The sequence below is a fragment of the uncultured Sulfitobacter sp. genome, assembly GCF_947499945.1.
Taxonomy (GTDB): Bacteria; Pseudomonadota; Alphaproteobacteria; order Rhodobacterales; family Rhodobacteraceae; genus Sulfitobacter.
The window spans coordinates 515145-571096 of the sequence record NZ_CANMQD010000002.1 but is presented as its reverse complement, the minus strand read 5'-3'; the positions used below and the strand labels follow the sequence as shown (position 1 = coordinate 571096).

At 57.5% G+C, this 55952-nt stretch carries 58 protein-coding genes and 1 riboswitch (2 of these 59 cut by a window edge); of the genes, 27 read left to right on the top strand and 31 right to left on the bottom strand.

Annotated features, from left to right (window positions below):
- Together Q0775_RS12985 and Q0775_RS12980 are read right to left on the bottom strand one after the other, a co-directional pair.
- Positions 1–488: the 5' portion of a DUF6446 family protein gene (locus Q0775_RS12985; protein ID WP_298861447.1), read on the bottom strand. The gene continues 49 nt to the left of window position 1, outside the view; only the first 488 of its 537 coding nucleotides appear in the window; the start codon lies at positions 486–488; the stop codon falls past the left edge of the window.
- On the bottom strand, positions 485–1414 hold the full coding sequence (locus Q0775_RS12980) for a glycine--tRNA ligase subunit alpha (RefSeq protein WP_298861444.1): 930 nt from the start codon (positions 1412–1414) through the stop codon (positions 485–487). Before Q0775_RS12980 ends, Q0775_RS12985 begins: the two co-directional genes overlap by 4 nt.
- Positions 1415–1603: 189 nt before the next feature.
- Between Q0775_RS12980 and Q0775_RS12975 the strand changes: the two genes are divergently transcribed.
- Entirely contained in the window at positions 1604–3442 is a 1839-nt protein-coding gene (locus Q0775_RS12975; RefSeq protein ID WP_298861441.1) for a serine protease, read from the top strand.
- 88 nt (positions 3443–3530) lie between these two features.
- Here Q0775_RS12975 and Q0775_RS12970 read toward each other — a convergent pair whose 3' ends face one another.
- From Q0775_RS12970 to metZ, 5 genes are all read right to left on the bottom strand, one after another.
- Positions 3531–5141, bottom strand: coding sequence for a thiamine pyrophosphate-binding protein (locus Q0775_RS12970; RefSeq protein WP_298861438.1), 1611 nt, complete (start codon positions 5139–5141; stop codon positions 3531–3533).
- The gene (locus Q0775_RS12965) at positions 5141–6607 is read right to left on the bottom strand and encodes a TrkH family potassium uptake protein (protein ID WP_298861814.1); all 1467 of its coding nucleotides are present in this window, start codon (positions 6605–6607) and stop codon (positions 5141–5143) included. The genes Q0775_RS12970 and Q0775_RS12965 overlap by 1 nt, the downstream gene beginning before the upstream one ends.
- Before the next feature lie 112 nt (positions 6608–6719).
- On the bottom strand, positions 6720–6998 hold the full coding sequence (locus tag Q0775_RS12960) for a DUF1127 domain-containing protein (RefSeq protein ID WP_298861436.1): 279 nt from the start codon (positions 6996–6998) through the stop codon (positions 6720–6722).
- Between the two features lie 217 nt (positions 6999–7215).
- Positions 7216–8310 (bottom strand): GTP cyclohydrolase FolE2, encoded by a 1095-nt coding sequence (folE2, locus tag Q0775_RS12955; RefSeq protein ID WP_298861435.1) that lies wholly within the window; start codon positions 8308–8310, stop codon positions 7216–7218.
- Between the two features lie 104 nt (positions 8311–8414).
- Positions 8415–9593 (bottom strand): O-succinylhomoserine sulfhydrylase, encoded by a 1179-nt coding sequence (gene metZ, locus Q0775_RS12950; RefSeq protein ID WP_298861433.1) that lies wholly within the window; start codon positions 9591–9593, stop codon positions 8415–8417.
- Positions 9594–9662: 69 nt separating this feature from the next.
- Positions 9663–9739, bottom strand: a riboswitch (SAM riboswitch).
- A 96-nt stretch (positions 9740–9835) separates the two neighbouring features.
- On the opposite strand from metZ, the gene Q0775_RS12945 reads away from it, so the two are divergent.
- The gene (locus Q0775_RS12945; protein WP_298861811.1) at positions 9836–10477 is read left to right on the top strand and encodes a glutathione S-transferase N-terminal domain-containing protein; all 642 of its coding nucleotides are present in this window, start codon (positions 9836–9838) and stop codon (positions 10475–10477) included.
- Between the two features lie 65 nt (positions 10478–10542).
- Here the strand turns inward: Q0775_RS12945 and Q0775_RS12940 are convergent, their stop codons facing one another.
- From Q0775_RS12940 to ftsY, 3 genes are read right to left on the bottom strand one after another with little or no spacing between them, the layout of a single operon-like run.
- The gene (locus tag Q0775_RS12940) at positions 10543–11154 is read right to left on the bottom strand and encodes an inner membrane-spanning protein YciB (RefSeq protein WP_298861431.1); all 612 of its coding nucleotides are present in this window, start codon (positions 11152–11154) and stop codon (positions 10543–10545) included.
- Between the two features lie 2 nt (positions 11155–11156).
- A complete protein-coding gene (locus tag Q0775_RS12935) occupies positions 11157–12059 on the bottom strand; it encodes an EamA family transporter (RefSeq protein ID WP_298861429.1) in 903 nt (300 codons plus the stop codon).
- Between the two features lie 4 nt (positions 12060–12063).
- Positions 12064–13536, bottom strand: a complete 1473-nt coding sequence (gene ftsY / locus Q0775_RS12930) for a signal recognition particle-docking protein FtsY (RefSeq protein WP_298861427.1) — start codon at positions 13534–13536, stop codon at positions 12064–12066.
- A 106-nt stretch (positions 13537–13642) separates the two neighbouring features.
- Between ftsY and Q0775_RS12925 the strand changes: the two genes are divergently transcribed.
- A complete protein-coding gene (locus Q0775_RS12925; protein WP_298861425.1) occupies positions 13643–14533 on the top strand; it encodes a lytic transglycosylase domain-containing protein in 891 nt (296 codons plus the stop codon).
- A 36-nt stretch (positions 14534–14569) separates the two neighbouring features.
- Here the strand turns inward: Q0775_RS12925 and Q0775_RS12920 are convergent, their stop codons facing one another.
- Positions 14570–16285, bottom strand: coding sequence for an NAD(P)H-dependent oxidoreductase subunit E (locus Q0775_RS12920; protein ID WP_298861422.1), 1716 nt, complete (start codon positions 16283–16285; stop codon positions 14570–14572).
- A 171-nt stretch (positions 16286–16456) separates the two neighbouring features.
- On the opposite strand from Q0775_RS12920, the gene Q0775_RS12915 reads away from it, so the two are divergent.
- Positions 16457–16852: a hypothetical protein gene (locus Q0775_RS12915; protein WP_298861421.1), complete on the top strand. Its 396-nt coding sequence runs from the start codon at positions 16457–16459 to the stop codon at positions 16850–16852.
- 87 nt (positions 16853–16939) lie between these two features.
- Here Q0775_RS12915 and xseA read toward each other — a convergent pair whose 3' ends face one another.
- A complete protein-coding gene (gene xseA, locus Q0775_RS12910; protein WP_298861418.1) occupies positions 16940–18433 on the bottom strand; it encodes an exodeoxyribonuclease VII large subunit in 1494 nt (497 codons plus the stop codon).
- Positions 18434–18504: 71 nt separating this feature from the next.
- On the opposite strand from xseA, the gene purD reads away from it, so the two are divergent.
- A complete protein-coding gene (gene purD / locus Q0775_RS12905) occupies positions 18505–19770 on the top strand; it encodes a phosphoribosylamine--glycine ligase (protein ID WP_298861415.1) in 1266 nt (421 codons plus the stop codon).
- Positions 19771–19821: 51 nt separating this feature from the next.
- On the opposite strand, the gene Q0775_RS12900 is transcribed toward purD, so the two are convergent.
- The 3 genes from Q0775_RS12900 to Q0775_RS12890 are packed head-to-tail and all read right to left on the bottom strand — an operon-like array spanning position 19822 to position 21298.
- Positions 19822–20217: a hypothetical protein gene (locus tag Q0775_RS12900; protein WP_298861412.1), complete on the bottom strand. Its 396-nt coding sequence runs from the start codon at positions 20215–20217 to the stop codon at positions 19822–19824.
- Entirely contained in the window at positions 20214–20975 is a 762-nt protein-coding gene (locus Q0775_RS12895; protein ID WP_298861409.1) for a VCBS repeat-containing protein, read from the bottom strand. Before Q0775_RS12895 ends, Q0775_RS12900 begins: the two co-directional genes overlap by 4 nt.
- Positions 20975–21298 (bottom strand): 2Fe-2S iron-sulfur cluster-binding protein, encoded by a 324-nt coding sequence (locus Q0775_RS12890; RefSeq protein ID WP_298861406.1) that lies wholly within the window; start codon positions 21296–21298, stop codon positions 20975–20977. The genes Q0775_RS12895 and Q0775_RS12890 overlap by 1 nt, the downstream gene beginning before the upstream one ends.
- A 164-nt stretch (positions 21299–21462) precedes the next feature.
- Here Q0775_RS12890 and Q0775_RS12885 point away from each other — a divergent pair, with 164 nt between their 5' ends.
- Positions 21463–22002, top strand: coding sequence for a peptidoglycan-binding domain-containing protein (locus tag Q0775_RS12885; protein ID WP_298861403.1), 540 nt, complete (start codon positions 21463–21465; stop codon positions 22000–22002).
- A 58-nt stretch (positions 22003–22060) separates the two neighbouring features.
- On the opposite strand, the gene Q0775_RS12880 is transcribed toward Q0775_RS12885, so the two are convergent.
- From Q0775_RS12880 to rpiA, 5 genes are all read right to left on the bottom strand, one after another.
- A complete protein-coding gene (locus Q0775_RS12880; RefSeq protein ID WP_298861400.1) occupies positions 22061–23566 on the bottom strand; it encodes a DegQ family serine endoprotease in 1506 nt (501 codons plus the stop codon).
- A gap of 286 nt (positions 23567–23852) precedes the next feature.
- Positions 23853–24752 (bottom strand): protease modulator HflC, encoded by a 900-nt coding sequence (gene hflC / locus Q0775_RS12875; protein ID WP_298861397.1) that lies wholly within the window; start codon positions 24750–24752, stop codon positions 23853–23855.
- Positions 24752–25990, bottom strand: a complete 1239-nt coding sequence (gene hflK, locus Q0775_RS12870; RefSeq protein ID WP_298861395.1) for an FtsH protease activity modulator HflK — start codon at positions 25988–25990, stop codon at positions 24752–24754. Before hflK ends, hflC begins: the two co-directional genes overlap by 1 nt.
- Before the next feature lie 131 nt (positions 25991–26121).
- Positions 26122–27483 carry a glutathione-disulfide reductase gene (gene gor, locus Q0775_RS12865; protein ID WP_298861392.1) on the bottom strand — a complete coding sequence of 454 codons (1362 nt, stop codon included), beginning with the start codon at positions 27481–27483 and terminating at the stop codon, positions 26122–26124.
- 11 nt (positions 27484–27494) lie between these two features.
- A complete protein-coding gene (gene rpiA / locus Q0775_RS12860; protein ID WP_298861389.1) occupies positions 27495–28283 on the bottom strand; it encodes a ribose-5-phosphate isomerase RpiA in 789 nt (262 codons plus the stop codon).
- A gap of 235 nt (positions 28284–28518) precedes the next feature.
- Here rpiA and Q0775_RS12855 point away from each other — a divergent pair, with 235 nt between their 5' ends.
- From Q0775_RS12855 to Q0775_RS12840, 4 genes are all read left to right on the top strand, one after another.
- Positions 28519–29238, top strand: coding sequence for a glutathione S-transferase family protein (locus Q0775_RS12855; RefSeq protein ID WP_298861386.1), 720 nt, complete (start codon positions 28519–28521; stop codon positions 29236–29238).
- Positions 29238–30611 (top strand): L-serine ammonia-lyase, encoded by a 1374-nt coding sequence (locus tag Q0775_RS12850; protein ID WP_298861383.1) that lies wholly within the window; start codon positions 29238–29240, stop codon positions 30609–30611. The genes Q0775_RS12855 and Q0775_RS12850 overlap by 1 nt, the downstream gene beginning before the upstream one ends.
- Positions 30612–30723: 112 nt before the next feature.
- A complete protein-coding gene (locus Q0775_RS12845) occupies positions 30724–31395 on the top strand; it encodes a type 1 glutamine amidotransferase domain-containing protein (protein ID WP_298861380.1) in 672 nt (223 codons plus the stop codon).
- 142 nt (positions 31396–31537) lie between these two features.
- A complete protein-coding gene (locus tag Q0775_RS12840) occupies positions 31538–32458 on the top strand; it encodes a DMT family transporter (protein WP_298861378.1) in 921 nt (306 codons plus the stop codon).
- Here Q0775_RS12840 and Q0775_RS12835 read toward each other — a convergent pair.
- Complete coding sequence (locus Q0775_RS12835; RefSeq protein ID WP_298861376.1) at positions 32379–33098, bottom strand: thiamine diphosphokinase; 720 nt, start codon at positions 33096–33098, stop codon at positions 32379–32381. The genes Q0775_RS12840 and Q0775_RS12835 overlap by 80 nt on opposite strands.
- Before the next feature lie 138 nt (positions 33099–33236).
- On the opposite strand from Q0775_RS12835, the gene Q0775_RS12830 reads away from it, so the two are divergent.
- Complete coding sequence (locus tag Q0775_RS12830; protein WP_298861374.1) at positions 33237–35522, top strand: hypothetical protein; 2286 nt, start codon at positions 33237–33239, stop codon at positions 35520–35522.
- A gap of 33 nt (positions 35523–35555) precedes the next feature.
- Here the strand turns inward: Q0775_RS12830 and Q0775_RS12825 are convergent, their stop codons facing one another.
- The 3 genes from Q0775_RS12825 to Q0775_RS12815 all read right to left on the bottom strand — a co-directional run bounded on the left by Q0775_RS12825 (position 35556) and on the right by Q0775_RS12815 (position 37533).
- Positions 35556–35939: a glyoxalase superfamily protein gene (locus Q0775_RS12825; protein WP_298861371.1), complete on the bottom strand. Its 384-nt coding sequence runs from the start codon at positions 35937–35939 to the stop codon at positions 35556–35558.
- Positions 35936–36169 carry a DUF2842 domain-containing protein gene (locus Q0775_RS12820; protein WP_298861368.1) on the bottom strand — a complete coding sequence of 78 codons (234 nt, stop codon included), beginning with the start codon at positions 36167–36169 and terminating at the stop codon, positions 35936–35938. The genes Q0775_RS12825 and Q0775_RS12820 overlap by 4 nt, the downstream gene beginning before the upstream one ends.
- Positions 36170–36240: 71 nt before the next feature.
- Complete coding sequence (locus Q0775_RS12815; protein WP_298861366.1) at positions 36241–37533, bottom strand: adenylosuccinate synthase; 1293 nt, start codon at positions 37531–37533, stop codon at positions 36241–36243.
- Positions 37534–37699: 166 nt separating this feature from the next.
- Here Q0775_RS12815 and Q0775_RS12810 point away from each other — a divergent pair, with 166 nt between their 5' ends.
- Positions 37700–38095 (top strand): DUF6524 family protein, encoded by a 396-nt coding sequence (locus tag Q0775_RS12810; protein ID WP_298861363.1) that lies wholly within the window; start codon positions 37700–37702, stop codon positions 38093–38095.
- Between the two features lie 35 nt (positions 38096–38130).
- On the opposite strand, the gene Q0775_RS12805 is transcribed toward Q0775_RS12810, so the two are convergent.
- The 3 genes from Q0775_RS12805 to nthA are packed head-to-tail and all read right to left on the bottom strand — an operon-like array spanning position 38131 to position 39754.
- A complete protein-coding gene (locus tag Q0775_RS12805; protein ID WP_298861360.1) occupies positions 38131–38466 on the bottom strand; it encodes a nitrile hydratase accessory protein in 336 nt (111 codons plus the stop codon).
- Positions 38463–39137: a nitrile hydratase subunit beta gene (gene nthB / locus Q0775_RS12800; protein ID WP_298861357.1), complete on the bottom strand. Its 675-nt coding sequence runs from the start codon at positions 39135–39137 to the stop codon at positions 38463–38465. The genes Q0775_RS12805 and nthB overlap by 4 nt, the downstream gene beginning before the upstream one ends.
- Positions 39134–39754, bottom strand: a complete 621-nt coding sequence (nthA, locus tag Q0775_RS12795; RefSeq protein ID WP_298861354.1) for a nitrile hydratase subunit alpha — start codon at positions 39752–39754, stop codon at positions 39134–39136. Before nthA ends, nthB begins: the two co-directional genes overlap by 4 nt.
- A 137-nt stretch (positions 39755–39891) precedes the next feature.
- On the opposite strand from nthA, the gene secG reads away from it, so the two are divergent.
- The gene (gene secG / locus Q0775_RS12790; RefSeq protein WP_298861351.1) at positions 39892–40251 is read left to right on the top strand and encodes a preprotein translocase subunit SecG; all 360 of its coding nucleotides are present in this window, start codon (positions 39892–39894) and stop codon (positions 40249–40251) included.
- 193 nt (positions 40252–40444) lie between these two features.
- Positions 40445–42094 (top strand): CTP synthase, encoded by a 1650-nt coding sequence (locus Q0775_RS12785; protein ID WP_298861348.1) that lies wholly within the window; start codon positions 40445–40447, stop codon positions 42092–42094.
- On the opposite strand, the gene Q0775_RS12780 is transcribed toward Q0775_RS12785, so the two are convergent.
- The gene (locus Q0775_RS12780) at positions 42091–42504 is read right to left on the bottom strand and encodes a VOC family protein (RefSeq protein ID WP_298861808.1); all 414 of its coding nucleotides are present in this window, start codon (positions 42502–42504) and stop codon (positions 42091–42093) included. The genes Q0775_RS12785 and Q0775_RS12780 overlap by 4 nt on opposite strands.
- A gap of 336 nt (positions 42505–42840) precedes the next feature.
- Here Q0775_RS12780 and rlmJ point away from each other — a divergent pair, with 336 nt between their 5' ends.
- The 7 genes from rlmJ to Q0775_RS12745 all read left to right on the top strand — a co-directional run bounded on the left by rlmJ (position 42841) and on the right by Q0775_RS12745 (position 47185).
- A complete protein-coding gene (gene rlmJ, locus Q0775_RS12775; protein ID WP_298861345.1) occupies positions 42841–43620 on the top strand; it encodes a 23S rRNA (adenine(2030)-N(6))-methyltransferase RlmJ in 780 nt (259 codons plus the stop codon).
- A 30-nt stretch (positions 43621–43650) separates the two neighbouring features.
- A complete protein-coding gene (locus Q0775_RS12770; protein ID WP_298861343.1) occupies positions 43651–43947 on the top strand; it encodes a DUF1330 domain-containing protein in 297 nt (98 codons plus the stop codon).
- 19 nt (positions 43948–43966) lie between these two features.
- Entirely contained in the window at positions 43967–44617 is a 651-nt protein-coding gene (locus tag Q0775_RS12765; protein WP_298861340.1) for a hypothetical protein, read from the top strand.
- A 9-nt stretch (positions 44618–44626) separates the two neighbouring features.
- Positions 44627–45064, top strand: a complete 438-nt coding sequence (locus Q0775_RS12760; RefSeq protein ID WP_298861337.1) for a TerB family tellurite resistance protein — start codon at positions 44627–44629, stop codon at positions 45062–45064.
- A 29-nt stretch (positions 45065–45093) separates the two neighbouring features.
- Positions 45094–45528 carry a TerB family tellurite resistance protein gene (locus Q0775_RS12755; RefSeq protein ID WP_298861334.1) on the top strand — a complete coding sequence of 145 codons (435 nt, stop codon included), beginning with the start codon at positions 45094–45096 and terminating at the stop codon, positions 45526–45528.
- A gap of 102 nt (positions 45529–45630) precedes the next feature.
- Positions 45631–46407: an amino acid ABC transporter ATP-binding protein gene (locus tag Q0775_RS12750; protein WP_298861331.1), complete on the top strand. Its 777-nt coding sequence runs from the start codon at positions 45631–45633 to the stop codon at positions 46405–46407.
- Positions 46408–46438: 31 nt separating this feature from the next.
- Positions 46439–47185, top strand: a complete 747-nt coding sequence (locus tag Q0775_RS12745) for a transporter substrate-binding domain-containing protein (RefSeq protein ID WP_298861328.1) — start codon at positions 46439–46441, stop codon at positions 47183–47185.
- A gap of 40 nt (positions 47186–47225) precedes the next feature.
- Here the strand turns inward: Q0775_RS12745 and Q0775_RS12740 are convergent, their stop codons facing one another.
- Positions 47226–48311 carry an FAD-dependent oxidoreductase gene (locus tag Q0775_RS12740; RefSeq protein WP_298861325.1) on the bottom strand — a complete coding sequence of 362 codons (1086 nt, stop codon included), beginning with the start codon at positions 48309–48311 and terminating at the stop codon, positions 47226–47228.
- A gap of 114 nt (positions 48312–48425) precedes the next feature.
- On the opposite strand from Q0775_RS12740, the gene Q0775_RS12735 reads away from it, so the two are divergent.
- From Q0775_RS12735 to Q0775_RS12710, 6 genes are all read left to right on the top strand, one after another.
- Positions 48426–49307, top strand: a complete 882-nt coding sequence (locus Q0775_RS12735; protein ID WP_298861323.1) for an ABC transporter permease subunit — start codon at positions 48426–48428, stop codon at positions 49305–49307.
- A 94-nt stretch (positions 49308–49401) separates the two neighbouring features.
- Positions 49402–50208 carry an amino acid ABC transporter permease gene (locus tag Q0775_RS12730; RefSeq protein WP_298861321.1) on the top strand — a complete coding sequence of 269 codons (807 nt, stop codon included), beginning with the start codon at positions 49402–49404 and terminating at the stop codon, positions 50206–50208.
- Between the two features lie 98 nt (positions 50209–50306).
- The gene (locus Q0775_RS12725; protein ID WP_298861319.1) at positions 50307–51641 is read left to right on the top strand and encodes a glutamine synthetase family protein; all 1335 of its coding nucleotides are present in this window, start codon (positions 50307–50309) and stop codon (positions 51639–51641) included.
- A 3-nt stretch (positions 51642–51644) separates the two neighbouring features.
- Entirely contained in the window at positions 51645–52328 is a 684-nt protein-coding gene (locus Q0775_RS12720; RefSeq protein WP_298861316.1) for a type 1 glutamine amidotransferase, read from the top strand.
- A complete protein-coding gene (locus Q0775_RS12715) occupies positions 52328–53686 on the top strand; it encodes a glutamine synthetase family protein (protein ID WP_298861313.1) in 1359 nt (452 codons plus the stop codon). The genes Q0775_RS12720 and Q0775_RS12715 overlap by 1 nt, the downstream gene beginning before the upstream one ends.
- Positions 53686–54990: an FAD-binding oxidoreductase gene (locus Q0775_RS12710; protein WP_298861309.1), complete on the top strand. Its 1305-nt coding sequence runs from the start codon at positions 53686–53688 to the stop codon at positions 54988–54990. Before Q0775_RS12715 ends, Q0775_RS12710 begins: the two co-directional genes overlap by 1 nt.
- A gap of 60 nt (positions 54991–55050) precedes the next feature.
- On the opposite strand, the gene phaR is transcribed toward Q0775_RS12710, so the two are convergent.
- A complete protein-coding gene (phaR, locus tag Q0775_RS12705; RefSeq protein ID WP_298861307.1) occupies positions 55051–55602 on the bottom strand; it encodes a polyhydroxyalkanoate synthesis repressor PhaR in 552 nt (183 codons plus the stop codon).
- Positions 55603–55737: 135 nt separating this feature from the next.
- On the bottom strand, positions 55738–55952 hold the end of the coding sequence (locus tag Q0775_RS12700) for a phasin family protein (protein ID WP_298861304.1). 235 nt of this gene lie beyond the right edge of the window; only the last 215 of its 450 coding nucleotides appear in the window; the start codon falls outside the window, past its right edge; its stop codon occupies positions 55738–55740.

Genomic DNA, 55952 nt, shown 5'->3' with positions numbered 1-55952 from the left:
ACAATCGTGCCGTCATAGGCCTTGTCGCCGCAATCATTCAGCTCGTGCCAGATATAGCCGCGCCCGTCGCTGGTCACGGCCACAATTCGGTCGACACCAAAATGGATGTTCTTCTGGCTCAGGAACGTGAGTGCTGTGCCCGCCTCCAATTCCGCACCAAGAGCCGCCGCGTCAAAGCAGTCGAACCAACCCGGCGCATTGCGCGGCTCAATGTCCTCCACCATCTGGAATGTCTCGGTCAGAAGCGCGAGGCTGTAGGGCGTATTAAAACAGGCGCGGTAGCGGATGGGAGAACTGTCCGCATCAATCGCGCGAAAATTTTCCATCGGGATCACTTCTCCCTCGGCACTGCCCAGCGGCAACAACATAATCCCCTCGGCAGGCGCATCTACTTCCTCGTAAAAGCCGTAGACCTGAAGATAATAAAGCGCCGCACCGGCGAGCAGAGCAGATACCATAATTACCGTTCCTAAAATTTTACCCATCATGTCGCGTCACCGGTCCAGCCGCCTGCGCGGGTCTGCACAAATGCATCCGCACACATCTTGGTCAGTGCCCGCACCCGCCCGATATAGGCCTGACGCTCGGTCACCGAAATCACGCCACGCGCGTCGAGCAGGTTAAACATATGGCTCGCCTTAATTGCTTGGTCATAGGCAGGATGCGCCATGACGATACGTTTGCCCGTCTTGGGGTCCATGTGCTCTTGCTCGATGATGGTCTTGCACTCGGCTTCGGCCTCTTCAAAATGGCGCAGCAATACATCCGTGTTTGCCACATCAAAGTTCCAGCGCGCGTATTCTTCCTCGGTCTGCTTAAAGATATCGCCATAGCTCAGCGGGATGGGCGCGTCAGGGTCGTTGAACGGCATGTCCATCACGTGATCCACGCCGAGGATATACATCGCCAAACGCTCCAGTCCGTAGGTCAACTCACCCGAGACAGGATGGCAGTCATGCCCGCCGACCTGCTGGAAATAGGTAAACTGGCTGACTTCCATTCCGTCACACCAGACTTCCCAGCCAAGGCCCCACGCGCCCAGCGTCGGGCTCTCCCAGTCATCCTCGACAAAACGGATGTCGTGCAGATCCATATCCACACCAATCGCTTGCAGCGAGCCAAGGTACAGCTCTTGCAAATTGGGCGGGCTTGGTTTGATCAACACCTGATACTGATAGTAATACTGCAAACGGTTGGGGTTCTCGCCATAGCGCCCGTCGGTCGGGCGGCGCGAGGGCTGCACATAGGCGGCGGCCCAAGGGTTCGTGCCAAGGCTGCGCAAAGTCGTGGCAGGGTGAAACGTACCCGCCCCCACTTCCATGTCATAGGGCTGTAGAATTGCACAGCCATGGCGCGCCCAATAGGATTGCAACCGCAGGATAATCTCTTGAAACGAACGGGGCGTGTCTGACATGTTAAAGTCCTTTGCCATTTGGCGCTCTTACTAGGCCGCGCCGCCCCAAGGGTCAATCAGCGGCAGCACAGATGCGCCCAGAGGCCGCGAAGGGTTAAAATCTCGGTCAAACAGTCGCTTCTTATATGGGAATCACCATGAAATACTGTTTATGTGCCGCAAAGTAATCTTTTGAGAGTTTATAAGCCGATGCTGCGCATTTTATCGATCTTTCTAACTGCCCTGACCCTTTGCGTCTCAACCGCTGCATATGCGCAGTCGGATGATCCTGATGAGGTCGTCTGGGTCCAGATCGAAGCACAGCAGTCACTGGCTCGCGCCACGGATCGCGCGCGCGCCTATGCAACGCTCCTCGAAGACGTCAACGGGTTTGCCGTGGGCGGCGGATGGTATGCGGTGGTTGTCGGTCCCTATCGCCGTGCAGATGCCGACATCGTGCTGCGCCAATACCGCCGCGACGGTCTTGTCCCCCGTGACAGCTTCATCCAGCGCTCGAACCGCCTGCGCCAGCAATTCTGGCCCGTTGGCGCAAATGTTCTGGGCGAGGGGGCCGTTGACGCGCCCAACGGAACGATCCCCCCGCAGCAGCCCGATCAGGAAACACCCATAACAGAGGCACCCGCATCACAGGCCACAGAAGAAGCCCCTGTTGTAGCCGAAGTGACGCCCGCGCCAGCACCAGAGCCAGAGCCAGAACCCGCAGACGAGACGCCGGCCGAGGCCCAGCGCAGCGAGCGCGAGTTGAACCGCGACGAAAAAAAACAGCTTCAGGTCATGTTGCAGTGGGCAGGTTTCTATAACGCCGGAATCGACGGCTCCTTTGGCCGTGGCACCCGCAACTCCATGGCCGCATGGCAAGAGGCCAACAATTTCGAGAAAACAGGCATCCTGACCACGCTCCAGCGTGCCGCCCTTAAAACCCAATATAATGCCGTGCTTGAAGGCCTCGGCCTGCAAACCGTGCGTGATGCGCAGGCTGGAATAGAAATGACTCTGCCGATGGGGGTGGTAAAATTTGACCGCTACGAGCCTCCATTTGCCCAATACACACCAACAGGCGATGTCGAAGCACGCGTGCTGCTTATCAGCCAGCCTGGCGATCAGGACACCCTTTTTGGCCTTTATGAAATCATGCAGACGCTTGAAATCGTACCTCTCAGCGGGCCGCGCGAACGGGGCAAGTCCAGCTTTACGCTGGTGGGCGAGAATGGCCGTATGATCAGCTATACAGAAGCTTCTCTCGACAATGGAGAGATCAAAGGCTTCACTCTGCTCTGGCCAGCGGGAGACGAAGAACGTCGTCGCCGTCTGCTTGCCGAGATGCGCAGCAGCTTCACCCGTATGCCCGGCGTGCTGAGCGCTTCGGCGGGGGACGCCTCCCAACAGTCGATCGACCTCATCTCGGGCCTGCAAATCCGCAAGCCAAAGATGTCTCGGTCAGGCTTTTTCATCAATGACGCAGGCAATGTTGCGACCACGTCGGCCGCAGTTCAAAGCTGCTCGCGGATCACGCTAGACGGCGATACCGATGCCGAAGTGGTCTTGGACGACACTGCACGCGGTGTAGCGTTGCTCAAGCCGAAAGCGGCTCTTGCGCCCTTGGCGGTGGCAAGTTTCGCAAGCCAGCCAGGTCGCCTACAAAGCGAAGTTGCCGTGGCAGGATACTCCTTTGAAGGTGTGCTGAGCGCGCCCTCGATGAACTTTGGCACATTGGCGGATATTCGTGGCCTGCAAGGTGAAGAGAACATCAGCCGCCTCGCCTTACGCGCCCGTGCAGGTGATGCAGGTGGCCCCGTACTCGACCGCACTGGTGCAGTGATCGGCATGATTACGGTGGCGCCCGATGGCGGCCCGGAACTGCCTGATGATGTGAGCTTTGCGTTAGCGTCGTCAACAGTTGTCGCCGTGAGCGCCAAAGCGGGGATCAAACTGCCTTCCGCCGCTGCAGAGGGCACAGCGAGCCTCACGGCCTTCCAGCTGTCCGAAAAAGCAAGCGGCATGACAGTTTTGGTCAGCTGCTGGGAGTAACCCCACCCTCAAGCTGTCAGAGGCGGATCGGAGTTTTCCGAATAGTCCGGTCCGTCTTTTTTCGAAGTGACGGCTCGTCGCCCGCGGTTCAGGCCGTCAAAGCAGGCGTCGCATAGATTAACGTAGGCCCATCCGCCTCAAACGCTGCCCGTACGGCTTCGCGTAATGCCTCTATCGTTTGCGGCGCTTCGGCCCGCGCACCAAACGCTTCCGCCAGCTTGCAAAAATCAGGATTCCGCGCGATCACCGCATTGGGCGCAATCTGTGCCCGCACCATGCTATCCTCAATCTCGCCCAGTTTGCCATTGTCCCACAGGATGATTGGAAGGCTCAGTCCCAGTTCCACCGCAACGCCAAGCTCTTGCATCGTATAGTGGAACCCATAATCCCCGATGATCGCCATCGTCGGCTTACCCTGCCGCGCAATCGCTCCGCCAATCGCCGCAGGTGTAGCATAGCCCAGCGTGCCAAAGCCGTAAGGATGATGCCAATGGCCGGGACGGTCCATGTCCCATACCTCTTTTGCAAGATAGGCAATCTGAGTCATATCAGAATAGATCATGACATCATCAGGCACGCCTGCACGGATTGCTTCGATCACAGGCAAAATTCCTACCCGCTCCGCATCCGCCTCTGCCCGCCACTTTGCACGGGTCGCTTTTATCTGTGAGGCATCCCACTTTGGCGCAACAGCCGGTACAGGTGCAAGTGCGTCCAGATCTCGCAGGAAATCTCCGCAATCGCCGAGGACGCCCTCCTGCCCCGCTTGAGCGTCAGTCAGAACTTCGGGGTCGATATCAACACGCACCAACCGTGCTGTATGACCCAGCTGTGCACGCCATAAGTCAACTTCAGCTAGCGAGGTACCCACAGCTATGACCAAATCCGCCTGTGCAATTTGTGCAGCACTGTTTGGCCGGGCAAGGTAGGCCCCAAAATTATACGGATGATCCGCCCCCAGAACGCCGCGCCCTGCATAGGTCGTAAAGGCCGCTGCACCATAAGCTGTCACAACTCTGCGTGCCACCTGCGCAGTGTTGGCGTGGCATGAGTGAAGCAGTCCACCACCAAAGATGAACATCGGCTTTTGCGCCTGCGCCAACGCTGCAGCAAGATCGGTAGGAAGTGGGGCGCTGGCACGATAGGCGACAGCATTGGCGCGCATCTCTGGCGCGGGCGCTGCATCCGCTTGCAACAGTGCAATGGGAACGTGCAGTGCTTTGGGTCGCGGGCGAGCGGTCTTGAATTCCTGCAGTGCGCGGTCGATTAGTTGATAGGCCGCCTGTGCACTATGAGCCGTGTGCGACCAATCTGTAACTGTCGCAGCCGCAGCCGCCTGATCGCGCATCTGGTGCAACTGGCCCTGCTGCGCTGCTGTCTCGTCCAGACAGGACGCGATCACCAGCATCGGCACGGAGTCGCTATAGGCCTGCCCCATCGGCGTCATTATATTGCACAGCCCCGGCCCCGTAATCACATAAGCCACACCCACTTTGCCCGAGGCCCGAGCATAGCCATCAGCCATAAACCCTGCCCCCTGCTCGTGACGGGCCAGCACATGGGTGATGCCTGCCTCCTCGATGCCGCGGTACATTTCCTGATTATGCACACCCGGAATCCCAAAAATCACATCCACCCCGCGCGCTTTGAGCATATGGGAGATTTGCGCGCCCAGCGGGCGGGTAACAGCGTCTGACATCAGGCTCTCCAGAATTTCACAGTAAAGATTACGTAAACTACCATCAGCTCTAACCGCCCCAACAACATCGCAAGCGTCAAAATCCACTTGGCCGTGTCGTTTAGAGACGAAAAATTACCTGCCGGACCGATAATGTCGCCCAAACCGGGGCCGATATTCCCCAAAGCTGCCGCAGCGCCCGACACGGATGTCACAAAATCCAACCCCGTCATCGACAACGCCACCGCGACCAAGCCAAGGGTCAAAGTAAAGAACATAAAGAAGGTCATAACCGAGGCGAGAACTTCTTCGGTCACCGGCCGCCCGTCATAGCGCGGCGTAAAGATTCCATGAGGCGAGCGGATGCGCCGAAGCTGTGCGCGGATTGACGCAAACAAGAGCTGATAGCGGAACACTTTGATCGAGCAAGCCGTCGATCCAGCACAGCCCCCGATTAACCCCATGAAGAAGAACAGCGCGACCGCAAATCCACCCCACTGCATATAGTCCACGGAGGCATAGCCCGTGCCCGAAATAATGGAGACCGTATTAAACAGCGCCTCGCGCACCGCCTGCTCGTTGTCCAGATGCACCCCCTCATCCAGCAACACCACCAGCAGAACGACCAGTACAGAAATTGTCTTTACGAAACCGCGCACCTGCGGATCACGATGAAGCGCTGTTGGATTGCCATTAATCAACTGGACATAGCGTACAAAAGGCAGCGCCGAGAGCAACATGAACAATGCCGCCACATACTCAAGCGGCCCCTGAAACACACCAAAGGAAGCATCGTAATTTGAGAAGCCCCCTGTCGATATTGTCGTCATCGCGTGGGCCGTCGCGTCAAATACGTCCATACCCAATGAGATATACACAATCGTACAAATCATAGTGAAGGCCACATATAACCCTGAAATCTGGGTCGCGATCTGCCCGGCCCGTGGCAGGATTTTACCAAAAGTATCAAAACCTTCAGATTTAAAGATTTGCATCCCGCCCACACGCAGCTCTGGCAGGAACACCATCGCCACAACAATGATACCGATCCCGCCCAGCCATTGCAGAATCGCCCGCCAGATCAACAGCCCTTTGGGCAGGTCATCAAGACCGTTAAGAACAGTGGCCCCCGTGGTTGTCAGCCCAGACATAGCCTCAAAAACCGCATCTACAGCCCGGGCATCCGTCTCGCCCAAAACAAACGGGATCGCCCCGAATAGCGGCAGGGCAACCCAGACCGAGGAGGTGAGCAGGAAGGTCTGCTGGATTGTCAGCCCCTCTTTCACGCCACTGGCACAGGCAAGCGCAATCGCAAGGCCGCCCACCAAGGTAATCACAGCGCTTTGCAAGAACACAGGCCATTGCCCGCGCCCTTCGGCCAAATCAACCAGCAACGGGATGAGCATGGCCACCCCGAGCACAGCCACCAATAGGCCAATTACATATCCAACAGGGCGCAGATCCATCTGCGCAGGGTTGGCGTTCATCGCGGCAAGTGTCAAGCAACTGCACTCCTTGAGACGCCATTCAGAAATGCAAAAAGCCCGCCTGAGGACCGGATCAGGTCACTCCACGCGGGCTTTGCTAAGTCGTGTTTGATTAGACGTAATAGAGGTCTTTGAAGACGTGGTGTACGATATCGTCGCGCTCGATGCCCATATCGGCCAACTCGACGTCGGATTTCGCACGAAGTGCCTCAACGCGCTTGATGCGGGAGGACGCTTCGCTGGCACGTACGATTGCGTTGCCGATTGATTTGAACAGGCTGGTCAGCTGGGCCAGGCCTGTGTGGGCGTTCATAAAGGGAGCAGAAGTAATGCTCATGCCGCGTGCTGGAATTTGTGCGGCGAAATGCTCGGATGTGGTTTGGTAGGTCATCATATATGCCTTAGCTTTTTTTCTTGTCAGCGCGGGATTATCCCCGTGTTCAGGAGATAGGTCTCGCTGCACCGCAGCACCACCACCAAAACTGCATAGCCGTCAACCGCTGCACGCAAGCATCCCGCTTGCCCTAAGGTCAGGTTTAACCATAGAAAAAGGGCCATCCCGATATACGGAACGGCCCTTTTAGACGCCTGATATACGCTCTTGGCGGTTAGCCTACGTGGAACAGCGTGTTAAACAACTTGGGGTCAAAGCTGGACTGCGCAAATGTTGCCCCCTCGGTCAGCACGCTCACCGCGTCATGGCTGTGCAGGCTTTCCTGATGGCTGGCAATCACGCGGAAATCAGAAATCCGTGCATCCGCTAGCAGTTGCTCACAGAAAAGGCGCGCAGCATCCTCGACAAATATCGGGTTGGCCGCGTTCAACTCGGCAAAGGCCTGTTCATCCTCGCGCTTCACCATCACTTGTGTCTCGGTGGGTACCGCACGGCGACAAGCCTCGATCAGATCCTCGAACCACAGCACATCCGCGTCATTGTCCAACAACACCGACACCCGCGCAACAGAGCGTTGCGAATGCGGCGTGGCAAGCTGGTTGCGCGTGGCCCGCGCATGCTCGGACAGCTCTAATGAGCAGGGGCACGTGCTGGAATAGACATAGTCGAGGTGGATGATCTGCTGGCGGACACCATTGCTCTCAACAAGCTCAAGCGCCACATCGTAATACTGATACCCTGTCAGGCCCGAACGCAGGCTGTTGATTTTCATCGGAAAAGAGAAACGCATCTGGATACGCGCGTCAAAGCTCTCTAGATCGGAGATGTAATCATCCAACGCCGCCTCGATCACTTTAAAGCTAAAGGTGCTCTCGGCATGCTTGTAAAAGCTGCGCATGATGCGGGACATATTGATGCCCTTCTTATCCGCCTCAAGGCTCACCGTGCCTGTGACAGATGTCTCCAGTGTCAGCGGGCCGTTGTCCCGCGTCTCAAAGCGGACAGGCAGGCGGAAGTTGGAAATCCCCACGTGCTGGATCTGCTGGTTTGCACCTTTTATAAGGCTGGAGGGGCCGTTTTGCAGGTCAGGCAGGCTCGCCTTATACTCTGGTTCAATCTCGAAATCAGCAGGATACGCACGCTCGAACAGAGGATAGGCAGCCCCCCCCTGCAATAACTGAGCCACCGCAGGATCAAGCGTCGCAAGCTCTGTCGCATCGGCGTTCGAGGCCCATGCGCGCAAAGTTTCAAGCGCCTCTTCCGCAGCAGTACGGTCCGGAGTTGGTTTGATTGGTGTTGCGATATTCATGGGAAGCCCCCTTAATCGGTCAGAACCCATATGTAGGACCCTCCAAACACATTACCAAAAAATTATACGACTTAACGGGGAAATAGCGACCCGCGCCCCTTTATTTACGCCTCCAATGCCTGCAAAAAATCTGCGGCTAGATCATCGGCATCTTCAAGCCCGATGCTGATACGCACCAACCCCGGTGTGATTCCAAGGCTGGCTTTCTGCTCCGCTGGCAAACGTTGGTGCGTTGTTGTCGCAGGGTGAGTCATGATCGTTTTGGCATCGCCGAGATTATTTGAGATCAGTCCGATCTGCACCGCGTTGAGAAAACGGAACGCGCCCTCTTTGCCGCCCGCCACATCCACGGCCAGCACAGTACCACCTGCGCCCATCTGCATTTGGGTTAATGCGTATTGCGCATGATCCTGAAGCCCCGGATAGATCACCGCATTCAGCCCCCCATGCCCCTGCAACGCGCTGGCCACAGCCTGCGCCGTTGCCGTTTGTGCGCGAACCCGCAGGCCCATCGTCTCCAACCCCTTGAGCATGACCCAAGCAGTGAAGGGCGACATGGAGCCACCTGTATGCTTCATGTACGGCTCGACTGTGCCACGGATAAATTCACGCGTGCCGAGGATCACACCGCCAAGGGTCCGCCCCTGACCGTCGATATGTTTGGTTGCGGAATAGATCACGACATCAGCACCCTGCTCGATCGCACGACTATAGACAGGCGTGGCAAAAACATTGTCGATCAGCACCAATGCACCCTTGGCATGGGCAAGCGTACAAACTGCCTCGATATCAATGACTTCCAGCGTCGGATTGGAGATGGACTCAAAGAACACAGCCTTGGTATCGCTGCGGATCGCTGCCTCCCATTGGTTCAGATCAGTACCATCGACAAAGGTCACTTCAACGCCGAACCGCGTCAGGATTTCTTCCAGTACATAAAGGCACGACCCGAAGAGTGCGCGGGCCGAAACCACATGATCGCCAGCCTTGAGCATCGAGGTCAGCGCACCCGACACCGCCGCCATGCCAGAGGCCGTGGCAAAAGCATCCTCCGCCCCCTCCAACGCAGCAATCCGTTCTTCGAACATCTTGACAGTGGGGTTGCCATAACGGGCATAGATGAATTCGTCATCGCTGGACTTGATAAATCGCTGTTCGGCATGCTCGGCGCTGTCATAGACAAACCCTTGGGTCAGGAAAATCGCCTCTGACACCTCGCCGTACTGACTGCGCCGCGTACCTGAATGCACTGCCTTGGTGGATGGTTTCCAGCTATCACTCATTTTCTTGTCCTCATGGTGCCCGATCAAAAGGGTGGGCACAAAAAAACCCCAAACGCGGTCAAGCGAAAGAGGGCTTTCATCCTGACCTTTTAGCGGAATATTTTAAGTGGCCCGCAATCCGGTAACAAATCGCCACAAAGATGGATTAGGATATCTCTGCGGAAGGGTCAAGCATGCCCACCCTTGCTCTGCCTGCCAAAACCCGCATCATGGCATGTGAAGCGCATGAAAAGGACGACGCCATGACCAGCCCCATTGATCTCTACTATTGGCCCACGCCAAACGGCTGGAAAATATCCGTCTGCCTTGAGGAAATGGGCCTGCCTTACAGCACCCACCTGATCAACATCGGCAAGGGTGATCAATTCGCGCCCGAGTTTCTCAAGATCGCGCCCAACAACCGCATGCCTGCCATCACCGATCCCGATGGGCCGGACGGCGCGCCTGTGTCCCTCTTCGAGAGCGGCGCAATCCTGCAATACCTCGCACGCAAGACTGGCCAGTTTTATGGCAAGACCGAGCGTGACCGCATCGCAGTGGACCAATGGCTCATGTGGCAGATGGGCGGTTTGGGTCCCATGGCAGGCCAAGCGCATCACTTCCTCAAATTCGCAAAAGAAGACATCCCCTACGCCAAGGACCGCTACCGCTCTGAGACGGCGCGCCTTTACGGCGTCCTCGACCGCCAACTGGCGCAAAACGAATTCGTCGCAGGAGACTTCATTTCAATCGCAGACTTCTCGATCTGGGGCTGGGCGAGCTTGTGGGAAGGCCAGCAACAAACTCTAGACGACAAAACTCACATGGCTCGCTGGCTTGAAGTGATGGGTGCGCGCAAAGGCGTGCAAGCAGGCCGCGCCCTAAACGCCGACCTGCGCAAGTAGCGCCAAACTCTCCCCGAGAGTTTGTGCACAAATCCTCGCGAGAGGATTTGGCTCAACACGCCAAATTAGCCTGCGTCGTCACCCTCTTCAATGACGTAGGGCTGAAGCTGAGCAAACTGCCAGAACAGGAACACCATCAATGCCACAGGAAAGGCAAACGTCTCGATCTTGACCCACGCATCCGTGGACATGGTGCGCCAAATAATTTCATTTGCCACGGCCATAGCGGCAAAGGCCATCGCCAGCCGCTTGGTCAGGATCAGCCATCCTTCGTGCTGCATCGGCATCATATCAGCCATCACATATTCCAGCCACGAACGCCCACGCAGCAGGCCCACTGTCAGGATCAGCGCCAGAAGCCCATAAACGATAGTCGTTTTCATCTTGAAGAACCGCTCGTCGTTGAACCACGCCGTCAAACCGCCAAAGAAGATCACCATAAAGGCCGTGAACACCTGCATCCGACTCAACTTACCCGTTAGCGCCCAAAGGATCCCCATCGCAATCAGCAGGATCGGCACAAAGACGACAGCGGCCACAATAAACCCCGTGTATTCCGTCCCCCCAAAAGTAAACACATCGTCCTTGATCCGGATATAGAGGACAAAGAACGCAAGCGTCGGGCCCAGCTCCAGCACCTGTTTCAAGATGGGATTGATCTCACGCGCGTCTGCCATCACTAGCCTCCAAATTCCACAATCACGGCCCCAAGGGCGATGAGCGCCATCAGCGCAACCCGCCGTGGGCCAACAGTCTCCTTGAGTACCAGCCACCCGATCAGGGCGGCGAACACCGTCGATGTCTCTCTCAATATTGCCGCTTCGCCTACGTTATCAAGGCGCGTTGCCATCATAATTGACCCGAAGCTTGCGAATGCGATCACGCCGCCAATCACACCGCGCTGCATGAGCGGTGCGACATCGGGCGGGTTCTCCATCCGGTGCCAACGGCGGTAGGCAATGATCGGCATCAAAAACCCGTCGATCATGAAAAACCACGCCAAAAAGGTAAACGGATTAGCCGTGGCCCGAATGCCGTAAGCGTCAAACGTTGTATACATCGCTACAAACAGCCCCGTCACAAACGCCAGCGCCAGTGCGACGTTCAGGGTTTCCCGCTCCGCCTTCAGATACATCATGTTGTACGCAGCCAGGCCAAAAATACCGGCCATCAAGACAGCAACGCCCAGCCATTGCACCCCGTTGAACACTTCCCCAAACAGCCAATAAGCCCCGATCACCGTGAACAGCGGGCCCGTCCCGCGCACCACAGGATAGACGACCGTGTAGGCCCCGCGCGTGTAGGCGGCAGCCTGCAACAGCTTGTAAAGACAATGAATAACCCACGCACCCGCAAAGATTGGCCACATATGCGGCTCGGGCCACGGCACCACAAACAGCGCAAAAGGGGCCGCCATCAAACAATAAGATCCGTCAATAGCACCCCGCGTCAGCCACGGATCATGCCGCCCCTTTTGCAACGCACCAAACACCGCATGCAAAAACGCCGCCAATAGCGCGAGCGCAAGTGCGAGGCGATGCCCCGCCTCCGTCCCCTCAATCGAGATGAGCCAGTCTGTCACGCGGTTAGCGGTCCAGTCCTGTCAGAGCATCGGCAAATTCTTGCGGATCAAAGGCTTGCAGATCATCAATCTGCTCGCCCACGCCAATGGCATGGATGGGCAGGCCAAACTTATCCGCCAGTGCTACCAGCACACCGCCCTTGGCCGTGCCGTCCAGCTTGGTCATCACCAGCCCGGACACATCGGAGATTTCCTGAAAGACCTTCACCTGATTGACCGCATTCTGCCCTGTCGTGGCATCCAGCACGAGCAAAGTATTGTGCGGCGCATCGGGATCTTTTTTGCGGATTACCCGTACGATCTTGGCCAACTCCTCCATCAGGTCGCCACGGTTCTGCAACCGCCCCGCCGTGTCGATCATCAACAAATCCGCGCCATCGGCCTCGGCCTTCACCATCGCATCAAAAGCAAGACTGGCAGGATCACTTCCCTGGGGGGCCGTCAGCACAGGCACGCCCGCACGCTCGCCCCAGACTTGCAACTGCTCTACCGCCGCCGCGCGGAATGTATCACCTGCTGCAATCACAACGCTCTTGCCCGCCGCGCGAAACTGGCTGGCGAGCTTGCCAATCGTCGTCGTCTTGCCCGAGCCGTTCACCCCCACGACCAGCACCACCTGAGGCTTCTTGGCATAGATCGGCAGCGGTTTTGCCACAGGCTCCATAATTCGCGCAATCTCGTCGCTCATCAGCGTCTTGATCTCGTTCACCGACAGCTTCTTACCCAAGCGTCCCTCGGCCATATTCGCCGTCACCCGCAGGGCCGTATCCACACCCATATCCGCCGCGATCAGCAACTCTTCGAGCTGCTCCAGCATGGCATCGTCCAGCACGCGGCGCACAACAGGTGCATCACCGCCGCGCCCCATGAGGCGGTCCAGAATACCACGTTTCGGCGCAGGCTCTGACGGTGCATCTTCAAGCGTGGAGGCAACGGGTGTAATCGTCGTGCGAAGCGGCTCAATGGACCGCTCTTTCGCTTCACGCGCTTCGGCTTCGCGCAGCAGACGCGCCTCATCCTCGGCCTGCAGCGCTTGCTCTGCGGCCTCTGCTTCGGCCTGCGCCTTTTGCGCCGCTTCGGCGGCTTGTGCTGCTTCGCTTTCTTGAGCCGCCTGTGCGATTTGGGCTTCTTCTTCAACGCGGCGCGCTTTTTCTGCTGCCAATTGGGCCGCGTCAGCTTCAGCCGTCGCCTCAAACGCAAGCTGTGCCTTTGCCCGCGCCTCTTCCGCGGCAAGCTGTGCCTCAGCTGCAGCTTGCTCTTCAATACGCGCCTGCTCTTGCGCCAGCGCTTCCGCTTCTTCGCGCTCAGCTGCGCGTTCAGCTTCTGCTGCCCGCTCAATGGCTGCCTCATCAACCTGCGGCGCTTCAATGGCTGCGGATTCCGCCTGACCACCATCGCTGACAATCGCTTCAAGCCCCTCATCAATCTTGGACGAGGATTTGAACAGTTTGTCTTTGAGCTTTTTGAAAAATGCCACGCTTCACGGTCTCCGGCTTATATTACCCTTCTGATCTAACCTCTTGGCGCTGCGGATGGAAGGGCGCGCGATTGACAAGCGCAGCTCAAGACGCCACCAACATATTATGCGGTATCTTGCGATCATTTTGCTAATTATTCTGGCCACTTCCACCCGCGCGGATCCGCGTGTGGGTCAATGCAGCTCTGAGAAATGGGGCCATGCCCACTGCATCCGCGCTGAACATTTTGTCTATGACACCTGCAACGCGATTGAAGTATTCAGCAAACGGCACAGCCTCGACACCGGATTTTTCGCCCGTCTGATTTGGCAGGAAAGCCGCTTTGACCCTAACGCACTCAGCCACGCCAACGCGCGCGGTATTGCCCAGTTCATTCCCTCCACTGCCCGTATTCGTGGGTTGAAAGACCCTTATAACCCCGCCGATGCTCTGGAACACTCCGCACAATATCTTGCGGAGATGGCCAAAAAATATGGCAACGAGGGCATGGCCGCCATCGGCTACAACGGCGGGGAACGACGCGCCGAAGGTTTCTTGGAGGGCAAAGGACTTGCGTCAGAGACTGTTAACTATGTTCCAATCATTACGGGCCTCACCGCCGAGCAGTGGCGCGATACCCCACCCAAAAAACACGACTTCGCACTCGCCCCCAACAAAAGCTTCTTTGCCGCCTGCACAGAGATGGCCCGCAAACGTCGCCTCACCCCGATCAAGCGCGTGGCCCCGCCACCGCCGCCCATCAAACCTTGGGGCGTGCAACTTGGCTTTGGCACATCAAAGAACGCCGCCACCACAAAAGTTGCCACCCAAACCCGAAGCTGTCGCGGACAGGTCCAGCGTGAAAAGCTCGACCTCATCTATGTGAAAAACCGCGTATCAGGCAAAAAAGGCTACTTCTTCGCCCGCATCGGTCGAAACACCCGCCAGAACGCGACAAAACTGTGCAGCAGCCTGAAAAGCCAAGGCTGCGCATGTCTCGTGGTGCAAAACAAATAGTGCCTGCCCCATCGTGCGAGGGGCAGGGTTCTGCATTTAAATCTCGTCCGCGAAGTGCTTCATCGTCAGTCGGATCGGGTTCGGTGCCGCCTGACCCAAGCCACAGATCGACGCATCCACCATGGCCGAGGACAGCTCTTCGAGCAGTTCCTGATCCCATGTATCCGCCTGCATCAACTGCACGGCCTTGCCACAGCCGACACGGCAGGGCGTACACTGCCCACAGCTTTCATCCTCAAAGAACCGGAGCATGTTGAGGGCCGCGTCGCGCGCGCGGTCCTTGTCCGACAGGATCACCACTGCCGCCGACCCGATGAAGGTCCCATGCGGTTGCAGCGTGTCAAAATCCAGCGGAATATCGTTCATGGAGGCCGGCAACAGACCAGAAGACGGCCCTCCGGGCTGGTACGCCTTGAAGGTGTGGCCCTCTGCCATACCGCCAGCAGCTTCAATCACATCCATCACGGTAGAGCCTGCGGGAAGCAGATAGACACCTGCCTTTGCCACACGCCCCGAGACGGAATAGCTGCGCAAACCCTTGCGTCCGTTCTTCTCGACATCTGACAGAATTTCAGGCCCTTCACGACAGACCCGCGCAACCCAGTGCAGTGTTTCCACGTTATGCACCAACGTTGGACGGCCAAAAATACCCACCTGCGCCACAAACGGTGGACGGTGACGCGGCATACCGCGCTTGCCCTCGATGCTCTCGATCATAGCGGATTCTTCACCGCAGATATAGGCCCCCGCGCCGCGCCGCAGCTCAATATATCCTGCTGGCACAATGCCTGCATCCTCAAGGGCCGCAATTTCCACCGCCAGAATGTGCAGCACCGCAGGATATTCATCGCGCATATAGATATAGCATCGCTCCGCCTCGACGGCCCAAGCAGCAATCAGCATGCCTTCCAAAAACAGATGCGGCACCCGCTCCAGATAATAACGGTCCTTAAACGTCCCCGGCTCGCCCTCGTCGCCGTTCACAGCGAGATAGCGCACGCCTTCATTACCACGAACAAAGCCCCATTTTTTGCCAGACGGGAACCCCGCGCCCCCCAGACCGCGCAGACCAGACGCCAGTACGGTTTCCTGTACCGCTTCCCAATCGCCATTCTGGCGCAGGCCTGCCAGCGTGGCATAACCGCCCTCTGCTGCATAATCCTCATAGCCTACATAGGCAGGGATCTGCGGATGCGTATCACCCGCTGCAATCGACGCATGCACCTTTTCTACAGTCGCATTGTCGATATGCGCATGGCCAAGCTCAAGGACAGGCGCCGTATCGCAGCGGCCCATACAAGGCGCACGCAGAACGCGGACTTCTGATGCGTCCAGCCCGTCTTCCAACGCAGCCTTCAAAGCCTGCGCCCCCGCCAACTCACAGCTGAGCGAGTCGCACACACGGATCGTCAGCGCTGGCGGCGGTGTCTCGCCTTCTTTGACCACATCAAAATGCGCATAGAAGGTCGCAACTTCATAAACCTCCGCCATGCTCAGCCGCATTTCTTCGGCCAAGGCTCGCAGATGCGCGGCAGACAGATGGCCGAATTTGTCTTGGATGAGATGCAAATGCTCGATCAACAAATCACGATCACGCGGCTCTGCCCCCAGCAGGTCGCGCACTTCGCCCCATTTTTTGTCCTCAAGCTGGCGCCCCTTGGTATGGCGGCGGCCCTTGCCCTTGCCCGACTTCCAAACACCCTTGTCCGGTGCGCCCTTGCCCGAGCCGTTCTTGTCTGTATCCAGCGCCATGTGCGTCGTCCCCTGATCTCTTTGCCAAACCCTATCAAAACCACGCCACTGCGTTGAGGTGAAAAGCGACAATTCACAGGCCCTTTGCGCGGTGCACGGTGCCGTGCTGATGCTCATCGGAAACAACCGCGCCCTCTGGCGGCGCTCCGGCACATCTGGCATGGTGATTTTATGAAAATACTAACCCTTATCCTCTGCACCCTCGCAGTCCTGCCCGCTTTTGCGCAATCCAATATGAGTGCTGCGGAATTTGACGCCTATACCCGTGGCAAAACTCTCTATTACGGAAACGGGGCCGAACCTTATGGTGCAGAAATCTACCTGCCCGACCGCCGCGTCCGCTGGTCGTTTCTGGACGGTGAATGCAAGGAAGGGAAATGGTACGAGGAAGGCGAATTGATCTGCTTTACCTATGACGACCGCCCCGAGCCGCAGTGCTGGAGTTTCCAGATTGGCCCGAAAGGTCTGATCGCGCGGTTCGAGAATGACCCAGCGATCACGCCGCTCTATGAGGCGAATGAAAGCACTGAAGAGTTGCTCTGTCTCGGTCCGAAGATCGGCGTTTAGGGCGCTGATTATGCAATGGCTCTGCCCTAACTGCGCAATGCGCAGCCTCCTCGGAGTTTCAAGACAAAATTGAAAAGCGCTTTTTGCCTAGGGCGTGACAGAAACCTTGCCGTCTGCGAACTGGATTTCCAATGTAGCTTTCTCTTTCGCCACTGTGCTGCTGGTCACAACCGAACCTGCGCTGCGCACCACGGCAAAACCGCGTTCCAGCGTCGCCTCATAACCCAAGGTGCGGCGCAAGCGTTCGGCAGCAGTGATCTGGCTTTGCCACGCGACAATCTGGCGGGTGCCCACGTCGGACAATCCTTTGGCCGCTCGCACCAGCCGCGCGGCTTGCAACATCCGCTCACGCTCCAATGCAGGGGCCAGACGTTTGGATAAGCGCACGAGGTTCTGGCGGTCTTGGCCCAGCTTGTTGCGCAGGGTCTGAGGGCGCAATCCTCCGCCAAGGTCCGCCAACCGTACCTTGCGGCGCTGCACCCCCGCCATAAGTGCAGGGTCAAGCCGCGCCACCGCACGCTCCAACCGCAGTTTGGGTGCATCAACAAGTGCTGCCGCGCGAGACAATCTATCACCCGCACGGTCCAAGCGCTGGCGCGGATTATCGAGCAGGCTGTCAGGACGCGGCAAAGCGCGGGACATGTCGCGCAGGCGCTGGCCGCGCTGCACCAATCCTTGGCTCAATGCGCGGCTCATCCTTGCGTGTTGCTGGTCAAGATAGGCCATAAGCTCCACCCGCACAGGCACGGCAAGTTCCGCCGCCGCGGTGGGAGTGGGCGCACGCACATCAGATGCAAAATCGATCAGAGTCGTATCTGTCTCGTGCCCTACCGCCGAAATCAACGGGATGTCGGAGGCCGCCGCCGCCCGCACAACTGATTCCTCATTGAACCCCCACAGATCCTCTACCGATCCACCGCCCCGTGCCACGATGATCAGATCGGGGCGCGGCAGAGCACCACCCGGTGTCAGACGGTTGAACCCTTCGATTGCTCGGGTCACCTCGGGGGCGCATTTCGCGCCCTGCACAGCGACAGGCCAGATCAGCACCTTGCGGGGGAAACGGTCACGCAGACGGTGCAGAATATCACGGATCACGGCACCGGAAGGCGATGTGACCACGCCGATAATTTCGGGCAAATACGGCAACGGACGTTTACGGTCAGCATCAAACAGCCCCTCTGCCGCCAGCGCCGCTTTGCGCTTTTCAAGCACTGCCATGAGGGCACCCATGCCAGCGGGCTGGATGTCCTCGATGATGATCTGGTATTTTGACTGACCGGGGAAGGTCGTTATGCGCCCCGTGGCGATCACTTCCATCCCCTCTTCGGGCATGGTCGTGAGTTTTGACGCCACTCCTTTCCAGATGATCCCTGCCATGACGGCTTTGTCATCCTTAAGGTCGAGATAGACATGGCCCGACCGCGGCAGGCTCACCCGCCCAACCTCTGCACGCACCCGCACATGACCGAATTCGTTCTCGATCACCCGTTTGATCGCACCCGACAGCTCTCCGATGGTATATTCGGGGCTGTTGCCTGCCGCCGGGGCATCTTCGGGGCCGTCATCAAACAGATCCATGCTTGCGTCCTTGTGCAAATCTTTCACCCAGCATAAAACGCCGAGCATCGAGTTCCAAGGGAGTGCGCACCATGAATATTTTAATCCTCGGCAGTGGTGGACGCGAGCACAGCCTTGCATGGGCGGTTTTGCAGAACCCCAAATGTGACAAGCTTATCGTGGCGCCCGGAAATGCGGGCATCGCCCAGATCGCTGATTGTGCGACGATTGACATCAACGATGGCGGCACCGTAGTCGAATTTGCAGCGCGCAATAACATCGACTTTGTGATCATCGGACCCGAAGCGCCTCTAGCCGCCGGTGTGGCCGACCGCCTGCGCGAGGCAGGTGTGATGGTCTTTGGCCCGTCCAAAGCAGCGGCAGCGCTGGAAGCGTCCAAAGCCTTTACCAAAGAGATTTGCGATGCTTGCGATGCACCGACCGCCGCCTACGGCCACTTCACCGATGCCAACGCCGCCAAAGCGTATGTCCAAGCCCAAGGCACACCAATTGTTGTAAAAGCAGACGGATTGGCCGCTGGGAAAGGCGTGATCATCGCCGAGACTGTTGCGCAAGCTGAAGCGGCCATTGATGACATGTTCGGTGGCGAGTTCGGCGCAGCAGGAGCGGAAGTTGTTATCGAAGAATTCATGGAGGGCGAAGAGGCTTCCTTCTTCGTTCTATGCGATGGCGAAAATGTCCTGCCCATCGGCACGGCTCAGGATCACAAGCGCGTCGGCGATGGTGACACTGGTCCCAACACGGGCGGCATGGGCGCATATTCCCCCGCCCCCGTCCTCACTGACGAGATTGCTGAACGTGCCATGGCCGAGATCATCCGGCCCTGCATAGCCGAGATGGCAAAACGCGGCATGCCGTATCAGGGCGTTCTCTATGCAGGACTGATGATTGAGAACGGCGCACCCCGCTTGGTGGAATATAACGTCCGCTTTGGCGATCCCGAATGTCAGGTGTTGATGATGCGTCTTGGTGCGCAAGTGTTGGACCTGATGCATGCCGCCGCTCAGGGGCGACTTGATGCCATGCGTGTGAATTGGGGTAATGATCATGCGCTCACGGTGGTTTTGGCCGCCGAAGGCTATCCCGCCGCGTATGAAAAGGGGTCAGTCATTGGTGGGCTGGACAACATGCCGGAAGACAGCAGCAACATGGTCTTTCACGCCGGCACAGCCGCGCGTGACGGCCAGATCGTTGCAATCGGCGGGCGCGTTCTCAATGTAACAGCACGGGGCGATACGCTAGCCCAAGCGCAGGAGCGGGCTTATGCGATGGTAGATGCCGTTGATTGGCCCGAAGGGTTTTGCCGCCGTGACATAGGCTGGCGCGCACTCACCTGAGCCTTACACTCGGATGAGGCTCAAATATTTGATTTTATTTACAGAATTAGGTCAGGAGGACGGTGCGCCTTCGCAGATTACAGGCTTGTCGCTGATATCGCTGATGCGTTGCACTTCGCGGGTCCGCTCTGACAGGACCAGAAGCGTGCCGTCGTCCATAAAGGGGATCCAGCAATTGCCCGGATCGGGCGCATCCTCATAAAGAAAGCACAAGTGCGGTACGCGCTGTTCGATCCGGCCATACGTACAGCGGCCCGTCTCGTCCGCCCAGACGGACAAATCGCGGCGCAGGAATTGCTCCACCCCGACCAGATTTCCACTTTGCATATTCGTAAAGCTAAGCGTGCGGCCCTGTGCGAAGTCGAGAAATCCGTCAGGAGTGAGCTGTTCCTGAGCGGCAGCGGGTAAAGCAAGCACCGCAGCCATAATGTAGGCAAAAAACTTCATTTACAGGCTAGTGCTTTGGCAAAGCTGGCACGGTTCTTGTGTGCGCCGATCTCGCGGGCCGACAATGACGCGCCATCAAACGTGACCGCCATAAGCTGCCGCCAGTCGCCGCTTGCTACGATCATCTCTGGACCAAATCCGCAATCGCGCAGCCCTCCAGCAATGTCGCGCTCGCCGATACGGTGGTTTGTCAGCCCCTCAAGAGCCGTCACTTCGCTCAGCGTACCACTCTCAAACCGCCAGATGCGCAGCGTCTTGGCCAGATGCGGGCGATCGATATAGGCCAGCTCGACCAAGCCATCCCCATCCATATCCGCAATGGCAATCGGGGCAAGCCAGCGGTTGCGCGTTCCAATGTATGGCGTTGTGGCAAACAATCCCTCTGCGTTGTAAATGGCTAAACGCGCTCCTTCATCCTGATGCGATTCGACCACCACAACTTCGGAACGGCCATCGCCATCCACATCAACCACACGCGGCTCAGTATCTTCAAACACACGCTCTTGTGGCAGTCGAATGACCGTGCGCTTTGTTGTCCCATCAAGGTGCAATTCAAGCGCACCATGCTCAATCGCATCGCCCAACACGCCATGGGAATAGCGCGTTGTAGGCTCAACATAACGGGCCGCGACAATCGCGCCATCAGCGGCAAAGGCAGGGGTGGCAACGGGAGCCAGCAACGCGCTCAATGCCATCAGTGCGTGGCGGACACAACCGCCCCACACTTGCCACGCCAGACGCCGCGCCCCCGCTCCCATCAGATTTGCTTTTCTGGCATTTTTACACGTAAACCATCCAGTTCGTCTGTCACTTTGATCTGGCACGTCAGACGCGATTTCTCAGGATCAGGCTGGTAAGCAAAATCAAGCATATCTTCTTCCATGTCGTCCTTTGCGGGCAGTTTGCCAACCCATGCTTCATCCACATAGACGTGGCAGGTCGAGCAGGCACACGCCCCGCCGCAATCGGCCTCGATGCCCGGGATGTTGTTGTCCCGAGCGCCTTCCATGACCGTCAGGCCATTTGCAACTTCGACAACATGTTCTTTGCCATTGTGTTCTACGTACGTAATCTTGGCCATCAAAGCGCCCTCTCAAGGTGAATTCCGTTATTTCTAACCATGCGCTCCACGACGTACCAGCCCCTTTTGCGCTGCATCCTGCCGCAGGTGATCTGCGTTCTAGGCAAGGATGGAAAAACACGGTATCACCCCTGAGAGCAAAACAGACCCAAAGGCATTGGGCTATGACACAGGCATCTTCCTTTCGCGGCATCTCCCGCAGTGCAACGGCCCTTCTGGGGGCTGCGTTTCTGGCTGCCTGTCTACAAGGGCAGACTGTCTCGGAGAGCGGCACGATTGTCGGCAATGGGCTGGCACCAGCTGGCGCACCTCCAGGCACGTGCTGGGGTAAGATCCCCACACCTGCTGTGGTCGAGACTGTGACCGAACAAATCCTCGTCACCCCTGCCAAGATCAATGCAGACGGCACCATCGCCACGCTGCCCGTCTACCGCGAAGAAAGCCGCCAGCAGATCGTCACACCGCGCACCGACCGCTGGTTCGAAATCCCCTGCCCGCCTGCCTTCACGGTGGAATTCGTTTCGACCCTGCAACGCGCCCTTCAGGCACGCGGACAATACAGCGGCGCCGTGAGCGGTAATATGGACGATGCAACCCGCCGCGCGGTGCTTGCCGTGCAAACTGCCGCTGGACTGCCCAGCGATGTGCTGTCAATCGACACAGCGCGCGACCTGGGTATCGTGGCCGCCCCTCGCACACCTTAATGCAATAGAAAAGGCGCCCCCTGGGGGACGCCCTTGCGCATTTAATCTATATTCACGCTTACTCGTCTTCGAGTGTCAGCGCCACAAACCGTGGGTCGCCCGCGCGGCGCACCAGCAGTAGCAACGATTTGCGCCCCGCCTCGCGTGCAGCATCCACACGGCCATTCAGATCGGCGATGGTTTTGATTTTTTGCTGGCCCGCTTCCGTGATGATGTCTCCTGCGCGCAAACCTTTTTCAAACGCCTCCGAGCCTTCTTCAACATCTGTCACGGCAAGGCCAGTCATATCAGCCGCAGCACCCAATTCTTCGCGCATCTCGTCGGTAAGCGGCGTAAGCGTCAACCCCATGAGCGAAGACACTTCTGGCGCGTCAGGCGTTTCAGGTTCTTCCTCAACCTGTGCACCTGCTTCGCCGTTTGCATCTTCACGGCGGCCCAGCACAACAGGGATCGTCTGGGTTTTACCTTCACGCAGGACTGTCACACGCACGGTCGCACCAACGGGGCTGTTGCCCACTTGCCGTACAAGGCCGCGTGTATCTGCAACTTCGACACCGTCAAAAGACATGATTACATCGCCTGTCTCAAGGCCTGCATCCTTAGCAGGACCATCGGGCACATCAGTGATCAATGCACCGGTGGACGCCTCAAGCCCCATCGCGTCAGCCACATCCTGTGTCACGTCTTGAATGCGCACACCAAGCCAGCCGCGGCGCGTCTCGCCGAACTCCTTGAGCTGGTCCACCACCCGGGTCACCACATTGGACGCCATGGAAAAACCAATCCCGATGGAGCCACCGTTGGGCGACAGGATGGCCGTGTTCACACCAATGACAGAGCCGTCCATATTGAACAACGGTCCGCCAGAGTTGCCGCGGTTGATCGCCGCATCTGTCTGGATATAGTCATCATAAGTCCCTGACAGCGCACGGTTGCGCGCACTCACGATACCCGCAGAAACAGAAAAACCCTGCCCCAACGGGTTGCCCATCGCGATAACCCAATCGCCCACACGCGCGGCGTCACTGTTGCCGAAACTCACAAACGGCAGTGGTTTGTCGGCCTCGACCTTCAGCAGGGCGATATCAGTGTTCGGGTCCGTGCCGATCACTTTCGCAATCAACTCCTCGCCCGAAAAAAACTCGATTGTGATCTCGTCAGCGCCCTCGATCACGTGGTTATTTGTCACCACATAACCGTCTTCGGAAATGACAAAGCCCGAACCCAGTGCCGAGGAGCGGCGCGGTGCAGGTGTTGCACCATCTTCATCTCCACGGTTGCGGTCCTGAAACTCGCGAAAGAAATCCTCAAACGGGGATCCTTCGGGCACGATACCACGTGGCCCTGTACGCCCCTCAACCAAGGTCGAAGTGGTGATGTTCACTACCGAAGGACTGATCTTTTCAGCTAAAGGGGCAAGGCTCTCGGGCTTGGCATAAGCCATGACCGTTTGCAGAACCACCAGCGACAGCGCCATCACCCCAATCAGGGCTGCGCGCATGAGCGGGCTGAGTGGGCTTGTCCGTGATTTAACGCGTGTTTGGGCGACCGCTTTGGGCTGCATATATCGTCTCCTGATCGAAATCATGCCCCTATGTGGGGCGATATTACTGGCTATCAGACTGCATGGTGCGCCGCCTGTCCGCAATATGAAACATGTATCTTGTTCTGTTCATTTCAACCTGCATTGACCAAGCTGTGTGCGCATTACACAGATTTATAGAAACTTTCCCTCACCGGTGCCCTGCACAGCGCAAGTGCGCGCTTAGTTCAAACAATCCACTTAGCGCACGAATAAGGGGACCAGCAGATTTCTGCGGCCCCCTTTCCAAGTTCTTGATCTGCGCAGATTAGTTTCGCTCACCCTCGTCCGAGCGCGAGCCCTGATCCGAGCGCAGATAGTTAAAGAACTCGCTGTCAGGTGACAAAACCATCGTGGAATTGCTGCCTTTCAGGGATTCTTCATACGCTGCCAAGGAACGGTAGAACTCAAAGAATTCAGGATCTTTTGTGTAGGCATTCGCAAAGATACGGTTCCGTTCTGCATCCGCTTCACCTTCGATGATCCGCGCATCACGGGTCGCTTCAGAGATGATCTCTTCGAAGGTACGATCTGCAAGGGCCGTCACACGCTGGGCCGCTTCACGACCCCGCGCACGTTCGTCCGTTGCTTCACGCTCGCGCTCGGCAATCATCCGCTGAAGGGTCGCGTCAAAGTTTTGCTCTGGCAGGTTGGTCTGACGCAGGCGTACATCAACAACTGCGAGGCCCAGCGCGTTTGCACGGGCATCGGCACGGACACGAATCTGGTCCATCAACTCGGAACGCTCTGGTGACAGGATCGTGTTGGAGGTCACACCCTGAGAACCCAGAACAGCACGAATCTGGGACTCCAGAATACCGCTTAGGTCATTGGCCGCACGGGCCTCACCACCGGAACCGATCGCTTGGCGGTACTGTACGATGTCGTCGATGCGGTAGAGCACGAACGCGTCAATTTCCAAACGGCGGTCATCGGAGGGTGTTACCTCGATCAGCGGCGTCTCAAGCGACAGGATACGATCCTCAAACCGCACGACTTCGTCTATCAAAGGTACCTTGAATCCCAGACCAGGTTCTGTGCGGACCTGTTTGATCTGACCAAAGCGCAGAACAAGCGCCTTTTCGCGCTCATCCACCACAAAGATGGAAGACATAATCGCTGCACCGATGATGGCAACAACCGGGAGCAGAAAGTTAATCTTGTTCATCAGTTATTTCCTCCGCTACGGCGCAACTCGTTCAACGGCAGATATGGGACAACACCTTGTCCGCCTCCGTCGCCTTGGTTGTTTTCAAGAATAATCTTGTCCACTTGTCCGAACACTTTTTCCATCGTCTCCAGATAGAGGCGCTTGCGCGTCACCTCTGGCGCCGCTGAATATTCCGTCAGAACCGCTTCAAAGCGTGATGCCTCACCGATGGCGCCGTTGACCTCGCGCGCACGGTAGCCTTCTGCCGCTTCAAGCAACTTGGCGCTTTCACCGCGTGCTTCCGCAGTTTTCTGGTTCGCATAAGCGTCGGCCTGGCGCTCCAGGCGGTCACGCTCCTGCTCGGCGGCCTGTACATCGCGGAACGCATCCACAACCGATACCTGCTCGGTTGCACCATTGGCAGCTGTCACAGTGACGGTACGGCTGGGAGGGTCAACTTTGTTCACGTTGACACGCAGCACATTGATGCCTGTTTCGCGATTATCCAGTGTCGATTGAATGAGCGCTTTAACCTGTTCTTCCACCAGACCACGGTCACGGCTTAGGATCGGTGCAAGCTCGGACTGGGCAATAATTTCACGCATCGCAGATTCGGAAATTGCACGTACAGACGCATCAGGATCGCGCAGCGAGAATTTGAACTGCTCGGCGTCCTTGATGTTCCAGACGACCTGAAAATCAATGTCGACGATGTTCTCGTCCGTGGTCAGCATCAAACCGTCGTTGCCAGCACCACCGCGGCTAATGCCAAGGGTCTCTGTGCGGTTGGTTGTTACATCGAAAACTTCTGCTGTCACAACGGGCCAAGGGGCAAAGTTCAGACCCTCTGTACCAATGCCAGAGAATTTACCCAAGAAAAGCTCGATAGATTGCTGTTCGGGACGGACCGTATAGCTGGAGGCGAAACCCCATGCGACCAGTGCAACAACAGCACCGATACCGACCATGCCGCGCGTGATCTCCGGTGCACCACCGCCGCCGCCGCCATTTGCGCCGCCACCGTTAGAACGGCCACCGCCGCCCATCAGGACGCGCAACTGCTCTTGGCCTTTTTTCACCAGCTCGTCGATCTCGGGGATCGGGGGCTTGTCGCCGCCGCCATTGCCGCCGCCGTTGTTTCCACGGTTGCCGCCATTATCGCCGCCCCCGTTCGAGCCACCGTTATTGCCGCCGCCGTTGTTGCCGCCGCCTGTGTTGCCACCGCCGCCCCAAGGACCGCCTGTGTTGCCAGCCATATGTATTTCCCTCTTTAAGTCGCCCCGTACCGGAGCAGGCTTGTCGTATGAGTGTAAACTGTGCGTCTACACGGTTATTTCAAGATGTGAGCGGTCAAGATATGCCCACATCCAGTCTTAAGTAAGTACGCTTAGGTATCGCGCACAGGATTTCGCATCGTGACCAATTCCTCGGACATTGTGGGATGTACCGCGCAGGTCTGGTCAAACTGCTCTTTTGTGGCGCCCATCTTGATAGCGATGCCTGCCATCTGGATCATCTCGCCCGCTTGTGGTGCGACGATGTGACAGCCCAAAACCACACGGGTCTCCTTGCTCACAACCAGCTTCATCATCACGCGGTCATCACGTCCCGCGAACGCAGTCTGCATCGGCTTGAACGATGTCGCATACACCTCAATCGCCTCCTGCGCGGCAGCATCTTCCTCGCTCAGACCCACAGTCCCCATTTCAGGCTGCGTGAAGACGGCAGAGGCGACCAGATCGTGATCCACGGGGGTTGGCTCCCCGCCAAAGACGGTTTTGACAAATGCCATACCTTCACGGATCGCAACAGGGGTGAGGTTCAAACGGTCCGTCACATCACCAATCGCATAAATTGAGGGCACGCCTGTCTGGCTATACTCATTGACTTCAATCGCGCCGTTGCGGCCCAGCGCGACACCAATGTCCTCAAGCCCCATATCATTTGAGTTGGGCGCACGCCCCGTAGCAAAGAAGACTTTGTCGAATATCTTCTCCTTGCCCATGGTGGATTTGACCCATGTGCCGCCTTCGCGGGTTTCCATTTCCAGAATGCTCGCCCCCGAATGCATGTCGATGCCGCGCGTGCGCATCTGCTCCGCCACTAGGCCCCGTGCCTCGTCATCAAACCCGTTGAGGATTTGACCACCGCGAAAATACATCGACACATCGACCCCGAGACCGTGCAGAATACATGCAAACTCGCAGGCGATGTATCCACCCCCCACAATCAGCATCGAACGCGGCAGCGCTTCCAGATCAAAGATGTCGTCGGAGACCAACCCCAACTCGGCGTTTTCCATCTCGGGTCGCACAGGTCGTCCGCCCGTAGCGATCAGAATATGCTTGGCCGTCTTTTCCTCACCCGTAGACAGCTTAACCGTATGCGCATCCTTCAGGGTTGCGCGCGCGTCAAACTTCTCAACGCCGGAGTTGTCCAGCAGGTTGCGGTAAATTCCCTCCAGACGGTCGAGCTCGGCACGCATCTTGCCTGCAAAGTTGTGCCAGTCGAACGGCCCATCGTTAACCTCCCAGCCATAGTCACGCGCATCCTGAAAACTGTCGCGATAGGTAGAGGCAAAAACCATCAGTTTTTTCGGCACACAGCCGCGGATCACACAGGTACCGCCATAACGGCTCTCCTCGGCCAGGCCCACTTTCGCGCCGTATTCGCCTGCCGCCACACGCGCCGCGCGCACCCCGCCAGAGCCGCCACCAATTACAAACAGGTCATAGTCAAAATCGCTCATCACAGGGTCCTTCAGTCACTCAGGTCGGAAAACAGGTTATCACTCTCGACAAAATCAAGGCGCTCGGTCGCGACAGTTCCCTCATTAATGTCGCGCACGTCAACACGTCCGTCGCCATACCCGATCACAACTGTGTCACAGATATCAATGAACAGGCCATTCTCGACCACACCGGGCATCTGGTTAATCACCAGCGCAAGCTGGCGCGGATTGCCGATGCGGTTGAGGTGCAGGTCGAGGATATGATTGCCCTCGTCCGTCATAAACGGGCGGTCGCCGTTCATCCGCAGGGTGCTGGAGCGTCCCAGCACATCCATTGAAATCAGCGTTTCCTCGACCAAGGCCTGCGTCGTTTGCCAGCCAAAGGGGATCACTTCGATGGGCAGCGGGAAAGCACCCAGATGCTCGACCTCCTTGCCGATATCGGCAATCACGATCATGCGGTCACTGGCTGTCGCCACGATCTTTTCTTGCAGCAATGCGCCCCCGCCGCCCTTGATCAGGTTAAGATCGCCATCAAACTCGTCCGCCCCGTCAATCGTCAGGTCCAGCCATTTGGCCTCATCCAGACTGATCACATCAATGCCTACTTCACGCGCCAATTGCGCCGTGCGGCTTGAGGTCGGAATGCCTTTGATCTTGAGGCCATCGTCGCGGACCATCTCACCGATGCAGCGCACCAGCCACGCAGCGGTAGAGCCGGTCCCAAGGCCGACACGCATCCCGTTCTCGACGAATTCCGCAGCGCGTTTGGCCGCCACAAATTTTGCTTTGTCGATGGGGGACAGATCTGAGGACATGGATGCGACTCCTATAGCAGTTGCGCCCTTATAGGGGCCTTGGCCCCCCTGTGCGACCCCTTGGCCGCTGCAATTTGCGAAACAACGCCACTGGTCCCCCACAAAAATGCGAAACGGAACCCTGATCAAATAACTCCCCGTGCATTCTTTCATGGTACCTGCATGCACAGGCGCTGGAATCGCGGTGCCAAACGTCGCTTTTGGCGCGTGAAAGCCTGCGCACCCGCGTTAGAAGATGCCCATGACCTATGTGCTTCACTATGCCCCCGATAATGCCTCACTGATTATCCGCCTCGTGCTGGAGGAAATGGCACTGCCGTACCGCACAGTGTTGGTGGATCGCAGCCGCTGCGCACAAAACAGCGCGGCCTACCGCACCCTCAATCCTGCAGGCCTGATCCCTGTGCTCGAGACGGATCATGGCCCCTTATTCGAGACGGGCGCGATCCTGCTCTGGCTCGCCGACACGCACGGCAAAATGGCGCCTGCGCCCGATGCGCCTGACCGCGGTGATTTTCTGAAATGGCTGTTTTTTATCTCCAACACCCTGCACGCCCAGCTGCGCATGCTGTTTTATCCCGCAAAATACGTTGGCGATGATCTGTCTGCGCAGGCCCAGCTACGACAAACCCTCACCCGGCGCTGCCCTACACAAATGACCCTGCCCGACGCCCTCGACCTGCTAGATGCACGCAAAGCTTTACACAGCGATAGCGGTCCTCATGCCCCCGATGTCCTCGACTATTACGTTATGGCGGTCCTGCGCTGGTGCCGCCTCTATCCTGTGGACCATACCGATTGGTTCGACTTGCAAGAATACCCCGCACTGCTCACACTGGCCCAAGACCTTGAGGTCCGCCCCGCGATCCACGCCGCCCAGACCGCCGAAGGTTTGGGGGCAACACCATTCTCTGCACCCAGCTACGCCAATCCTCCTGAAGGGAGTGCCACCTGATGTTCCTATCTGTTTTCGAGATGTTCAAAGTGGGCATTGGCCCGTCCTCCTCGCATACCATGGGACCAATGGTGGCAGCCGCGCGCTTCCTCGACCAGATGCGCGCCTCGCCCTTCCACTTCGCAGGCCTGCGCGCCTCGCTACACGGCAGCCTTGCCTTTACCGGCATCGGCCACGCCACCGACCGCGCCACGATCCTCGGCCTCGCAGGTTTCACCCCCGAGAGCTATGACGCTTCGAGTGCCGAAGCTGTGCTGCAAGAAATCGCCCAAACCCGGACCATCACCGTAGACGGCCTTGCCCCGCTGCACTTCAACCCCAAAAGCGATCTGATCTTTGACTACGACAATCCCCTCAGCGGCCATGCCAACGGCATGACCCTCATGGCAACTGACGCCCAAGGGGACGTGACAATGCGACAGGTCTACTACTCCATCGGCGGCGGTTTTGTCATGACCGAGGAGGAGCTGGCCGCAGGCAAAGACACCGACGAGGGCGCGCCCGTCCCTTTCCCGTTCAAATCCGCCGCCGAGATGCTGGAAATGGCAAAAGCGTCCGGCAAAACCATCGCAGGCATGAAACGCGCCAACGAGGAGTCGCGCGGCGGTGCGGACAACCTCAAATTAGGCACCAAACGCCTGTGGCAAGTCATGAATGACTGTATCAACCGTGGCCTTGAGACCGACGGCATCCTGCCGGGTGGCCTAAACGTCAAACGCCGCGCCAAAGGCATCCATGACGCCCTGCTGGCAGAGCGCGGCATGAACCAAGCCGCCCCCCACACCATCAACGACTGGATGAGCACCTATGCCATGGCCGTCAACGAGGAGAACGCGGCGGGTGGTCAAGTCGTCACAGCCCCCACCAACGGTGCCGCTGGGGTCATGCCCGCAACCCTGCGCTACTATCTCGACCACGTACCAGGTGCCTCCGAGAGCCATATCGAGGACTTCCTGCTCACCGCCGCCGCCATCGGTGGCCTCGTGAAATTCAACGCCTCAATATCCGGCGCAGAAGCAGGGTGTCAGGCCGAAGTAGGCTCCGCCGCTGCCATGTCCGCAGGCGCACTCTGCGCCGTGATGGGTGGCACGCCCGAGCAGGTCGAGAACGCCGCCGAAATCGCCCTAGAGCACCATCTCGGCATGACCTGCGATCCCGTGCGCGGTCTGGTCCAAGTGCCGTGTATCGAGCGCAATGGCCTCGGTGCGATCAAAGCAGTCTCCGCTGCATCATTGGCCCTGCGCGGCGACGGCACACACCTCGTCCCGCTGGATGCCTGCATCGAGACAATGCGCCAGACAGGCGCGGACATGAGCGAGAAGTACAAAGAAACATCCCTCGGCGGCCTCGCCGTCAACGTCCCCAACTGCTGATCGCGTGTCTGACGCACCGTCATCTGTTTCATAAGGAACCCGCAGCGCTTAGGTCCGTTGTCTCCCCGACGCATGCAATTTCCGCACGCCTTGGCAACAGACAGGACACCCCATGAATATTTTGATGATCCTCACTTCCCACGACAAACTCGGCGATACAGGCGAAAAGACAGGCTTCTGGCTCGAAGAATTCGCCGCCCCCTATTACGTGCTCAAAGACGCAGGTGCGACGATCACACTGGCCTCGCCCAAAGGTGGCCAACCGCCCCTTGATCCAAAAAGCGACAGTGAAGACGCCCAGACCGAAGCCACCAAGCGCTTCAAATCAGACGACGATGCCCAAGCGGCCCTCGCCTCCACACGCGTCCTTTCCGAGATCACCGCTGAAGGCTACGACGCCGTCTTCTACCCCGGTGGCCATGGCCCGCTCTGGGATCTCGCCGAAGATGCCGACAGCATTCGTATAATCGAGAGCTTTGCAGAGCACGACCTACCCATCGGTGCCGTTTGCCATGCCCCTGCGATCTTCAAACACACAAAGATCAACGACAAACCGCTGGTCGCAGGCAAGAAAGTTACTGGCTTCACCAATACCGAAGAAGAAGGTGTCGGCCTCACCGATGTTGTACCTTTCTTGGTCGAGGACATGCTCAAAGCAAACGGCGGCGTCTATCTCAAGGGCGACGACTGGGCCAGCTTCGTAACCACAGACGGCAAGCTGGTCACTGGCCAGAACCCCGCCTCCTCCGAGGCAGCGGCAAAGGCTCTTCTCGACCTGCTGTAAATAGGACAGGCGGGGCATCACGTGCCCCGCCTACGCCAAGCATAAAAGTTTTTGAAGAATTCAACCCCTATGTTTTCCGAAAAAATCCCTTCCCCAGACATCATCCTTGCCACACCTAATCTGCCGCTCTACCCCTTGAGGTATGACACCAGACAGACCCATTCTCGGCATCACCCTCATGCTCGGCTTTTGCATCCTTGCTCCGCTCGGCGACGCACTCGCCAAACTGCTCGGTGCAACGATCCCACTTGGCCAACTCGTTCTGGTGAGGTTCGGCGTTCAGGCCATACTTCTGATCCCGCTCGTCGTGATCTATGCAATGCCGTGGCGCCTATCGCCCCGCGCATGGCGTCTCGCAACAATCCGCACTGTCCTCCACATCCTCGGCATCGGCTGCATGTTCACGTCGCTTCAGTTCCTGCCTCTCGCTGACGCCGTCGCCATCGCATTCGTCATGCCCTTTTTCATGCTGCTGCTGGGTCATTTTGTGCTGGGTGAGGAAGTCGGCCCCCACCGCATTGCGGCCTGCGCAATCGGTTTCATCGGCACGCTACTAGTGATCCAGCCCAACTTCCTCGCCGTAGGATGGATCGCCCTGCTACCCGTCGCCGTAGCAATCATCTTTGCGCTCTTCATGCTCACCACTCGCCAGATCGCGCGCGAAGTGGACCCGATTGCCCTCCAAGCCGTCAGCGGCATCATTGCTGTCGCGATTCTCGCACCCTTCATGGCTCTTGGCATGTGGGCGGACTTCACACCGCTAGCCCTGATCCAACCAAACGCATGGGAGCTTAAAATGCTGCTCGCGATCGGCGTTCTCGGCACGCTCGCACACCTGATGATGACATGGTCCCTGCGGTTCGCGCCCAGCGCCACACTCGCCCCCATGCAATATCTCGAAATTCCTGTGGCCACTGCCGTCGGTTTCTGGCTATTTTCGGAACTGCCCGACAGCCTCGCCGCCTACGGCATCGCGCTCACCATCACGGCGGGGATATATGTTCTGCTGCGCGAGCAGGCCAGCGCACGCCGCCTTGCACAAAATGCGCCACCAGCGGTTTGAGATAGTGCTTCGGCACGATCAACAACATACCCGGCGCGTCCATCACCAAGGTCACTTTCCCCAAAGCACGGTTCGATGTGCCAATAAACCGCGCCGGGTCAAACGCCAGCCCGTCAATCGGCCATTCCAACCCTGCACTGCGCCCCTGCACAGGGAGCATCGGGTAAAGCGACACCACCTCTCCCGCCCCCATATCCAGCGAAAGCTGCGGCGGTGCCAGCGCAATCACCTCGTGTTCAGCGATGAGAATGCAGGGCCTGTCCGCATGCACCAGCAGCGTATGAAACGCCGCCATTTGATGATCCACTCGTCCCCCGCAAAATCCCACACCAACCACGACAGGTGCGTCCACACTGCGAAGAGCCTTGTCGAAATCGGTGGATTGTTGTTCACTTACGTGGTGCCGACGCTCCTGCGGCACTTGGGCCAATGCCTCTGGGGGGGCGCTGTCCATATCACCGATCACGGCATCGGGCATCCGTCCGGCCGTTTGCGCCGCCACAAGACCACCATCCACAGCGACGAGTTTGCCGCAGATGGTTAACGCATCCGCAAGGTCTGGCGCGCTAGCATGTCCCCCACCGAGGAACGCGATAGGACGGGAACTGCTCAGAATGGCTTTAGACGGGGTAATATACATGGCACTTACATGCCGAAATTGGCGGATGACCACAATATCGCCACACAATGATACCGCGTCTGGCACAGTTTCGGGCCGCTTTGGCCTTGGCTTTCATGGTAAACAAGTCCCAATTAATACGCAGAGGACGAGCATCCGATGATTAACAACAACAAAATTCTTACCGTCTCTTATGGTACTTTTTCGTGCACGCTTGAGGGGTTCGATGATTCCTTTGGCACGATGAAAGCTATCGCGGAGTATTTTCGCGATCTTTCCGCCGATGACCGATATTTCGGCGCTGAACCGGTCCAGCCAGACGCACAAATGCTGGCCCGCATCGCAGAGCGCGAGATTTCGCGGCATGTAGAAGCACGCGAAGACAAGGGCCGTATCGTCCTTTCCGCCCAAAGTGCACCGCAACAGGCCGCTGCTCTCGTGGCATCCGACGCTGTTGAGGATGTAGCCGAAGCAATCGCCGGCGCTACTGTTGAGAAAGCAACCAAAGAACAAGCGGCATCAGAAGCAGCAGCTGCAAAGCAGGAAGAAGCAGCAGCCGCCAAGGTTCAAGCCAAAGCGCCGGAGACAGAAACGCCAACGGTCAAGGTAAGCCTGACTGCACCAAAGCCCCGCATCGTCACAAAAACCAAGACATTCGCAGTTGATCATGACATCAAAGAAGCTGTTGTGCCGGAGGAAGCCCCAAAGGCAGAGGTCAAAGCCGAGCCCGAAGCCGCCCCTGTAAAATCAGCTGAAGCCGAACGTGTAATCGTGCCAAGCTTGCCTGATGAAGACGTTGAAGCCTTTTTTGCTGAGGGAAGCTCTGCCGATCCATCTACAAAAACAGCTCTGGACGACTTTGAGGACGACGCGACCCCTGCACAGGACCGTGCAAAAGCTGACAGCATTGCGGACAAACTCAAGCGGATCCGCGCCGTTGTCTCACAACAGGGCGAAGCCGTTGCTGCGCCTGACTATTCCGAGGACCAACACGCAGATGCAACCGTTGCACCCGCTGCTAAAATCATCGACGAGATCGCAGACATTGAGGACGAAGAAGAGACATCAACGGATGTGCTCGCCGACACCCTTCGCGATCTTGAGGACGCGTTGGAAGCTGATGACGAATTCGAAACCGCCGATGATGATACCTATGATAAAGAGCACGCTGATACAGATGGCGAGAGCGACGATGATGACATCGCCGCAATCCTAAGCCGTCTGGAAGGCGAGACAGATACTTCTGCTTTGCCCGCCAACTATGGTGACGAAGAAAACTATGACGACGACGAAGACTACTTTGACGACGAAGATGAAGATGACACCACAACTGGTAACATCCTCGCCACAATGGACAGCGTCGAGGCCGGTGCTGACGACGTGTCTCTGACCGATGAAAATCTCTTTGAAGAAGACGAGACAGGTGAGGATGATACCGATGAAGTTGAGCCCGAAGCACCCGCACCCGTCGCGCCAAAGCCAGCCCCCCGCACCCGCGTTCTCAAGGTAAAGCGAGCGACATTAGAGGCGGCAATTCAGTCCGGCCAGTTGGAAGAATACGACGACGACGAAGAGGAGGAGGATGAAGCACCCGCAAACCATCTGCGAAAAGCACCGCTTGCCAGCCGTTCCACCCTCAGCGACGAGGAAGAAGAAGCGCTTGCACGTGAATTGGCCGAGCTTGAAGCCGATATGGCATCAGCAGACGAATTCGAAGACGACGAAGACGACTTCGCGGTGCAAGCCGCCGTTGCGCCCCGCGCACGTATACGCGCCCCCGCGGATGAGGATTTTTCCCGTCTGATGGAGGAAAGTGAACAGCAAATGGAAGAGCCAGAAGCCGCAACGCGCCGAGACGCCTTTGCCCACCTGCGCGCCGCTGTTGCCGCGAAAAAAGCGGACGAAGCTGTCGTAGGGACAGATGACAACGAAGAAGCCGATGAAGCTTATCGCGACGATCTGGCCAGTGTGGTTCGTCCGCGCCGTCCCGTGTCAGGAGAGCGCACCCGTACCGAGCGCCCTGCAGAGCCGCGTCCGGCCCCCCTCAAATTGGTTGCAGAGCAGCGCATCGACACAGGCGAGATCAAAAGAGTGGCGCCGGTACGTCCGCGCCGTGTTGCTGCTGCCCCGACGCCTGCGCCTCACGCAGCACAGCAAAGCGAGGATTTTGCAGATTTTGCAGATCAGATGGGCGCAACCAAACTGCCCGATCTGCTCGAAGCTGCTGCCGCTTACCTGTCCTTTGTTGAGGGCCATGAGCAGTTCTCGCGTCCACAGCTCATGACAAAAGTGCGTCAGGTGGAAAAAGAGAACTTCACCCGTGAAGACAGCTTGCGCTCTTTTGGCAAACTCCTGCGCGAGGGTAAGATCGAGAAAATGAAAGGAGGCCGTTTTCAGGCTTCCGACCAGATCGGGTTCAAACCGGCCAAACGTGCAGCAGGCTGAACTCTTTCACACCGAACATGAAAAAGGCGGGCCTTACAGGTCCGCCTTTTTTACATCTTGAGGTATCGGTGACGCAAAAATCAGTTTGTTACCCCCAGGGTCGGAAATGCTCATCTCATCCCACCCCCATTCCTGCCGCTGCCATCCCGGCTTGGCATTCTTGAACTTCTTGGCGTTCAGCATAGCAGACATATCCGCGACATCCTCAACTTCAATCCGTACAAAAGTCCCCGGTGTTCCATCACCAAAATGCTCAGACAAGTGCAATTCACACGCGCCCTGCTTCACAGCGAAGTACAGCGGCGCATCCTCACCGAACCGATGTTCGAATAAAATTTTGAACCCCAGAAAATCAATGTAAAATGCCTTTGCCGCCGCTTCGTCAAAACTACGCAAGATGGGAACAGCAGCCTTCATGCCAGCGGATCATGTGGCGCGTCAGGATCGGCCTGCCCCACCCCTTTGAACACCGCCTTCAACGGAAACGCCCAGATCACACCAGAACCCACATAGATCAAAAGCTCGACCCAAAATGGCGGACGGTCAAACTGCGCAATGCCCCAAACCATAAACACAATATAAACAGGCAGCGCCACTAGCAGCAAAAACAGGGACCAACGGCGGCGGGCTTTGTAACTCAGGGCCATCATCTTTTCCTCTATCGATTTACGAGATACACCAGACTTGGCCCACCCCGCATTATTTTCAATTGCGACAATCAGTCCGCAAAGGGGTCCGTGACCAAAATCGTGTCCTCACGCTCGGGCGAGGTCGACAACAGCGCCACAGGACACTCGATCAGTTCCTCCACACGGCGCACGTATTTGATCGCTTCCGCAGGCAAATCCGCCCAAGAGCGCGCACCCTCGGTCGACTCAGACCACCCCGGCATCTCTTCATAAATCGGCGTGCAACGTGCCTGCTGGTCCGCCGCAGTGGGCAGGTAATCCAGCCGCTTGCCGTCCAGCTCATAAGCCACACAGATTTTCAAAGTCTCGAACCCGTCGAGCACATCCAGCTTTGTAAACGAAATCCCGTTGACGCCAGAGGTCGCACAGGTCTGGCGCACCAGAACCGCATCAAACCAGCCACAGCGCCGCTTGCGGCCTGTCACAGTGCCAAATTCATGGCCCCGCTCGCCCAAACGCTGCCCGTCCGCATCATTCAACTCTGCCGGAAACGGCCCCTCACCCACGCGGGTGGTATAGGCCTTCACAATCCCCAGAACAAAATCGATCGAGCCTGGCCCGATGCCCGTTCCAGTCGCCGCCTGCCCCGCAATCACATTGGAAGAAGTCACAAACGGATAAGTCCCGAAATCAATGTCAAGCAGCGCCCCCTGCGCCCCCTCAAACAAAATCCGCTTACCCGCTTTGCGCTTTTCATTCAGCACTTTCCATACGGGTGCGGCATACTCCAAAACGCTCGGCGCAATCGCCCGCAAATCCGCAAGCAAACGCGCACGGTCGACAGGCTCAAGACCAAGCCCACGGCGCAACGCATCGTGATGCACCAGCGCACGATCAACCCGCAGCTCAAGCGTCGCATCGTCGGCCAGATCAGCCACCCGAACCGAACGCCGACCCACTTTATCCTCATAGGCAGGCCCGATGCCGCGCCCCGTTGTGCCAATCTTGGCCACTGCTGTCTGCTCTTCGCGTGCGCGGTCCAATTCACCATGGATCGGCAGGATCAGCGGCGTATTCTCCGCAATCATCAGCGTCTCTGGCGTGATCGTCACACCCTGCTTTCGCAGTCCCGCGATCTCTTTTTCCAGATGCCAAGGATCCAGCACAACACCGTTGCCAATCACCGACAACTTACCACCGCGTACAATCCCCGATGGCAGCAGCGACAGCTTGAACACTTCGCCATCAATCACCAGCGTGTGCCCTGCGTTATGCCCGCCCTGAAAACGCGCGATCACATCCGCCCGCTCCGAGAGCCAGTCGACGATCTTGCCTTTACCTTCGTCACCCCATTGGGCGCCTACGACAACAACATTGGCCATGATATTCCTCTCAAAGCAGCGGGAGACGCGCGGCGTGCGCAATCCAAATCCGTGCCCCTAATAGCGGTCCATGCCCCCACGCGAAACCGCAAACTTACATCATCCCATAGACTTTTGATGCACAGCCCCCGATATTGCGCCGAAATTGATCAAAGGACACGCTGCCATGGGCTTTATCATCCGCTGGATTTGCGCATTTGCACTGCTGGCACTGACCTTCAACCCGACCGAGTATAATTATGTGCAATGGGCACGCAGCTACGGCAGCATGAATATGTCCATCGCGGTGCTTATCGGGCTGTTCCTGATGATTGGTTACATTATTTACCTGCGCGCCACCCTGCGCAGCATTGGCTCTTTCGGCATGCTGCTCGTGTTGGCGGTTGTGGGCGCAGGTCTTTGGGTACTCTATGATCTGGGCGTTCTGCGCCTTGACGACCCCAGCTTTAACGTCTGGCTCGGCCTCATCGCCCTCAGCTTTGTGCTGGCCATCGGCCTCAGCTGGAGCATCGTGCGCCGCGCCCTCTCGGGCCAAGCAGACGTAGATGATGTCGATGCATGATGGGGTCGGTGGGAGGGCGCTTTAAGCCTTAAGGCTTAAAGCGCCCCATCCCCCGCACTTTTTGGCAACGTAACAGGCTTACCATGTTCAGTGGACAAATACGCCCGCTCCCAAGCGGCCCTCATTTCCTCGACCGTCTCAGGCGCTGCCATATCAACTTCCGCCAAAAAACTCTCAAGCGTCTCTAACCAAGCGGTGAAATAATCATCCCCGCCGTTCAAATCCTTAGCCATCCCATGCCGCTTCAACGTGGCCGAGAATCGCTCCGCCCAATCAGGCCACGCAAAATGCCCCGCCTCATTGAGATGCACCGTCAGCGCAAAAAGCTGCGCGTGCCACGGCGCTTCAAACACAGGTTCAGGTGCGCTCATACAGCCTCCAAATAGCTTTGCCAAAGGTCCAACACGACTTCATCGCGCGGGTGCTCAGGGTGCTGCCACAGCTCAGAGGCCGGAAACACCACCGCATAGAGCGGTTCTGGCGCCTCCCCCAACCCATGCGCATTGCTGTCAGGCAAAACATGGGTGCCATGATACCGCATGATCCGCCCTCGCGCGCCGGCTGCATAAGACGGCAACCGCGTATGCCCGCCAGAGACCAGTACATTTTCCGCAATCCGCCGCGTCACCACTTCATCCCCGATCTCAAACGCAGGAGCCACATTACTCTCGCGGTCCGCAGGGCCACCCCGCGCCAGCACGCCTGCCACCTGATCCGCCGTCAGCTTCTTCGTTGCCAATTCACTGATCTGACCATCCGTCTGCCCCGCCAGCTCGTCGCGCGTCAGCACCCCCGTCTCGACCAGCAAAGCCGCCAAACCGCCCATCCATTTCTCGTAATAGCTAAAGGCCGTGTAATCCTTCGGCGCCAAACACTCCCGCGCGTGGCGCGAAACGTCAATATTCCATTTTCCCAAGCTGCCAGAGGCCAGCACAATCGCCAGCGCACGCGGATGCCAGTCGGCATGGAATTTCACATTCTCGTCTTCAGGTATCACAGGACCATCGCCAAACCGCCCGCCCATGTCGTGGACGCGTGTCACGATCTATCCTTCGCCAAACCCGTGCCGATCATACTGTCCCGCGTCACCAGATCCATCAACGCTTCTTCCGACAACCCTTCCGACCCTTCAGGCCTCATCGGCAACACTAGATAGCGCACCTCCGCCGTCGAATCCCAAACCCGCACCGCAGTCTGCTCGGGCAGGCTCACACCAAAATCAGCCAATACTGCACGCGGCTCGCGCACGGCACGCGCACGGTAGGCATCGGATTTATACCACCCCGGCGGTATCCCCAACAGCGGCCAAGGATAGCAACTGCACAGCGTACACACGACCATGTTATGCGTCTGCGGCGTGTTCTCGACCACCACCATATGCTCACCTTGCCGTCCGTAATATCCAAGCTCGCTCAGCACCTTATCCGCATCCGTCCGCAGCGCTTGGGCAAACGCAGGGTCACTCCACGCCTTGGCCACAACATGCGCGCCATTGCGTGGCCCGATCTTGTTTTCATAAGTGTCGATAATCACATCAAGTGCGGCGGCATCCACCAGCCCCTTTTGCGTCAGGATGGTTTCCAATGCCTTTACCCGCAGCGCAGGTGCGGGCGGCAAGAGGGTGTGCGGGTGATCATGGTCATGGTGGTCATGGGGCATAAGATACAGCTTGCCCCGCAATAAACTGCTTGTCTACGCCCTACCTGCACCATTTGACGGCGCATCCTCCCTTGCCCCCAAACCCAAACTTGCCTAGATACCCCCAAACCGACCCAGCAAAGAGCAGCCAGCACCCCATGGAAAATGTCGTCCTGATCGTCCACCTTATTCTCGCGCTTGCCTTGATCGCAGTTGTGCTGCTTCAACGCTCGGAGGGCGGTGGCCTCGGCATTGGTGGCGGCGGTGGCGGCAACTCTGGCAGACCGCCAGCAACACCCATGAGCAAAGTAACATGGATTTTGGGCATGGCCTTCGTCGTGACTTCCATCACCTTGACCATTGTAACAGCACAGAAATCCGCAGGCTCCTCCGTGCTCGACCGTTTGACCGCATCGCCCCCCGCGCTGAACCAAAGCGATGTACCAACGCCGGACCTCAACAACCTGCTGCCGCCCATTGATGGCGACAACACACCGCTGGTTCCAACACTTGATTAACTAAAACCTCAACAAGATGAGGCAGATGCGATTTTAGCTACAACATGTAGCCCACCTCGCCTTGCCTTGCCTTTCCGAATCCTGCTACAATGAACTCCCGTGGGGTGTGCATATTGCACCCGCTTGGGCGTGTTCCGAACAGGCCTAATAGACGCAGAAAAGACGCAAATTCGCGCACGGGAGAGACCAGACAATGGCACGCTACATTTTCATCACCGGCGGTGTTGTATCCTCACTTGGCAAAGGTCTTGCATCCGCAGCCCTCGGCGCACTCCTGCAGGCACGCGGCTACTCTGTCCGCCTGCGCAAACTTGATCCCTACCTCAACGTCGATCCTGGTACGATGTCCCCGTTCGAGCATGGCGAAGTGTTCGTCACAGACGATGGCGCAGAAACCGACCTCGATCTGGGTCACTACGAGCGGTTCACAGGTGTGAGCGCACGCAAAACTGATTCCATCTCCTCGGGCCGCGTCTACTCCACTGTGCTGGAGAAAGAGCGTCGCGGCGATTATCTGGGCAAGACAATCCAAGTCATCCCCCACGTTACCAATGAAATCAAAGACTTCCTCGCCATTGGCGAAGACGAAGTCGACTTTATGCTCTGCGAAATCGGCGGCACTGTGGGCGACATCGAAGGCCTGCCCTTCTTTGAGGCGATCCGCCAGTTCTCCCACGACAAACCGCGCGGCCAGTGTATCTTCATGCATCTCACGCTGCTGCCCTACCTCGCGGCCAGCGGAGAATTGAAAACCAAACCCACCCAACACTCGGTCAAAGAACTCCAATCCATCGGCATCGCGCCCGACATCCTCGTCTGCCGATCCGAACATCCCATCCCCGAGAAAGAGCGCGAGAAGATTGCCCTCTTCTGTAACGTGCGCAAAGAATCAGTTGTCGCTGCTTACGATCTGAAATCCATCTATGAGGCACCGCTGGCCTACCACGCCCAAGGGCTTGATCAGGCCGTCCTCGACGCCTTTGATATCTCCCCCGCGCCCAAGCCTGACCTGCGCATCTGGAACGACGTCTACGACCGCATCCACAACCCCGAAGGCGAAGTAAAAGTCGCAATTGTCGGCAAATACACCCAGCTTGGCGATGCATATAAATCGATCGCCGAAGCACTGACCCACGGCGGCATGGCCAACCGTGTGCGCGTAAAAATCGAATGGGTCGATGCCGAAGTCTTCGAGAAATCCGACGACGTCGCCACCCAACTTGAGGGCTACCACGCTATCCTTGTCCCGGGCGGCTTTGGCGAACGCGGCACCGAAGGTAAAATCCGCGCCGCCCAATACGCACGCGAGCATAAAGTGCCCTATCTCGGCATCTGTCTGGGCATGCAAATGGCCGTGATCGAGGCCGCCCGCAACGTCGCGGGCCTCTCAACCGCAGGTTCCGAGGAATTCGACCACGAATCCGCAGGCAAAAAACGCTTCGAACCTGTCGTCTACCACCTCAAAGAATGGGTGCAGGGCAACCATAAGGTCGAGCGTAAAGTCGGCGATGACAAAGGCGGCACCATGCGCCTTGGCGCCTACGACGCGACCCTCAAAGAAGGCTCAAAAGTCGCTGAGGTCTACGGCACTACCAAAATCGACGAGCGCCACCGCCACCGCTATGAGGTAGACATCGCCTACCGCGAGCAGTTGGAAAAAGCAGGGATGAGTTTCTCCGGCATGTCCCCCGACGGCAAACTTCCCGAGATCGTGGAATGGTCAGATCATCCATGGTTCATCGGCGTGCAGTTTCATCCCGAGCTGAAGTCAAAACCGTTCAAGCCCCATCCCCTGTTCAAAGGCTTCGTAAAAGCGGCCAAGGACATGTCTCGGCTGGTCTAATCGCGCGAAGGCTCACTCGGGTCACTTGAAAACAGAGCAATCTTGTTGCCCTGTGGATCGCGCAAATAACTCACATAAAAATGCGGACCGTATGACGCGCGGAACCCCGGTTGCCCCTCGTCCACTCCGCCAGCGGCAACGGCCGCCGCATGGAGTGCGCGCACCTGACTTTGACCACGCGCTTCAAACGCCACCATCGTCCCGTTTCCCGCCGTTGCAGGCTGCCCGTCAAAGGTCGGCTTGATGTAGAAATCTGGATAGACAGGCGACTGCCCCGCTTCCACAGGCAGCGCATAGCTCAAGCCCTCGGGACCTTGTTCAAGCCCGTAACCAAGCACAGGCAGAAACGCATCGTAAAACCGTCTCGCACCCTCAATGTCATCCGCACCAACCGTCACATAGGCAATCATTCTGCTCATCCCTTTTCGCCGCCGCGGTGGCTTCTGACCCTTTTCGCCAACGCGGTGGCTTCTGAGCAATTCTGGCACGCCCACCCATTTCAGATCAAGGGCAGCCAAACTTGCCATGCGGCTGTCGCCCTTCATCTCCGCCTAACCCATGCACCGCACGCACCCTTAATCCTCCAATCTCTGTCTCGGGCGGTGTACAGGGGGGGTACGCGGAGTATGCGCAAGGCACCCCCACCAAATCTCGCTCTGTTATGGCGTTAACCCCCATATGCCGCCCCCAGACCAAATCCGCGCATTAACCGTTGCGCATACGCCCCCATCCGCTACACCGCTTGTATGCTCAGTTATCAACATATCTATCACGCTGGAAATCTGGCCGATGTCCACAAACACGCCCTGCTCGCATGGATGCTCGATTACCTTACGGCCAAGGATAAACCGCTCACCTACATCGAGACGCATGCAGGCCGTGCGCTCTATGATTTGCAGGCCGAGGAAGCCCTCAAAACCGGTGAGGCTGCGGCGGGAATTACCCAATCCCGCAAATGGTTTAGCGCAGATCATCCCTATGCCCGCGTGCTGGACCGTGTGAAGGCCGAGGACGGCCCCAATGCCTACCCCGGCTCGCCGCTAATCGCCGCCCATCTGCTGCGCCCCACTGACACCATCCATCTGGCCGAATTGCACCCCCGCGAACACGCCGCCTTGGAGCTTGCCATGTCGCCAACGGGTGCCAAAATCCATCTGCGCGACGGGTTCGAAACGGCCTTTGCCTTATGTCCGCCCATGCCCCGCCGCGGCCTGCTGCTGATCGATCCCAGCTATGAGATAAAGGAAGATTATACCAATATCTTCCGCCACATAGCCAAGCTTCACCGCGCGTGGAATGTCGGCATCATCGCCCTGTGGTACCCGCTGCTGACCAGCCGTGCGCACGAGCCGATGTTGGAAGCGCTAAGCACCCAATTCGCAGGCGCGCTGCGCCACGAGGTCCGCTTCCCCCCCGCCCGTCCAGGGCACGGGATGGTAGGGTCGGGCATGTTTGTGCTAAACCCGCCCTACGGCTTAGCGGATGAGGCCAAGCGGCTGGCGAAAGACTACGCAAAGCTACGCTAAGATCGCGATACAATCGGGAGGAAGAGTACAATGCCTAAAAAGGGTTACTGGATCGGAAACATGGATGTCCGCGATGCGGCGATCTATGAGAAATACCGCGTTGCAAACGCCAAACCCTTTGCTGATTATGGCGCAAAATTCCTTGTGCGCGGCGGCACCCAACAGGTCCGCGAAGGCAAAGCCCATGCCCGCACCGTTGTCATCGAATTCCCCAGCTATGCTGATGCCGTCGCCTGTTATGAGAGCCCCGGATACCAGAACGCAAAAGACATCCGCATGACTGTTTCTGACGGAAGCCTCGTAATAATAGAGGGCTATGAGGTCTAGATTGTGTTAGGATGATGCTATGAGATATCTTAGCGCCCTAATCCTCGCCCTCATGCCCCTGCCCGCACTCGCCTGCGGGAATGCCGTCTGCCTTGTCGATCCAGACAGCCTTGTTCTCCCCGAAATTATCACATTCGACGAGACCCGCTCGGGTTATGGCCCCGGCTATGCGGTTGACGACGTGCTGGCACTAAGTGGTGCGCAATTCGGGGAGCGGTTTGCAGGCCAGATTCTTTCAACCGCAGGTGCCCATGATTCTGTTGCAGGCCCCGCCTTTGCACCTTTGACCCTGCTGCCCGGTGCGCAGGGGCAAAACCTTTCGGTGGTAAGTTTTATGGGCGTTGCAGTCCTGAACGGCTATGGCCACGCAGGTTTTCCAAAACGCGACGCACAGGGTGAAGGGGCTATAGCCATCCTATTTGACAGCGACCAGTCCGCCCTCTCGATTGATATGCGCGGTGGCGAGCAGGGCCGCGCCAATATCCTGTTTCTGGCCCGCGATGGCACATTGTTGGCACAGGTTCCTGTCAGCCCGGTCGGAGAATTTGCCATTGCTTTCATGCGGATGGAAGGGGCAGATGATATTGCAGGGGTGGTTGTGAACAACACCGACCCCCAAGGGATCGCAATTGATACGATTAGGTTTGGCAAAATCCCCGATCTAAGTTAACAAACTGCTATGTTAGAACGCCTTTTCCCGCGCCGTGCGCCCTCGCCCAAGCCTCTTCCACAGCCAAACCCCCAGCTTGCACTTGGTGCGTTGCTGGTGCGCGTAGCCTTGGCCAATCGTCAATACCTCGCTGCTGAAGTGGCCCAGATCGACAAGATTTTAAGTGCGACCTTCCACCTCAAACCTCTCGAGGCGGCCAAACTGCGCGCTGAATGTGAAGCGCTGGAACGGCATGCCCCCGGGACAGCAGAATTCACAAAGATCGTGCGCGAAGAAGTTGCCTATGATGACCGCAAGGCGCTGGGTCACGCGATGTGGTCTGTTGCCATGGCTGACGGTCGCCGCGATGACGATGAAGAAGTACAACTGCTCGCTATCGAGACGGCCCTTGGCCTTAGCGATGCCGATATTGCCGAAGCGCGAAAAAATGCCCTTGGCGAATTGTAAAACGTCCAGAGCGCCTTAGATAGAAACTCATGTTTGCAGATTTTATCAAAAGGCTGACTGATCCAGCCCCCGCTCCACTTCCCGATGGCGATGCACGCCTTGCCATGACTGCTTTGCTGGTGCGTGTCGCGCGCTCGGACCATGACTATAGTACGTCTGAACGGACGCGCATTCAGAGCATTATTAGCGCCCGCTACGCTCTTGGAGAAGGGGAGCGCGACTCATTGCTGGCAGATGCCGAGGTTCTCGAATCCGAGGCCCCGGATACAGTGCGTTTCACCCGCGCGATCAAAGACGCTGTGCCTTACGAAGACCGCCTCGCAGTGGTGGAAGCGCTTTGGCAGGTCGCACTTGCTGATGGAAGCCGCGCGAAAGAAGAAGACGCGCTGCTTCGGCTCGTTACAAATTTGCTGGGCATTACCGACATGGATAGTGCCCAAGCACGCCAACGCGCCGAGCGCTGACACCTTTACCGCGGGGAAGTTACAGGGCCGGCCCATTGCACGTTGCATATGGATTGATTCTCGCGTCTTATCTGCGCTGCACTTGCAACAGATGGCCCAAACGTGACAGCAGACATACCCGTTATCGAAATCCGCGACCTGCACAAAGCGTATGGCGCTTTGGAAGTGTTGAAGGGTGTGAGCATCGCAGCCCCCCGCGGCCACGTTATCTCGCTCATCGGCTCATCGGGATCGGGAAAATCTACCCTTTTGCGCTGTTGCAACCTGCTTGAGGACAGCCAGCAAGGCGAGCTTCTTTTCAATGGAGAGCCCGTCACGTGGCGCGGCAATACCCACAATCGTCGCCCCGCCGATGCACAGCAAGTTCTTCGCATCCGCACGAACCTCAGCATGGTGTTTCAACAGTTCAACCTTTGGGCCCACATGACCATTCTCGAGAATGTTATGGAAGCACCCGTAACTGTGCTGCACCGCGACCGCGCAGAGGTCGAAAAGTCCGCGCGCGCCTATCTCGAAAAGGTAGGCATCGGCGATAAATGTAACGTCTATCCTGCCCAACTTTCCGGTGGTCAGCAGCAACGCGCCGCTATTGCACGTGCGCTGTGTATGGAGCCCGAAGCGCTGCTGTTTGATGAGCCGACCAGCGCACTCGATCCCGAGCTGGAGCAAGAAGTCATCAAGGTGATCAAGGATCTGGCCGCCGAGGGCCGAACCATGATGATCGTCACACATGATATGAAACTGGCCGCTGACGTATCTGACACGGTTGTGTTCCTGCACAACGGCCTGATCGAAGAACAAGGGAGCCCCGAGACGTTATTCGGAGCACCCAAATCAGAGCGACTGCGCGGGTTCCTCTCTGCAACCCACGCCGCATAAACCGTAAATGGTAAAACCTGGGAGACACCAAATGAAAAACCTTATTCTTGCGACTTCTGCACTGGCTATTACAGCAGGCTTGGCCCTCACGGCTGGCATGGCGATGGCCGATGGCCACGGCAAAACCATCCGCCTCGGCACCGAAGGCGCCTACCCCCCCTACAACTTCCTCAACGACGCGGGCGAGGTTGACGGTTTCGAGCGTGCAGTGGGCGACGAGCTCTGCGCGCGTGCCGAGCTGACATGCGAGTGGGTCACAAACGAGTGGGACAGCATCATCCCGAACCTTGTATCCGGCAACTACGACGTGATCATCGCGGGCATGTCCATCACAGACGAGCGTGACGAAGTCATCGACTTCTCCGACCCCTACACCTTGCCCGATCCGTCCTCCTATCTCGCCATGGGTGAGTTAGACCTGTCGGGCGCAGTCATCGCGGCTCAAGCTGGTACAATTCAGGCAAGCCACATCGCCTCCATGGAAGGCGCGACACTTGTTGAATTTGCGACACCAGAAGAAACCGTTGCTGCCGTGAAAAACGGCGAAGCGGATGCGGTTCTGGCCGATAAGTCCTTCCTCGCACCGATTGCCGAAGAAGATGGTGATTTGCAATTGCTCGAGCAAGACGAGTTGCTCGGTGGTGGTATTGGCCTCGGTATCCGCGAAAGCGACGGTGAGCTGCGCGAGAAATTCAACACGGCGATCCAGTCTATGAAGGCGGATGGCTCACTCAACGCGCTGATCGCAAAATGGCTGCCAGAAGCGGCACAGTTCTGATCTACAATATCTAAGGCGGGCCTGCTGGTGCAGGTCCGCCTTACTTTGCGAACCGGCTTGGACGATAAGCCGCCAAAAGTGCACCTGACTGGTTTGTCACTCCCTCAAGCATTTCCTGTGCAACTAGCTCCCCCGCCAATGCGCCAAGGGTGATGCCCGAATGCATACAGGCCACGTGCAGCCCCTTGGCCACTGCCCCAATAACAGGCAATTCATCCTGCGGCACAGGGCGGAACGCCAATGTCAGTTCCTGCCAGTCCAGCGTTAGATGAGGCAGCAGGCTGCGTAACCGTATCAACACCTGATCGGCGGTGTCTTCCAGACTGTCCGTGACTGTCTCCGAGCTGTCGCCCTGATGATCTACTGCTGCCGGCATCAATAACGTCCCATCCCCCAGTTGCCGCAACTCTCCGAATTGAGACACAAGGACATGGCGTAATACAGGCGGCACAGGGCGCGTCCGTAACACCAAAGCAGGTCTGCGCAGCATAGACATAGGTACGCCTGCCTGCGTCATAAGCGCGGCAGTGCCCGTTCCTGCGGCAATCAGCACATGATCGGCCAAAGTGATACCGGCCTGCGTGCGGATGCCTGCAAAACGCCCTTTTGTCTCCATGATCTCTTCCACTTTGAGGCCGCGCAAACGCTGCGCGCCTAATGAGGCGGCGGCATCAAGCAATGCGTTGGTCGCGACTATGCTGTCTACCGATGCTTCCGCGGCAAAATGCAGAGCACGCACGGGCGGCTCCGCTATATGCGGCTCAAGTGATGTAAATTCGGCCTGATCAATCTCGCGCACCGCATATCCCAATGCACAAAGCTGGTCGTGTTGCGCCGTCAAGGCCTCGCCCGTTTCCTCCCAACACAATGTTCCTCGCCATGAAACAGGCAGATCAAGCTTTGATCCAAGGCGTTTCCACGCGGCAAGCCCCTCCTCGCGCAGACGAAAATGCGCCGCGTCGTGGTGAAAGCTTGCGTTGATCCAACCAAAGGAGGAGGCAGTTGCTGTCTCACCGCCAGCATCTACAATCGTAACCCGTGCACCTGCCTTTTGCAGCGCATAGGCGGCTGATGCGCCGATGATACCTGCCCCAATGATAACAACCGATGGACCCGTTGCGCGCATATCATTTCCTCGAAGAAAAGCGTGTCACCAAACCTGCCTCGCGCCTCATAAAACCACAAGTGGTTGACAACCCCTCCGCGCTCCGAAAACTGGCGCAATAGAAGAAAGTGTCCAATGTTCCAGTTTTGCGCAGACCCTGAACAACTCGAAGGCCTGACATGGCTTAGCTGCTACCTGACGACAGGCAAGCACCTGAACCTCTATTGGTCTGTTGTTACTGTTCTGATCCTGCTTGCAATCACTGCACCAACGGCCCTTCTGTTCGGCTTTGGCGGGGCATCTGCGGCGCGCTCGCGCATCGCCCCGCTCCGTTGGATCGGCAAGACCTATATCGCAGTGGTGCGCGGCATTCCCGACATCGCGTTCTTCCTGTTCTTTGTCATCGCACTGGACCAAGGCATCGAATACCTGCGCCACAAGGTGCTCTGCCCCGATTGGGACCAGCCGATACGTCAGGGCAATGATTTCATCGTGTGCCAAGCGGCCAAGATGCCTCTGGGTAATTCATCGCAATGGGTGCATGAGGCCTACGGCTTTGCCATTGCGGTGCTGACTTTTGCCATTGTTTTTGGTGCGTTTGCGGCCAATGTTTTGTTTGGAGCCATGCGTGCTGTACCACGTGCACAACTTGAAACGGCAGAGGCCTATGGCATGTCGCCCCGCCAGATATTCCGCCGCGTTCTTGTCCCTCAGATGTGGGTCTATGCCCTGCCCGGCCTTGGCAACCTCTGGATGGTGCTGGTTAAGGCTACGCCGTTGCTGTTCCTGCTGGGTGTCGAGGATATCGTCTATTGGGCGCGTGAGCTTGGCGGCTCTAAAACGCCCCGCTTCACCGACTACCCCCATGGGGACTGGCGCATGTGGTACTTCCTCGCGCTGCTCGTATTCTATCTTGCCCTTACTGCCATTTCCGAGCGTTTCATCACACGCGCCATGGGACGGTTGACACATGGTCAGGCCACCACTGGCGGCGAAGCGCAGAGGAAATTGGGATGAAGTTTCTTTTCAGCGCTCAACCCGCACCACTGGCTGAATGGGCATATTTGGGATACCTTGCCGCAGCCGCGTTTCTCTTGACGGAGCAATGGGTATGAGTTGTATCCAGACAATTCAGGACTACGGCCTCCGTGCGATCGGGATCGGGGAGCGTCTGCTGCCACGGGAGGATTTCACTCTGTGCGAACAGTTCACCCTGATCGGATCAGGCATGATCTGGAACGTTTACTTCGGTCTGACGGCGCTGGTGACGGGGTTCTTCTTTGCAACAGCCCTCGCCCTTGGCAAAGCAAGCCCGCGCAAAGGGCTGCGCACGCCGTCTGAGTGGTTCATCTTCATCTTCCGTGGCTCGCCGCTCTTTATCCAGTTTTTCTTTGCCTACTTCGTCTTTCTAAGCATGAAGTCGCAATTCCCTATATTCAACGGCCTGACTTCCGCTTGGGCTGGTGCCGTGATCGTCCTATTTTGTAACACATCCGCCTACTCCGCCGAGATTTTCTATGGCGCACTTCAGTCCATCCCAAAGGGGGACGTGGAGGCAGCAGACGCTTATGGTTTGTCAGGTTGGGCGCGGTTCAAGCGCGTGATCTGGCCCACCATGATGCGGCTTGCTTGGCCTGCCTACACGAACGAGGCGATCTTTTTGTTCCACGCCACAACACTGGTCTATATATCCAGCTTTCCTGCATGGCAGCAGCGCGGCGATGCGCTCTATTACGCAAGCTACTTTGCCGACAAGACGTTCAATCCCTTCATCCCCTATCCGATTCTTGCAGGATACTTCGTACTACTGACACTCGTTGTAATCTCGATCTTCGGCATCATTAACCGCCGTCTCAACCGCCACCTCCCCGGAGAACAGCGCCAAAAATTACGCTTGCGCCCTAATCTGATACGATAGTATCAATAATTTGATCAAATCCCGTGGCGCTGGCCGCAGGCGGTCAGGAAACTCATAAAGAGTATCCGGCATGTGCCAGCCCACCTTAATGGTGACCTATGCACAACTGGCTTCGTAAAAACCCATCCGTCCGCACAATCCGTGTGGCCGCTGCCGACCTCAATGGCGTGCCACGTGGCAAGCGTATCCCGACACGGTTCGCAGATAAAATCACCCAAGACGGCACGCGCTTTCCCTTCTCGGTGCTGAACCTCGACATCTGGGGTGAAGATATCGAGAACAGCCCACTTGTCTTTGACAGCGGCGACCGCGACGGCGTACTCAAACCGACCGAGCGGGGGTTTATGCCGATGCCGTGGTTGGAAGCACCAACTGCACTCCTGCCCATCTGGATGTTCCATGAGGATGGCCGCCCCTATGAGGGTGATCCACGCCATGCCCTGCGTGCAGTTCTTGACCGTTTCAAAGCACGCGGCCTCACCCCTGTTTGCGCGGTAGAGCTTGAGTTTTTTCTGATCGACGACAGTGGTCGCAAGCTGCAAATTCCCGCATCTGAGCGGTCAGGTAAGCGGCGCAAGGGGGCGGAAACGCTCAGCATCCGCGCACTTGACCAGTTCGACCAGTTTTTTACCGATCTCTATGACGCTTGCGAAGAAATGGATATTCCCGCCGACACCGCAATCTCCGAAGCGGGGTTGGGCCAGTTCGAGATAAACATGATGCATTGCGACGATGCCCTGCGTGCCGCAGATGACGCATGGTTGTTCAAGATGCTGGTGCGCGGTCTGGCGCGACGGCATGGTTTCGCCGCCAGCTTTATGGCGAAGCCCTATGAGGATTATGCGGGCTCTGGTTTGCACACCCATTTCTCGGTTATTGATGAGAATGGTGATAACGTTTTTGACGATGGCGGACCTGATGGCACAGTTATGATGCGCCATGCAGTTGCGGGCTGTCTGGAGGCGATGGCAGGTTCTGCGCTCATCTTTGCACCCCACGCCAACAGCTTTGACCGGATGGTGCCGGGTGCACATGCGCCTACAGGCATCAGCTGGGCCTATGAAAACCGCACATCCTCGATTCGCATCCCATCAGGTTCGCACAAGGCACGCCGAATCGAGCACCGCGTGTCGGGTGGTGATGTGAACCCCTATCTGATGCTGGCCGCCGTCCTTGGCGCCGCAATCAACGGTATTGAGGATGGAAAGGACCCTGTGCCGCCGATTACCGGCAATGCCTACGCGGCTGATCTGCAACAGATTCCCAACACTTGGGGCGCTGCGATTGATGCGTTTGAAACGGACCCTGCCGTGGCTCGCATATTTCCACCCGAGCTGATCCAGAACCTTGTTCTGACAAAGCGTCAGGAACTGGACGAGATGAAAGAACTCAGCCGCGCCGAGCAGGTCGAGATATATTTGGATACGGTATAAGTTATGAAAATTGGCATCCTGCGCACAGGCCACTCCCCCGAAGAGCTGACCGAGAGCCTTGGTAATTACGACGAGATGTTCGAGCAGTTGCTGGACGGCAATGACTTTGAATTCGAAACGTTCTCGATCGTGGATGGCGAATTTCCCAGCGGCGCAGACGCCGCTGACGGTTGGCTCATCACCGGGTCCAAACACGGGGCCTATGAGGATCACGCTTGGATTCCGCCGCTGGAGAACCTCATCCGCGACGTGCACAGCACAGGTAAGCCAATGATTGGCGTTTGTTTTGGCCATCAGATCATCGCACAGGCATTGGGCGGTAAGGTCGAGAAGTTCGCAGGCGGCTGGTCGGTGGGGCGCACTGAATACACATTTGAAGGCAAACCAGTAGCGCTCAACGCATGGCATCAGGACCAAGTCGTTGAATTGCCAAAGGACGCGCGTGTGGTGGGCGCGTCCGACTTCTGCGCAAATGCCATGCTGGCCTATGGTGACAACATCTGGACCGTGCAGGCCCATCCCGAGTTTCCTGCCAAATTTATTGATGGCCTGATCAAAACCCGCGGCAAGGGCGTCGTCCCTGACGATCAACTGAACGCTGCAACTGCCGCCCTGTCCCAACCAATAGACAACGAGGGTATCGCCGCCCATATGGCGCAATTTTTCAAAAGCAAAGCGAGGACCTGATGCAGGACTGGAAAGAGAAACTCCCACCCGCCGCCGCAGAATACCTCAATGACCGCCGCTTGGACGAGGTTGAATGTATCATTCCCGATCTGCCCGGCATTGCGCGGGGCAAGGCCGTTCCCGCCTCCAAGTTCGCGCGTCAGGACAGCTTTCACCTTCCAGACAGCATCTTTTACCAGACCATTACAGGCAATTGGGGTGAGGCCGCTGGCGACGAAGGCTTTATCGAAAAGGACATGATCCTGCGCCCTGATATGTCCACGGCAACGGCCGCCCCTTGGACGGGGGACTGGACGTTGCAAGTGATCCACGACGCCTTTGACCGCGATGGCAACGAAGTGCCCTTCAGTCCACGCAACGTCCTCAAACGCGTGGTCGAGCTATACCGCGCTGAGGGTTGGGAGCCTGTCGTGGCCCCTGAAATGGAGTTTTTTCTAACTGCACGCAACCTTGACCCCGCTCAGGAGATCAAGCCGATGATGGGCCGCTCTGGCCGTCCCGCAGCGGCGCGTCAGGCCTATTCCATGACAGCAGTGGATGAATTTGGTCCCGTAATCGACGACATTTATGATTTCGCCGAGGCGCAGGGTTTCGAGATTGACGGAATTACCCAAGAGGGCGGCGCAGGCCAGTTAGAGATCAATCTCATTCACGGCGATCCCGTCAAACTTGCCGACGAGGTCTTCTATTTCAAACGCCTGATCCGCGAAGCGGCGATGCGGCATGATTGCTATGCAACCTTCATGGCGAAACCTATCGCAGACGAGCCGGGGTCGGCCATGCATATCCACCACTCGGTGCTGGATACCAAGACGGGCCAGAATATCTTTTCCAACGCCGATGGCAGCGAGACAGAGCCGTTCATGCATTTCATCGCAGGTTTGCAGAACCACATGCCAGCCGCACTTGCCGTGATAGCACCTTATGTGAACAGCTACCGCCGATATGTGAAAGATCATGCCGCGCCGATCAACCTTGAGTGGGGCCGTGACAACCGCACCACAGGCATCCGCGTGCCACTCTCCAGCCCCAATGCGCGTCGTGTCGAAAATCGTCTGGCGGGCATGGATTGCAATCCCTATCTGGGTATCGCGGCCTCACTGGCCTGTGGCTATCTCGGCCTTAAAGAGGGCAAGATGCCCATGCCCGAGTTCAAGGGCGATGCGTATGACGGGGACGGAGACATCCCGCGCACCATGGGCGAGGCCTTGCAGATCTTTAGTGAAGCAGCTGCCCTGCATGAAGTGCTGGGACCAGAGTTTGTGCGCGTCTACGCAATTGTAAAAGATGCAGAATACGAGGAGTTCCTCCAAGTCATCTCCCCTTGGGAGCGCGAACATCTGCTGCTTAACGTCTGATGAACCTGCTCTATTCCAATGACCGCCGTGGTGAATATCCCCCCAGTTGGTATGCGGCGACTGCCACGCCACTTGCCCTTTTTGCCCCCCTGAAAGGTGCGCAAAAGGCGGATGTTTGCGTGATTGGTGCAGGCTATACGGGCCTGTCAGCAGCGCTCCATCTGGCGCAGGCGGGACGTGACGTTGTCTTGCTTGATGCTCAGCGCGTAGGTTTTGGCGCGTCGGGGCGGAATGGGGGGCAGCTTGGTTCTGGCCAGCGGATGGAGCAGGATGCGCTTGAGGCGCTGATGGGAGAGCCAGAAGCTTCAAAGCTCTGGGAGTTGGCAGAAGATGCAAAGGATCTGGTCAAGGGGTTGATCGCCGAGCATGAAATTGACTGTCATCTTAAACCAGGTGTGGCGTGGACGGGATCGACAGACAGCGAAGTGCGACATTTGCATGAATACGCCAACCTGCTGGCGATGAAATACAGCTATGACCAGATCGAGACGCTGGATCATGCGGCGCTGCAATCGGTCTGCCCTTCCCCTGACTATCGCGGCGGCATTCTGGACATGGGGGCCGCGCATCTGCATCCATTGAACTTTGCCCTTGGCCTTGCCCGTGCGGCGGCGGCGGCGGGTGTGCGGATACATGAACGCTCCGCCGTGCATCATATTGATGAGGGCACCCCCGCAACTGTGCGTACGGACGCAGGCCATGTAGTAGCCGATCACGTGATCCTAGCGTGTAATGGGTATCTTGGCGGGTTGAACCGCAAGGTTGCCGCGCGGGTTATGCCGATCAATAATTTCATCGCAGCGACAGAGCCGCTGGGGGATCGGATCAAAGACGTCCTGCCCCGCGATGTGGCCGTGGCCGACAGCCGCTTTGTTGTGAACTACTTTCGCCTCAGCCAAGACGGGCAATTGCTATTTGGCGGCGGTGAGAGCTATGGCTACCGCTTTCCCGCTGATATTGCTGCCAAAGTGCGCAAGCCGATGTCGGTGGTGTTTCCCCAGCTTAAGGACGTGAAGATAGACTATGCGTGGGGTGGCACCCTCGGCATCACGATGAAGCGCCTGCCCTATCTTACGCGCATCGGGACTAATATGCTGTCGGCTTCAGGCTATTCCGGTCATGGTGTGGGTACGGCAACCCATGCAGGGCAGCTGATGGCGCAAGCGATTCAAGGGGATGGTGACGGATTTGACACGATGGCCGCGATGCCTGTAACGCCCTTCCCGGGCGGGCCAGCTATGCGCTCCCCGCTTTTGGTACTCGCGATGAGTTGGTATGCGATGCGCGACCGTTTGGGGATTTAAGCGCTGAATGCAAAAAAGGCGGACCATGGCCCGCCCTTGTCTTATTCGTTTGTGCCGCAATTACTTTAACTTGGAGAGTTTTTCTTGCAGCTCTGCCAACTGACGTTTAATCGCGTCCAAATCTTCGGAGCTTTCAGCTGCGGGTTTTTCAGGCTCGGTGGAAGGTTGCGATCTGCTCCATCCACCTGTCATGGTTTTCATGAATGCTTCTTGCTGCGCTTGCATCGCATCAAATCCCGGCATTTTCGACAGCGGATTCATTGAGGTCATGTTCTCGACCACTTTGGCCTGACCGTCGCGCAGCATGTTAAAAGACTGCTCAAGAAATTCCGGAACAACACTGACTTTGCCTGTCATATAGCTGCGCACCAGATCGTTGAGCACATCGACCGGCAAGACCGACTCACCGCGGCTCTCGTGCTCTGCGATAATTTGCAGCAAGTACTGGCGGGTCAGATCATCACCTGACTTGAGGTCGATAATCTGAACTTCGCGGCCGTCACGGATAAAGCCTGCAATATCTTCAAGCGTCACATAGTCGCTTGTTTCTGTATTATAGAGGCGCCTGCTGGCGTATCTCTTGATCAGAAGGGGTTTGCCCGTCTCTGCCACTGTTGTTCCTCCCCGAGGTGTGCTGCATTGCAGCTTACCCACCCCCAGCACAAAAAGAAAGGGCGAGCTGTCACCAGCTCACCCTCTCCAAAATAGCTCATACCTTACGGTCGAGGCTATGTCTGGAAACCAGACTTATTTTGTTGTCGCTTTTTTCGCTGCCGCCTGTACGTCGCCAGCTGCTTTTGTCATGGTTGCAGTGGCTTCTTCGGACATGTCCTTGCCTGCTGCCATCATCAGTTCAACTGTTTCCATCTGAACCTTTTTCGCAACTTCTGCGAATGCTGCCATGTGCTCGGCTGCTGCTTCGGAGTAAGCAGATGCGAAGTCAGTCATTGCTTTGGTGTAGT

What these genes read in the sequence shown, in the direction of transcription:
- Q0775_RS12980 (WP_298861444.1), bottom strand. Translation starts at nt 1,414, where the DNA reads ATGTCAGACACGCCCCGTTCGTTTCAAGAGATTATCCTGCGGTTGCAA.
- Q0775_RS12975 (WP_298861441.1), top strand. Translation starts at nt 1,604, where the DNA reads ATGCTGCGCATTTTATCGATCTTTCTAACTGCCCTGACCCTTTGCGTC.
- Q0775_RS12970 (WP_298861438.1), bottom strand. Translation starts at nt 5,141, where the DNA reads ATGTCAGACGCTGTTACCCGCCCGCTGGGCGCGCAAATCTCCCATATG.
- Q0775_RS12965 (WP_298861814.1), bottom strand. Translation starts at nt 6,607, where the DNA reads ATGAACGCCAACCCTGCGCAGATGGATCTGCGCCCTGTTGGATATGTA.
- Q0775_RS12960 (WP_298861436.1), bottom strand. Translation starts at nt 6,998, where the DNA reads ATGACCTACCAAACCACATCCGAGCATTTCGCCGCACAAATTCCAGCA.
- folE2 (WP_298861435.1), bottom strand. Translation starts at nt 8,310, where the DNA reads ATGAATATCGCAACACCAATCAAACCAACTCCGGACCGTACTGCTGCG.
- metZ (WP_298861433.1), bottom strand. Translation starts at nt 9,593, where the DNA reads ATGAGTGATAGCTGGAAACCATCCACCAAGGCAGTGCATTCAGGTACG.
- Q0775_RS12945 (WP_298861811.1), top strand. Translation starts at nt 9,836, where the DNA reads ATGACCAGCCCCATTGATCTCTACTATTGGCCCACGCCAAACGGCTGG.
- Q0775_RS12940 (WP_298861431.1), bottom strand. Translation starts at nt 11,154, where the DNA reads ATGGCAGACGCGCGTGAGATCAATCCCATCTTGAAACAGGTGCTGGAG.
- Q0775_RS12925 (WP_298861425.1), top strand. Translation starts at nt 13,643, where the DNA reads ATGCGGTATCTTGCGATCATTTTGCTAATTATTCTGGCCACTTCCACC.
- Q0775_RS12920 (WP_298861422.1), bottom strand. Translation starts at nt 16,285, where the DNA reads ATGGCGCTGGATACAGACAAGAACGGCTCGGGCAAGGGCGCACCGGAC.
- Q0775_RS12915 (WP_298861421.1), top strand. Translation starts at nt 16,457, where the DNA reads ATGAAAATACTAACCCTTATCCTCTGCACCCTCGCAGTCCTGCCCGCT.
- xseA (WP_298861418.1), bottom strand. Translation starts at nt 18,433, where the DNA reads ATGGATCTGTTTGATGACGGCCCCGAAGATGCCCCGGCGGCAGGCAAC.
- purD (WP_298861415.1), top strand. Translation starts at nt 18,505, where the DNA reads ATGAATATTTTAATCCTCGGCAGTGGTGGACGCGAGCACAGCCTTGCA.
- Q0775_RS12900 (WP_298861412.1), bottom strand. Translation starts at nt 20,217, where the DNA reads ATGAAGTTTTTTGCCTACATTATGGCTGCGGTGCTTGCTTTACCCGCT.
- Q0775_RS12895 (WP_298861409.1), bottom strand. Translation starts at nt 20,975, where the DNA reads ATGGGAGCGGGGGCGCGGCGTCTGGCGTGGCAAGTGTGGGGCGGTTGT.
- Q0775_RS12890 (WP_298861406.1), bottom strand. Translation starts at nt 21,298, where the DNA reads ATGGCCAAGATTACGTACGTAGAACACAATGGCAAAGAACATGTTGTC.
- Q0775_RS12885 (WP_298861403.1), top strand. Translation starts at nt 21,463, where the DNA reads ATGACACAGGCATCTTCCTTTCGCGGCATCTCCCGCAGTGCAACGGCC.
- Q0775_RS12880 (WP_298861400.1), bottom strand. Translation starts at nt 23,566, where the DNA reads ATGCAGCCCAAAGCGGTCGCCCAAACACGCGTTAAATCACGGACAAGC.
- hflC (WP_298861397.1), bottom strand. Translation starts at nt 24,752, where the DNA reads ATGAACAAGATTAACTTTCTGCTCCCGGTTGTTGCCATCATCGGTGCA.
- hflK (WP_298861395.1), bottom strand. Translation starts at nt 25,990, where the DNA reads ATGGCTGGCAACACAGGCGGTCCTTGGGGCGGCGGTGGCAACACAGGC.
- gor (WP_298861392.1), bottom strand. Translation starts at nt 27,483, where the DNA reads ATGAGCGATTTTGACTATGACCTGTTTGTAATTGGTGGCGGCTCTGGC.
- rpiA (WP_298861389.1), bottom strand. Translation starts at nt 28,283, where the DNA reads ATGTCCTCAGATCTGTCCCCCATCGACAAAGCAAAATTTGTGGCGGCC.
- Q0775_RS12855 (WP_298861386.1), top strand. Translation starts at nt 28,519, where the DNA reads ATGCCCATGACCTATGTGCTTCACTATGCCCCCGATAATGCCTCACTG.
- Q0775_RS12850 (WP_298861383.1), top strand. Translation starts at nt 29,238, where the DNA reads ATGTTCCTATCTGTTTTCGAGATGTTCAAAGTGGGCATTGGCCCGTCC.
- Q0775_RS12845 (WP_298861380.1), top strand. Translation starts at nt 30,724, where the DNA reads ATGAATATTTTGATGATCCTCACTTCCCACGACAAACTCGGCGATACA.
- Q0775_RS12840 (WP_298861378.1), top strand. Translation starts at nt 31,538, where the DNA reads ATGACACCAGACAGACCCATTCTCGGCATCACCCTCATGCTCGGCTTT.
- Q0775_RS12835 (WP_298861376.1), bottom strand. Translation starts at nt 33,098, where the DNA reads ATGTATATTACCCCGTCTAAAGCCATTCTGAGCAGTTCCCGTCCTATC.
- Q0775_RS12830 (WP_298861374.1), top strand. Translation starts at nt 33,237, where the DNA reads ATGATTAACAACAACAAAATTCTTACCGTCTCTTATGGTACTTTTTCG.
- Q0775_RS12825 (WP_298861371.1), bottom strand. Translation starts at nt 35,939, where the DNA reads ATGAAGGCTGCTGTTCCCATCTTGCGTAGTTTTGACGAAGCGGCGGCA.
- Q0775_RS12820 (WP_298861368.1), bottom strand. Translation starts at nt 36,169, where the DNA reads ATGGCCCTGAGTTACAAAGCCCGCCGCCGTTGGTCCCTGTTTTTGCTG.
- Q0775_RS12815 (WP_298861366.1), bottom strand. Translation starts at nt 37,533, where the DNA reads ATGGCCAATGTTGTTGTCGTAGGCGCCCAATGGGGTGACGAAGGTAAA.
- Q0775_RS12810 (WP_298861363.1), top strand. Translation starts at nt 37,700, where the DNA reads ATGGGCTTTATCATCCGCTGGATTTGCGCATTTGCACTGCTGGCACTG.
- Q0775_RS12805 (WP_298861360.1), bottom strand. Translation starts at nt 38,466, where the DNA reads ATGAGCGCACCTGAACCTGTGTTTGAAGCGCCGTGGCACGCGCAGCTT.
- nthA (WP_298861354.1), bottom strand. Translation starts at nt 39,754, where the DNA reads ATGCCCCATGACCACCATGACCATGATCACCCGCACACCCTCTTGCCG.
- secG (WP_298861351.1), top strand. Translation starts at nt 39,892, where the DNA reads ATGGAAAATGTCGTCCTGATCGTCCACCTTATTCTCGCGCTTGCCTTG.
- Q0775_RS12785 (WP_298861348.1), top strand. Translation starts at nt 40,445, where the DNA reads ATGGCACGCTACATTTTCATCACCGGCGGTGTTGTATCCTCACTTGGC.
- Q0775_RS12780 (WP_298861808.1), bottom strand. Translation starts at nt 42,504, where the DNA reads ATGATTGCCTATGTGACGGTTGGTGCGGATGACATTGAGGGTGCGAGA.
- rlmJ (WP_298861345.1), top strand. Translation starts at nt 42,841, where the DNA reads ATGCTCAGTTATCAACATATCTATCACGCTGGAAATCTGGCCGATGTC.
- Q0775_RS12770 (WP_298861343.1), top strand. Translation starts at nt 43,651, where the DNA reads ATGCCTAAAAAGGGTTACTGGATCGGAAACATGGATGTCCGCGATGCG.
- Q0775_RS12765 (WP_298861340.1), top strand. Translation starts at nt 43,967, where the DNA reads ATGAGATATCTTAGCGCCCTAATCCTCGCCCTCATGCCCCTGCCCGCA.
- Q0775_RS12760 (WP_298861337.1), top strand. Translation starts at nt 44,627, where the DNA reads ATGTTAGAACGCCTTTTCCCGCGCCGTGCGCCCTCGCCCAAGCCTCTT.
- Q0775_RS12755 (WP_298861334.1), top strand. Translation starts at nt 45,094, where the DNA reads ATGTTTGCAGATTTTATCAAAAGGCTGACTGATCCAGCCCCCGCTCCA.
- Q0775_RS12745 (WP_298861328.1), top strand. Translation starts at nt 46,439, where the DNA reads ATGAAAAACCTTATTCTTGCGACTTCTGCACTGGCTATTACAGCAGGC.
- Q0775_RS12740 (WP_298861325.1), bottom strand. Translation starts at nt 48,311, where the DNA reads ATGCGCGCAACGGGTCCATCGGTTGTTATCATTGGGGCAGGTATCATC.
- Q0775_RS12735 (WP_298861323.1), top strand. Translation starts at nt 48,426, where the DNA reads ATGTTCCAGTTTTGCGCAGACCCTGAACAACTCGAAGGCCTGACATGG.
- Q0775_RS12730 (WP_298861321.1), top strand. Translation starts at nt 49,402, where the DNA reads ATGAGTTGTATCCAGACAATTCAGGACTACGGCCTCCGTGCGATCGGG.
- Q0775_RS12725 (WP_298861319.1), top strand. Translation starts at nt 50,307, where the DNA reads ATGCACAACTGGCTTCGTAAAAACCCATCCGTCCGCACAATCCGTGTG.
- Q0775_RS12720 (WP_298861316.1), top strand. Translation starts at nt 51,645, where the DNA reads ATGAAAATTGGCATCCTGCGCACAGGCCACTCCCCCGAAGAGCTGACC.
- Q0775_RS12715 (WP_298861313.1), top strand. Translation starts at nt 52,328, where the DNA reads ATGCAGGACTGGAAAGAGAAACTCCCACCCGCCGCCGCAGAATACCTC.
- Q0775_RS12710 (WP_298861309.1), top strand. Translation starts at nt 53,686, where the DNA reads ATGAACCTGCTCTATTCCAATGACCGCCGTGGTGAATATCCCCCCAGT.